Below are 50652 nucleotides of genomic sequence, written 5' to 3'. Positions count from 1 at the left end.
TCTCCCCCTGGGACAGCGGTTTGGGGTGAGGGTCCCGAAAGCCCCTCTCCCTCTGGGAGAGGGGTTTGGGGTGAGGGTTCTTCCGCCGGCCAGCGGTAACCCAGCAGCCGCGCAACGGCGACCTGCAGCACGGTGTCGTCGATGCGCTTCGGCCCGATGGCGGTCCACTTGGCGTCCTCGTCCCAGATCACCGAGGCGCAGGGATGGCCGTGGAAGATCCATTGGGTGGGGTCGTCGGAGTAGGGTTTGGGGAGGCCGTGGGGGTAGCGTTGGGAGGCGAATACTTGCCAATGCTCTATGTCAAAAGGTACTTTGACAAGCGTCCCGTTCGTCACATTGAGCTTCTGGTCGATTATGCGCACGGCCTCATTAAACTGAGCAGAGCTGCAGAAGGCCCACACCGCTGGCAAAAGCGTGTCGTCGTTTGGAATGATCGCAGCAGCGTTTGTATCGAACTTCTCGCCGCTATACAGGGTAGCCGGGAGTTCGCGCATTTGCGCTATAGCAATTCCGCGTGAACCCCATGCCTCTTCACCCCGCCGATCGACGTTATGTAGAGCCGCTACATTTTCGCGGCCAAATCGGTAGAGCTGGCCATTCCCGCCTTCCCACAGCAAGACCCCGGAACGGCCTCCAAAAAGCTCTGTCGATAGCACTGTCGACTGCTCTGGCTCCCATTCTGAACCGAAGCGGGCGACCTCCCAGTGCTCGCGTCGAAAACGAGGGTTGTCACCTGTAGACAGTCCTTGGTGATTGGAACAACGCAACTCTAATAGCGGCCGCGTAAAGTCATGCCGAAAGACGATGCGGCAGTCCGGGGAGTTCAACTGATCCAACTGACGGGCCACCTCGATCGGCTCGTCGCTTAGTGCGGTTGCTTTCTCCTTGGGTGTCAAGAATGCGCTGACGTCGAGCCCGCATGCAGAGTCGTTTTTCTGCGGTGCCGACCCGCTAAGTGTTACTAGGGCAGTAAATGCACCAGCTGCCATAGCACTTTCAAAGCCGCGCTCGCCGATACGGGCCAAGATATGCCATCGCGCGTTGAGTAGCAGCCGCTCCCTTTGTTTTCGGTAGCTTCTAAGAAACAGCCAGTTTTGTGGGGTAACAGCCTGAACCACGCCAATGCTTTGTCGCGCTGGCCCCCTTTCCGCGACGGACTCCCAACAGGGAGAACCAAGTTTGCCTAATTCTAGACAGCGCTCCAGAAAGGCGTTCGCAAGATCGCTCTTGCCGTCAACATAGTGGTTCTCACAGTGAGTTTTGAGGACAGCGGCTTGCTTGCTGCGCGTGAGATAAGGCACATTCGTAATGACCCAGTGATACCGCCCCGCCAGCAACTCCGCCGCATGCGCCAACCCCTGCGCCACCACCCCCAGCTCCCGGCTCTCGTCATTCCCCGACGCCAGCGCCCGAGCCAGCAACGGCGCCACCCGCTCCCACCGCTCGTTCAGCAGGTCCTCCCCCAGCGCCCGCCGCGGATCAATCAGGCTGCCCAGCGTCGGCGCGTCCTTGAACAGCTCGTAGAGCCGCTCCAGCGCGTGCTCCAGGTCCGGGTCGCCCTCGCCGAGGCGCAGCCAGTCGGCCTTGCTCGCGTGGATGCCGAGGCCGGAGCAGGCGAGGTTGAGGGTTGGGAGGGGGCGGTAGCCGAGGGGTTCGCCCTCACCCCCGGCCCCTCTCCCAAAGGGAGAGGGGAGTGAAGAGGCCTCACCCCCGGCCCCTCTCCCAAAGGGAGAGGGGAGTGAAGAGGCCTCACCCCCGGCCCCTCTTCCAAAGGGAGAGGGGAGTGAAGAGGCCTCGCCCCCGGCTCCTCTCCCAAAGGGAGAGGGGAGTGAAGAGGCCTCGCCCCCGGCTCCTCTCCCAAAGGGAGAGGGGAGTGGAGAGCCCTCACCCCTGCCCCTCTCCCCAAGGGAGAGGGGTTCCTTGGGATAGCGCCAGGCGGCGAGAGCCAGCGCGAAGGCGGCGATCTCGACGCAGCGGCGGTCGAGCTCCAGGCCGTGGAGGTTGTCGCGCAGCACGGCGTCGACGGCCTCCTGCGCGCTCAGGCCCTCCAGCGCCATGCGCATGGGCACCAGCATCTGGAGCGCGGCGACCAGGAAGTGACCGGAGCCGCAGCAGGGGTCCATGACCTTGAGCTCGGCCAGGTGCTCGGGCCAGCCGTCGAAGGTGCCGGCGGCGGGGGTCCAGGAATTTGCTCCCTCACCCCCTACCCCTCTCCCAGAGGGAGAGGGGGGTGGAGAAAGCCCCTCTCCCTTTGGGAGAGGGGTTTGGGGTGAGGGTCCGTCCTGTGTGAACGCGAGATAAAGCGCTTCAAGCACCGACTCGGTCGCTGCAAGGACATCGTTGTTCCAGAAGCGGACGACGCGGATGCCCTCCTGTTCCAGGGCCTTCGTGCGTTCCTCGTCGTATTTGGCCACGGGCTGCTCGCCGTGCTGTCCGCCGTCCAGCTCGACGGCCAGGCGGTCTTGATGGCAGTAGAAGTCGAGGATGTAGCGGCCGACGGGGTGCTGGCGGCGGAATTTTTTGCCGAGGAAGCGGCGGTTGCGCAGCAGGCCCCAGAGGAGTTGCTCGGCGTCGGTCTGTTCCTGCCGAAGCTCGCGGGCGTTGGCGAGGATGTCGGGGGGGAGTTTGAGGGGTTTTTTTGGGAGGAGGACCCTCACCCCCGGCCCCTCTCCCAGAGGGAGAGGGGAGCAAAGAGGCCTCAGCGCCGGGCTCGCTACCTCCCTCTCCCCCGGCCCCTCTCCCAGAGGGAGAGGGGAGTGAAGAGGCCTCAGCGCCGGGCTCGCTACGTCCCTCACCCCCAGCCCCTCTCCCAGGGGGAGAGGGGAGTAAAGAGGCCTCAGCGCCGGGCTCGCTACGTCCCTCACCCCCAGCCCCTCTCCCAGAGGGAGAGGGGAGTGAAGAGGCCTCAGCGCCGGGCTCGCTACGTCCCTCACCCCCAGCCCCTCTCCCAGGGGGAGAGGGGGGTGAAGAGCGGACGAAGCGGAGGTACTCCAGCGGCACGCCGGGGATGGCCGCCTTGCGGCGCAGCTCGTCCTCGCTCTCGGCGTCGCGGAGGTCCTGCCCGCTCAGGCGGCGGGCGGCCCACCAGGCGCCCAGGCTGTTGTCGAGCAGGAAGGCGACCATGTAGGGCTCGGTGAAGAGCTGGGTGACGGCGGGCAGCTCGTCGGCGCCGATCTTGACCTCGGAGGCGTTGACCTGGTCCTTCTTCTTGGTCTGCCAGAACTGGTAGACCCAGCCCAGGCTGTCGCCGGCGGCGAAGGTCTCCGGGGGCAGATCGGCCAGCAGGCGCTCCAAGGCGCGCTGGTGCTCGGGGGCCAGGGAGAGGGCCAGCACCGGGCTGTCGGGGCGGAAGATCTGGGGCAGCATGCGCGAGGCGTAACGCCCGGCCAGCTCCCAGCCGTTGGCGGCGCCCTCGTCCGGGGCCAGCTCGTTGCATTCGGCGAGGCTTACGGCCACGCCGTCCGGGTGCATCAGGAGCCCGTTCTCGGCGAGGAAGCGGGCGAAGAGCATGCGGTGCCAGTGCTCGTAGGCGGTCTCGTGGACGAGGCGCTCGACGTCCTGGCGCCCGTCCGGGCGACGCTGGTCGCCGAGCTGGCGGCCGTGGGCGCGCAGGCGCCGGCGCAGCGCGCGCTCGGGCTCCGTGAGGTGCCGCGGCGGGTCCGCCTCGCCGATGCCGAGATGCATCAGGGCCGCGCGGGCGGCGGTCTCCGCGGTGTCGCGGGCGGCGATGACGACGTTCTCGAGCTGGCGGCGCAGGGGTTTTGCCAATGCGTCCACATGCGTTCTCCTTCTCGTGCGGTTGCGGTTCTGATCTCGCTTTCTGTCGGCTGCCCCTGATGGCGATGCGCCTTCAGGCCGTCGGCTGATCGCTCAAAGGTCGTCTCGATCTGGCAGAGCGCGGGGGACGCCGACATCCGTCAGGCTGAAATCATTGCCTTTGAACAGCAGCGGTACTTGCTCGCGCGCCGCCAGGGCGTACGCGAAGCAGTCCCCGAAGTTGAGACCCGCCGGGTGCCGGCCCTTGCCGAAGCGCCGATACGCATCGGCTGCGGCGTCGGCAAGGGCCTCGTCGAGGACGACGGTCTCGATCTGCTGGCGGCGCAGTAGCTCCCGCGCGCGGGCTAGACCTAAGTCCCCGAGACGCGCCTGGATGACCAGCAGCAGCTCGGTGCGATTGGGGGCGCATAGACCGGGACGGGATGCGCCAGTGAGGGCGCGGAGCAAGTCCGGGGCCTCTGGCTCGCCGAGCAGGATCGCGGTCAGCGCGCTGGTGTCGACCGCGAGGTCAATCGAAGCGGCCATCGGCGTTGTAACCCAAGATCTCGTCTTCGTCGCGGTGGTCGAGCACGGGCAGGGACCAGACCTCCCGGCGCAGCCAGTCCAGGGTCTCATCCACGGCGGGCTTGGGCGGACGTGCCGCTGCGCCCTCCAGCGCGGCTTGGAGCGAGACGATGGCCTCCTGCGTCATAGAGCGGCGATGCTGCGCAGCGGTCTCCTTGAGCCGCTGATAGAGGTCTTTCGGCACGTTGCGCAGAACCAGGGTTGGCATAGTGACACTCTGGAGATTGTTGACAGGCCGTTCCAGCCTTACCATGAAAGTCGCGCGCGGCGCGCTCCTTAATCTCCCTCTCCCTTTGGGAGAGGGCCGGGGTAAGGGAAACGGCCATGGCGAGGAGCGCCTTTCATCCTCCGGGGTGGCGCTGGTCGCCATGGCCGTTAGCTGTGCGGCGGAAAATCAGCTAGCGGAATGCTAGCTCCGCGCCGGCCAGCAATGGAACGGGGCTCAGTCCGCGGAACGGCGACGCGGGATCGGCGTCAGCTCGGGCTCGCTCCCGCCGAGGCGGGCGCGGCGGCGGGCGCTCTCGCGCTCGATGAGGGCCTTGAGTCCTGCGCGGACCAGGGCGGTCTTCTCCTGCATGCCGGAGAGCAGCCGGGCCTTCTCCAGCAGCTCGTCGTCGATGTTCAGCGTGGTGCGCACTTGCGGCCTCCGATGCATCGCGCCGATGCGGATGAATATGCCTGATTGTAGTCCACGGAGCCTCAGATCCTAACGCCGCGGGTGCCGGCACGCGGAGTAGCCAGGGCTTCCAGCCCTGGGTTTGCCAGGGCAGGATGCCCTGGCCAACGACCATGGCGACCAGAGCCACCCCGCAGGATGAAAGGCGCTGCTCGCCATGGCCGTTTCCCTCACCCCGGCCCTCTCCCAGAGGGAGAGGGAGATTAAGGAGCGCGCTGCGCGCGACTTTCGGGGTAAGGCGGCGGCGTCATATGCGCACGGGGCCGGCCTTGAGCTTGTCGCGGATGCGCTGCTCGGCCTCGGCGAGCCAGGCGGTGAGGTCTTGCTCCGTGGTGAGGGTGCGCCGGGGCAGGTCGACGTGGGTCACGGTGGGCTGGAGCAGCCGGGCCGCGTCCATGCGCGCGCCCTCGAAACGCCCGCGCAGGGCCTGGGTGCGGTCGGCCCACTGGGAGAGGGCGCAGCGCTCCAGGTCGGCGAGGATGCTGTCGGGGCTTGCGGTGTCGACGGCGACGGCATCGGTGAGGTGGCGCTCGGTGAGGATGCGCCGACGCTGGGCCTCGTCGAGCCGCTGCCAGTCCGCGTCCTGGTCCAGCGCCGTTTGCTCACACGCGAGGGTGTCGCGATGCTCCTGCGCGTGATGGTTGAGGCTGTTGCGGAGCAGGTCCACGGTCTTGTCCAGCAGGGCCTGCACCGGGTCGTGGGCGGCGAGCAGCGCGCGCTGATCGGCGATGGCTTGGGCCTCGTCCGCGAGCTTCTGGTGGGGTCCTAAGCCCTTGGCATGGGCGAGGAGGTCGTTGAGGCGCTGCCAGCCGGGGGTGCGCTGCTTGATGCGCTCGCCGAGGTCCTGCCAGTGCTTGATGTCTTTGATGAGCGCATCCCGGCGGCTGTGCAGCTCCGCCAGCAGGGCGTTGCCGGTGAGGGCCTCCAGCTCTTCGATGGGCTTGCGGTCCGGCCGGGCGGGTCGGGGCGGGTCGCCGCCGGCCTTGTCGGCCAGGTCGCGCAGGCAGCGCAGCAGCTCCGGGGCCTTTTCGATTTCCTGGTCCGGCTGGCAGCCAATGCCTGCCTCCTGGTAAATCTTGCGCAGTTGGATCTTCTGCACCGGGGTGATGGTAACGGTCTCGGGCTTGAAGTGGCATTGACTGATCTGGCGCCGCTCCAGGCCCCTGGCATCCACCGGACGGCTCAGTTTGTCGGTGACGAGCAGGTGGCCGCCGGCGAGCAGGGCATAGATGGCGCCGTCGACGACGTCCCGCGGCCAGCCGAAGGGCGGCGCCTCGAAGTGGTCCTTGACGTCGGCACCGCTGCGGCCGGCGCCGAGCTGCTTCTGGACCAGGGCGCAGACGGGGTGGCGGTCGGTGTCGCCCTCGTAGCCGATGGCCTTGAGCGGCTGGGTCTCGCCCTTGCGGGCGCGCTCCACCACCCGGTCCCAGCCGTCTTGGTCGGCGACGTCGAAGTCGCTGTAGAGCCGCACGACGGAGGCCTTGCCGGCGGTTTGGAGCTTGTCGGTCAGGTCGTTGCCGTCGACGCTCTGCCCGCCGCCTTGGTAGACCTGCACCTGCGCGAAGAGGGTCTTCACCAGGGCCTTGATGCGCCGGTCGGCGTCGTTGCGGCGCGTCTCCATGGCGGCGCGGGCGTCTTGGCCTTCCGGCCCAACCGGCACGCCCCGGCGCTCCAGCGTGAGCTGGGCGGCGCGGTGCTCGATGAGGGCGGCGCGCAGCTCGTTGCGGTTCTGCGCGGGCAGAAACACGAAGATGGCGGGGCTTAAGGGGCCGGCGTTGCGGGCGTCGCCGCGGACCTCGGCCTCGGTGCTGCTCCATTCGTCGCGAAACCAGGCATAGATGCGCCGGCCCGCGTCGGCGGGCAGGGCGTCGTCGAAACAGGGCAGGATGCTGCGCACCTCGTTGATGCGGCCCTGGGTGAGGTGCACGGCCTTCAGTGCGTCCTGATAGGCGGCCTTGAAGAGATCCAGTCGCTCCATCTCCATGCGCTGCACATTGGCGGAGAGCTCCGAGACCTGGCGGCGGTATTCGTCGTTCCAGGCGCTGCTCTCGGCGGTCTGGAGCCGGTACTCGGTGCCGGCCGGCGTGGCCAGCGCCATGACCAGGCCGTCTTTGTTCTGCAGCGCTGCGAGCAGGTCCGGCAGGCGTCGGCGCAGGGCACCGGAGCCGCTGGCGAGGTCGGCCACCAGGAGGTCGGCCAGGCTGTCCTCGGTGGCGCGCACGCCGACGTCGGCGGCGGCCTCGGTGGGCAGCTTGCCGATCAGGTAGATGAGCTTGAGCAGGCTGGCCTTGAGGCGCTCGTCGTCGCTGCCGGCGCCGAGCTTGCCGATGCGCTCGTAGACCTCGCGGGACAGGAGCCCGTGCTGGAGCAGGTCGGTGGCGAGCTGTTCGTAGACGAAGTCGCCGGAGACGACGTGGCCCAGGGGCTGCTCGGCGGTGGCGCAGGCGGCCTCGTGGACGATGCGTAGCTGGTTGCGGAGCTGCGAGATGGTGCCGGACTCGTCGACGCGGTGCAGGACCTTTTCCCAGAAGCGCCGGCGCACCGGTAGCAGCGGGTAGTCATCGACCATCACGTCCTCGTCCTCCACCGTGTGCTCCAGCCGGGTGCCGCGCAGGTGGCGGGAGATCTCCCCCAGGTTGTCGCTCAGGGCCTGCTGCACGGCCGGCACGGCGGCCTGCTGCTTCTGCAGGATGATCTTGCGGATGACCGTCTCCACGTCGGTGTCGGCGAGCTGCACCGGCAGCGTGAAGCGCCCCTTGATCTTGTTCAGCGAATGGGTGCCGGACAGGGCCGTTTGGCCGGTGCCGGCGAACAGCAGCCGGCCACCGAAGTGCTTGCTCAAGGACTCGACGACTTCCTGGATGCTGTAGGCGCGGTCCCCGCTCTGGCCGATGAACTGCTGCACCTCGTCGAGGATGATGAGGGTGAGCGGAAAGCCGGCGTCGGTGGAGAGGGCCTCCTTGATGGCGCGGATCATCTCGTCGTTCGAGACATCCTGCACCTCCGGGTACTGGGCGATGAGCCGGTCCCCTGCCCCGTGGACGTCCGCGGCAAGGCCTGGCCGGGCCTCCAACAGGGCCGCGTGCAGGTCGTCGGAGACGAACAGGTCCGGCAACTCCCGGCCGAGGTCTGTCCCGCGACGGGCCAGGCCGTCGCGAACGCTGTCAAGAATGCCCTCGCGCTGCATCCACATCACGAGACGCGCCTGGTTGTACTTTTCGGGCAGCCCGGCGGACTTGAAGACGATGCCGAGCAAGGCGAGGCGCACATTGTCCCCCGCCCCGGAGCCGAGCTTGCCGGAGGCTGCGTGCAGGCCGCCGTGGCGGCGCCCCTGGACGTCCAGCTCGCGCAGCAGGTCGCGGATGTCCTGCGGCAGGCGGGCGATGCTGCGGGCGGTGGCCCCGTCCGGAAACTTGATGTCTAGCCACAGGGCGCGCGCCATCTTGGCGAGGTGGGACTTGCCGCTGCCGAAGAAGCCGCTAATCCAGACGCCGGGCTGCTCAAGGGCGTTGCCCAGGTTACCGAGGAAGCTCTCCAGGATCTTGCGCAGGCCCTTGGCATATTCGCCCTCGCAGACGAAGGTTTCGAGCTCGTAGCGCAGCACTGTCAGTGCCGCGGCGGAGGGGTCTTCGGAGACCTCGGCCACGCCGTTGTTGACGAGGCGGTTGGCGAGGGGGTCCTTGGCGTAGATCTCGCGGTTTTTCATGTTGATCTCCGTGGGCTCCGATCGTCATCGCAACTGGTTCGAGGCGCATGGACGTGCGTAGGCAGGCCATCCTGGCCTGGTTAGGCAAGGGCTGGAAGCCCCGGCTACGTGCCGTCCGCGTTGATGGCGTGGGCCATGTAGCCCCAGCCGTCGCGGGCATCGAGCAGCCGATAGTTGTGGTTCTCCACCTCGCCCGGGAAGAACACGACCAATCGCCCCGGCACGACAGGGGCGCACCGCTCGACCAGCTCCGAGACACTGGACACGCCGAACAGGGTGCCCATGCCCGACAGGGCCACCACGTCGTTTGGCGTCGCCGCGCTGATCCGGTCGCACGTGGTCTGCACCAAGTCCGTGGTGAATTCGGTGAGCCGTCCCTCCCGATAGCCCGACATCAGCTCGGGCCGGCGGAAGTACTTGTCGCGATAGCGGTGGGCGGCCATCCAGCGCGGGAAGGCGTCGGTGAGATCCAGGTGCAGCCAGCCGTGGCCGGCTTCCCGGGTGCGGCGGCCGAGCTCGTCGATATGGACGCGCAGCCGCAGCTCCTCCGCGGGCGCATAGACGATGAAGATGACGCGCTCGATGCCGGAGCGGCCTTCGGGCCAGGGCGTGCTGATGTGATCCGCGTAGCGGTCGATGAGTCGCTCAAGCCTGCTCACTGCGTGTTTCCTCTTCCGCGGGGGTCAAGTAGCCCGGGAAGCGAACCTCCATGACGTCCCCTGTGCGCCGGAACACGAGGATACCGCGCTCCGCGGCTGACTGGGTCAATTCCACCAGGCGATCCTCCGGCAGACCCAGTATGCGCACCCAATCGCTGCCGTAAAGCCTCCGGCCCGATCGGCCCGTAAGCCAGGCTTGAAATAGGGCGTAAGCGGTATTCGCCGGCGTCACCGTCGGAACCGACCTGACCTTGCGAACGCGGCCCTTGAGGTAGCCGGCCTGGGTCCAGCTTCCGTTGACGCGCTGGGCGATGGCCTTAACGGAGCGCGGGCTGAGGCGACCACCGCTCCAGTCGTTGAGCAGAGACTCCATCCCCTCACGGGTCACCGGATCGCCTGGCTTCGCATCCAACACCGCCGCGGCGCTCGCCCGGAGCAAGGTGTCTCGGGCGAGCGCGAGCTGCAGCGCCAGCACCGGCTGCCCCGCCGGATCGGAATCCCAAAGCCGCCGCAGGGCGCGGAACAGACAGATATCGTCCGCCAACGCATAGAGCTGAGCGAGGTGGGACAAGGTGAGCTTGCGTGCCTTGACCGTGGGCTTGTCGAGGGCGTTCGCCTCGACCACCGCGGCGCGGTAGGCCGTCCGGTCGGTCTCGCCCCGCGTCACTTCCAGCAGCCGACGCAGCTCCGGCAGCATCATTGTCCGGGCCGCGTGCGTGCCGCCTTTGCCGGCCTTGAAGCCGAAGGGGGCAAGGCGTTCGAGGGAAGCGTCTGTGAACACGGGGTATCCTGTGCGCGATGCTTGCCCTCCCGGCAGTCTGGCCGGTGCTCAGAGCCCCAAGGTGTGCGCAAGGAAGGCCGGGCGGTGAGAACCCGTGCGTGAAATAGCTGCACCCCGGCAGCCAACACCGCGCCGCTTCTGGGGACTGCGGTTTTTGGACGTAGGCGGGCGGGTGCAGCGCAAGGGTTAGACTATCGGGCCGCTGGCCGCGCCTGGAGCGGCAACGGGCCTGTGCAGGCTAAGCCCTTGATGTCAAAGGTGGCGGAGAGAGAGGGATTCGAACCCTCGATGGGCTTTTGACCCATACTCCCTTAGCAGGGGAGCGCCTTCAGCCGCTCGGCCATCTCTCCGAAGGGGTGCAATTGTAGCAGCAAGGCCCGGTTTCGGGTCCAGATTGCAGCGCATAGAACAAGAAAAATAGAACGAGCAGATTATGCGCCAGCCCGCGTTGCGGGGGCCTGCGTGCTGATGTCTGCCCGACACGGACCAGGCCATGCCCGTGACGGCGGACTTGTCCTAGTTGCGGGCGGGACCGGCCCGCCCGCGAGGTTGGGATGCTGGCAATGGCCGGTGGATACTGCTGCCGGCCGGGGGCCGGGTCAGCTATTGTGGCTGTGACCCGGGGGCACGCTTACAGGCACGTCGCTCTGCCCTGCGGCCTGTTCCTGCTCGCGCTTGATGCGCTCGTAGATCTCTTCCCGATGCACAGCGACATCACGCGGGGCGTTGACGCCAATGCGCACCTGATTGCCCTTGACGCCGAGGACCGTCACGGTCACTTCGTCGCCAATCATCAAGGTTTCCCCGACTCGACGGGTCAGAATCAGCATAGGTATCTCCCTTAGATCCTTTTGTCGTAAAGCCTCTCAGGGTCCGAATGAGGCCCGTCGTTCTTCGGTGCCCGACGGACGCTCAAGGGACCACACTCAACCAAGGTCAGGGCCGACCCAATTCGACCCTACCTGGATTGTAACAGTAGCGTTTTGGTGCGGATATGCAAACACACACCGGGAAACGCGCAAAAAACAGGTTTTTCCATCGGACCGACCGACGGGCCGGAAGTTCGCGCAACGCCGTCGCAGCGTCTCGCCGGCAAGGTGGCGGCCGGCAGCCCGCTCAACCGGCGTGCGCCAGATCGAAGGCATCGTGGAGTGCGCGCACGCCGAGCTCCAGATACTTCTCGTCGATGACGACGCTGATCTTGATCTCGGAGGTGCTGATCATGCGGATGTTGATGCCCTCGCGCGCCAGCGCCTCGAACATGCGGCTCGCGATGCCGGCATGCGAGCGCATGCCGACCCCGACCAGGCTCACTTTGACGATGCGCTCGTCGCCGTGCACCTCGCGGGCGGACAGCGTTTGGGCGGTTGCTTGCAACAACTCCAGCGCCCGGGCGTAGTCGTTGCGGTGCACGGTGAAGGTGAAGTCCGTGGTCTTGGCATCGGCGGCGATGTTCTGCACGATCATGTCCACCTCGATGTTGGCATCGGAGATGGGTCCCAGGATCTTGTGCGCCACGCCGGGCTGGTCCGGCACGCCCAGGATCGTGAGCTTGGCCTCGTCCTTGGCGAAGGCGATACCGGCGATTTTGGCCTCTTCCACGTCGTCTTCCTCAAAGGTAATCAGCGTGCCCTCCCCCTCCGCGAAACTGGAGAGGACGCGCAGGGGAACCCGATACTTGCCGGCGAACTCGACGGCGCGGATCTGCAGCACCTTGGAGCCCAGGCTCGCCATTTCCAGCATCTCCTCGAAGGTGATGCGCGGCAGCCGGCGCGCCTTGGGCTCGATGCGCGGGTCGGTGGTGTAGACGCCGTCCACGTCGGTGTAGATCTGGCACTCGTCGGCCTTGAGCGCGGCGGCCATCGCCACCGCCGAGGTGTCGGAGCCGCCGCGGCCGAGCGTCGTGATGTTGCCATGCTCGTCGATGCCCTGGAAGCCGGCGACGACGACGACCTGCCCGGCGTCCAGGTCCGCCTGGACGCGACCGCCGTCGATGTTGGTGATGCGCGCCTTGTTGTGCGCGCTGTCGGTGCGCACCCGCACCTGCGCGCCGGTATAGGAGCGCGCCGGGCAGTCGATGGCCTCCAGGGCCATGGCCATGAGCGCGATGGTGACCTGCTCGCCGGTGGCGAGCAGCACGTCGAGCTCGCGCGGCGACGGCCGCGTCTGGATACCGTGGGCGAGACCGAGCAGCCGGTCGGTCTCGCCGGACATCGCCGAGACGACGACCACGACCCGGTGGCCGGCATCGCGGGTCTGCTTGACTTTGGCGGCAACGGCCTGGATGCGCTCGATGCTGCCGACCGAGGTGCCGCCGTACTTCTGAACGATCAGGGACATCTGGATTGTGTGTTCAGGAACAAGAGGTAGCGGAAAGATTCTGAGGCGAAGCGGGGCGGCTGCCAAGGCCCGGGGCCACGCTCACGCCGTGGTCGCCGGCCCCGCGCGCCGCCTCGCCGGCGCTGCGCTCAGGGGGCAAGGCTCGCGACCCTGGACCGGACCCAGTCGTCCACCAGCTCCAGCGCCGCCGGGATGCCGGCCGGGTCGTTGCCGCCGGCCTGGGCCATGTCAGCGCGCCCGCCGCCGCGCCCGCCGACCTTCTCGGCGGCGGCCTTGACCAGGTCGCCGGCCTGGAAGCGGTCGGTGAGGTCCTTGGTGACGCCGGCAATGAGGCTGACCTTGCCATCGCTTTCCGTGGCGAGCAGCACGATGCCGGAGCCGACCTTGTCCTTGAGCTGATCCAAAGTGTCGCGGAGGGACTTCGGGTCGGCGCCGTCGAGCCGCGCGGCGAGCACCCTAACGCCGTCGATCTCGACGGTCTGCTCGGCCAAGTCGCTGCCGGCGGCGCTGGCCAGCTTGGCCTTGAGCTGCTCCAGCTCCTTCTCTAACCGGCGCGAGCGCTCCACGAGCTGCGCGACGCGGTCATCGGCATCGAAGGTGGCGCCCTTCACGAGCTCGGCAATGCGCGCGAGCCGGGCCTCTTCGGCGCCGATCCAGTCCAGCGCCCGCTCGCCGGCGACGGCCTCGATGCGGCGCACGCCGGAGCTGATGCCGCCTTCGGAGGTGATCTTGAGCAAGCCGATGTCGCCAACAGCCCGGACATGGGTGCCACCGCAGAGCTCCGTGGAGAAGTCGCCCATGCGCAGCACCCGCACCTGCTCGCCGTACTTTTCGCCGAACAGGGCCATGGCGCCCGACGCCCTGGCATCTTCCAGATCCATGATGCGGGTCTCGACGGTGTGGTTGGCGCGGATCTCGCGATTGACCAGCCGCTCGATGGCCTTGAGCTGCTCCTGCGTCACAGGCTCGAAGTGCGTGAAGTCGAAGCGCAGCCGATCCGGCCCGACCAGCGAGCCGCGCTGCTGCACGTGATCGCCGAGCACGGAGCGCAGGGCCGCGTGCAGCAGGTGGGTCGCGGAATGGTGCAGCGCGGTGGCCAGGCGCCGCTCACCGTCGACCCGCGCCGTGACCCGGTCGCCGGCCAGCAGATCGCCGTCGGTGACGCGGCCGATGTGGCAGATGATGCCGTCGCCCTGCTTCTGGGTGTCCTCGACATCGAAGCGCGCGGCGTCGCTCAGGAGCTGGCCGCGGTCGCCCACCTGCCCGCCCGACTCGGCATAGAACGGGGTCACGTCGAGCACGACGAGTCCGAGCTCGCCGGCACCGAGGCGGTCGCACTCCTCGCCGTCGCGATAGAGCGCGATGACGGTGCCCTCGTCGACGATGTCGTCGTAGCCGGTGAAGTCCGTGACGCCTTCGAGCGCGATGGCCTGCGTGCTGCCAGCGCCGAACTGGCTGGCGGCGCGCGCACGCTCCTTCTGCGCGGCCATGTGCTGCTCGAAGCCGGTGAGGTCCACGCCGAGCCCGCGCTCGCGGGCGAGATCGGCGGTGAGGTCCGCCGGGAAGCCGTAGGTGTCGTAGAGCCGGAAGACGGCCTCGCCAGGCAGCACGGCATCGCCGAGGCCGGCCACGACGTCCTCAAAAATCTTGAGCCCCTGCTCCAGCGTATCGGCGAAGCGCTCTTCCTCGGCACGCAGCACCTGCTCGACGTGCGCCTGCTTCTTGGCCAGCGCCGGATAGGCCTCGCCCATCTCGGCCACGAGCGGCGCGACGAGCTTGTGAAAGAACGGCTCGGTGCAGCCGAGCTGATAGCCATGCCGGATGGCGCGGCGGATGATGCGCCGCTGCACATAGCCGCGACCCTCGTTGCCGGGCGTCACCCCGTCTACGACGAGAAAGGCCGCGGAGCGGATGTGGTCGGCGATGACCCGCAGCGACTTGGACGTCAGGTCCGCGCAGCCGGTGACCTCCGCGGCCACGCGGATCAGCGCCCGAAACAGGTCGATATCGTAGTTGCTGTGCACGCCCTGCATGACGGCGGCGAGGCGCTCCAGGCCCATGCCGGTATCCACCGACGGCCGCGGCAGCGGCTTGAGGCGGCCCGCGGCGTCGCGGTCGTACTGCATGAACACCAGGTTCCAGATCTCAACATAGCGGTCGCCGTCGGCGTCCGGCGACCCCGGCGGGCCGCCCGGCACCTCCGGCCCGTGGTCGTAGAAGATCTCGGAGCACGGGCCGCAGGGGCCGGTCTCGCCCATGGACCAGAAGTTGTCGTGCTCGCCGCAGCGCGAGAAGCGCGCCGGATCGACCCGGACCTCATCGAGCCAGATGCGCGCGGCCTCATCATCGTCGGTATAAACCGTGACCCAGAGCCGCTCCGCCGGCAGCCCCAGCGCATCCGTCAGAAACTCCCACGCGAAGCGGATGGCCTCGCGCTTGAAGTAGTCGCCGAAGCTGAAGTTGCCGAGCATCTCGAAGAAGGTGTGATGCCGGGCCGTGTAGCCGACGTTTTCGAGGTCGTTGTGCTTGCCGCCGGCGCGCACGCAGCGCTGCGAGCTTGCCGCGCGGGTGTAGGGGCGCTTGTCGCGGCCGAGGAACACATCCTTGAACTGCACCATGCCGGCGTTGGTGAAGAGCAGCGTCGGGTCGTTGCCCGGCACCAGCGGGCTGCTCTCGACGACGGCGTGTCCGCGCTCGGCGAAATAGTCGAGGAAGGCGGATCGGAGCTCGGCACTGCGTTTCATGGGAACGACTCGGGGGATGACTCGAAAGGGGTTGTGCGGGCGGCGGCGAACGTGCGAAGGGGCTGCTGGGGCTTGCGCGGCGGCTCAATCCAACGCCAGCACGCGCGCGATGAGGTGCGCCGGAAAACCGCGATATTCCAGGAAGCGGGCGCGTTTTGCCAGTGTTTGACGGTCATCCGCCGGTGCACGGCCGAACTTTCCCGCGTCCACCGCCGTCATCCGCTCCAAGTACGCGGCGTCGTCCAGGTTGAGATGCGGATCGATGGCGGCGTCGGAAAGCCCCTTCGCCTGCAATTCCGCGCGGATGCGTAGCGGGCCGAAGCCCTTGTCCAATCGCTCCGCGACGTAGGCGGCCAGGAGCCGCTCCTCGCTCAGCAGGCCATCCGCGGCGAGCGCATCCAGCACGGCGTTGACGGCCTCCGCGGGATAGCCGCGCAGGTGCAGCTTCCGCCACAGTTCGTAGCGGGAATGCTCGCGCGTGGTGAGGAGCTTGAGCGCCCGGCTCCTGATCTCCGCGGGGGAGGCGCCGGCCAGGGCCGCCTCGGGGCAGGCCTGGCCGGTGTCGGGCTCGGCGTCGCGGTCCGGCAACGGTGTGGTGACCAGTGGGTAGAAATCGGTACCGACGTGCGCGTCAGACCTCGGAGGCAACATCCACCGCGTCGGGCGCGGCCTCGGGTTTGCCCTTGGCGCCCGGCTTCGGCAGCAGCACGGCGCGGATCTTGGCCTCGATCTCGTCGGCAAGGTCGGGATTCTCCTTCAGGAAGACGCGCACGTTGTCCTTGCCCTGACCGATGCGGTTGCCGTTGTAGCTGTACCAGGCGCCGGACTTGTCGACGACGCCCTGAGCCACGCCCAAGTCGATGATCTCGCCGTGTCGCGAAATGCCCTCGCCGTAGAGGATGTCGAAGTTGGCCTGTCGGAACGGCGGCGCGACCTTGTTCTTCACCACCTTGACCTTGGTCTCGTTGCCGATCACCTCGTCGCCCTTCTTGATGGCGCCGGTGCGGCGGATGTCGAGCCGCACCGAAGCATAGAACTTGAGCGCGTTGCCGCCGGTGGTCGTCTCGGGGGAATTGTGCACGGCGACGTGGTCGACCAGGTAACTGTGGTTGCCCTCGACCTCGATGTCGAAACGCGTACGGTGGCGCGGCTCGGCTTGCCGCAGTTCCTTGCGGGTGATCCGCATCGGCACGGCCCGAAGCTGTGTGCGCATCGCCAGACGATGGCCGTTCAGGTGGGCATCGGAGTGATCGGGCTGCCACTGGAAGCGCCCGCGGAAGTCGGGGTGAAGCTTGTAGTCCAGCGACGGATGCAGGTACGGGGCGATCTGTTCGTGCAGCGCGCGCGTGCGCTCGCCGCTGAACGTCAGCTTGCGCTCGCCCACTGTCGGACGCCCCATGCCCAGCTCGGCCAAACGGTCCGCGAGGCGCTCCTTGTCCGGCATCGGCAGGCTGACACAGCCGATCTCGGCTTTGCCATGCCCCCAACGCTCGAAGCTGCCGGAGAAGGTACCGTCGTCGCCGTACCAAACCGCCACGGCGCGGGCGTCGATGGCTTGCAGCATGCCGTCACTGACCTGCCTGCCCTGCGCCCCGTATGCCGCCCCATGCAGGCCGGCGAGCTGTCCCATCGGGATGGTGTCGAAGCCGATGCCGTTGCCCGTCGGTACGATCGCATGCGCAAAGGGTGCGAGCATGTCCTGCTTCCAAGCACAGTATTCCCGTTGCCGCTCCGCGTGCCCGACGCGGAACGCGACGTTGTGCTCGGAGGCATAGCGCAGCGACCCGTCGCCGAGCACGCCGCCCAAGATCAGCTGATTTTGGTCTTCGGAGAGCAGATAGTGCTTGGTCGCGACCATCACCTCATCCCCGACCGCAAGCTCGCCGGCCGGACGCTCGCCGGCGGGCGTGAAGATGAGATGGTTCTCGGTGCAGGTCAGCTTGCGCCGGCCGCTGCCGCCGCCGGCCTCGACCTCCAGATAGAGCCAGTGGTCCGTCTCGCCGTTGCGAAACCAGTTCACCACCGGGCGCGGCACGATCGCACCGGTCTGCGGATCCATAGACTGAACCTGCACCGGCAGGCGCTGGTTGACGATCTTGCCGATCTTTTCGGTGGAGCCGTCGGCCAGCACGACCCGGGCGTTGTAGTCGAAGCAGCCGAACATCACGCCGATCTTCATGCGGATTTGGTTGATGAAGATGACGATGGCGTTGCTGCGCTTGATGTTGGCCGTGAGCTTGCGCAGCGCCTGGGACATGAGCCGCGCCTGCAGGCCGACGTGGCTGTCGCCCATCTCGCCCTCGATCTCGGCCTTCGGCGTCAGCGCCGCAACCGAGTCCACGACCACCAAGTCCACGGCGCCGGAGCGCACCAGCATGTCGGTGATCTCGAGCGCCTGCTCGCCGGTGTCGGGCTGGGACACTAAGAGCTCGTCCATGTTCACGCCGAGCTTCTCGGCATACGACGGATCGAGCGCGTGCTCGGCGTCCACGAAGGCCGCGGTGCCGCCAGCCTTCTGCACCTCGGCGACGGCGTGCAGCGTCAGCGTCGTCTTGCCCGAGGACTCCGGACCGTAGATCTCGACCACCCGGCCCCGCGGCAGGCCGCCGATGCCGAGCGCCACGTCGAGCCCCAGGGAGCCCGAGGACACGGCCTCGATGTTCTGCATGGCGCCCGCGTCGCCCATGCGCATCACCGAGCCCTTGCCGAACTGCTTCTCGATCTGGGTCAGCGCGGCAGCGAGGGCCTTCTTGCGATTCTCGTCCATCGTCACTCCGGACTGTTCAAGCACCGGCGACGGCCGGTGCGGCGCGCGCCGCTGTCGGCGCGCCGGCGGAAAGCGCGATTATCACACAGCCCCGAGCGCGACATCAGGGGCCGCGTCGGCCGGCATGCGAAGGGAGAAGTTTGAAGTTTGAAGTTCGAAGGGCGAAGGGCGAAGGTCGAAGGGCGTTCGCGCACTACGCACTACGCACGGCGCACTACCAGCCTTCGAGGGGCCAAGTGCGCAGCAACTGGTAGCCGCCGCCGCCCCCGCCGCCGAGCGCGCTGCGCGCAAGCACGAAGCGGCGCACCGACCAATCAAAGGTGAGCGGCTGCTGCGCCGCCCGCGCGGCCCGGCGGGCGAGGGTCACATGCGGTCGGAAGCGGCGCGGCTCGGGCTCGATGCCGCAGGCGAGGAGGTTCTGCTGGAGCTGGCTCACGAGCTCGCAGAGCGGCGGCGGGGCCGCATCCGGCACCGCCACCAGCAGCCGCTGGCGCGGCCAGCTCTCGGCCCGCCGCAAGGCCAGCTCGAAGCAGCCAAGCGCCACGTCGTCGCCGGCACTCTCGATGCACTCCAGCCGCTCCGGCCCAACGTCGCCGACGAACACCAGGGTCAGGTGCAGGTCGTTCGGGTGGATGATGCGCGCGTGCTCGCCGGCCATGCCTGCGCGGGCGCCGAGCAGCGCAGCGCGGAGGTCATCGTCGGGCCAGAGCGCGAAGAAGAGGCGAATGGTCGCGCGGTGGTCGTCCTGCATGGCGCGTCTGCGTGCTGCGTTATCGGTTGAAGGCTGCGGCGGGCTGGACAGCGAGCCGCGCGCTCAGCCGACGAGCGCGATGAGCCGCGTCAGCGCATGCGCCACCGCCTGCCGGCGCACGGACTCGCGGTCGCCGCTGAAGCTGCGCGTCTCCGTCGTGACAGCGCCCGGCAGCGCAAAGCCGAAGCAGACCCTGCCGACCGGCTTGTCGTCGGTGCCGCCGCCGGGTCCGGCGACGCCGCTCACGGCGACGGCCACCTGCGCGGCGCTGCGCGCCAGCGCGCCCGCGGCCATCTCCCGCACCACCGGCTCGCTGACGGCGCCATGCACGGCGAGCGTCTCGGCCGATACGCCGAGCAAATCTTGCTTGGCGGCATTGCTGTAGGTCACGAAGCCGCGGTCTAGCCAGCCGCTGCTGCCGGCGATGTCGGTGACGCACTTGGCGATCCAGCCGCCGGTGCACGACTCGGCGGTGGCCAGCATAAACCCCGCTCCGGCGAGCCTGCGGCCGAGCTCGGCGGCGAGTTGGTCGAGCTGATCGGACATGACATGGTGGCCAATGGCTAAATGGCTAAATTGATGGCAACTATGCACCCGGAGATCCACGGCGGCTATGCGCAATGGGCGGCATGACCCCGCCTCCGCTCGGGTCCACAAGTCGCTTCGCGCGGAAGTCGCACACAGCTATCGCACTACCCCATCCCACACCGGAACCGGTTGGCGGAGCCGCAGTGATTACATCGTCAAGGGCGACCGTCGCTACGCTGTTGGAAGACGATGCCATACTCGTGGCACAGTCAGCTTGAGGTCAATCCCATGCCTAGCCGACGCGCGCTACAATGCCCTCGACCACGCACTACGGGAACTCGGCGAGGCTCCGCAGCGCGCCGGGGCCAGAGCCGTCCCGAGGATCGACCCCAATGCCATTAAGTTAAGCCCTACCGGCAGCGCTTGTAGTTGGGGTGGAATCGTTTCGGCTTCGTGGACTTGATGTCGCGCGGGAACGACCGATCCGGGCGGATCGCCTCCACCTCCAGCGCCATGGCGCAGACGATGCGTTCGAGCAGGCCCGGCGGCGGCTCCAGGCCGAGCAGGCGCACGACGTTGTCCTTCATCTTCGACAGTGCGTTGGCGAAGTTCACCTGATAATCGCGGCGGCGCTCCTGATACAGGCGCTTGGTCATCCACTGCGCCACCCACGCCAGGATCGCCGTGAGGTTGAGCGCGAGCACCTTGGCGAGGACGTCCTGCTTGAGCGCGTGCACCGTGCGCCCGCAGAAATTCTCCACCTCGGCCCAGCATTTTTCCTTTTTGTAGCCTTCCTCTATGCCCCAGCGTAGATGGTACAAGTGCTTGAAAAGACTGCTCGGGAAGGCTTCTTCGTCGAGCAGCGAGGTGATGAGGATCTCCTCCTCCGCGCCCGTGAGGCGCACGCGGATCAGTCGCAGGCGCACAACGCCGCGGTCGGCAAGCCGAAGGCGCGGCATTGGCGGCGCGCCTCATCGCCGGGCGCGAGCGAAATGACGCTGCTGCGTGCCGTGCCAGCGGCGAACGCCTGCACTTCGGCGCAGAAGGCGCGCGGCACGCGGGCACAGAAGTGGCGCTGCTCCGCCGCGTGGGCGGCAAACAGCCAGAACGCCGGGTAGCCGCGATCATAGAGCAGCAGATCATCGGCCCGCGTGCTCGGCAGATACTCCCCCGCCAGCACCCGCTCGCCGACGCTCTGCGGCTCGATATCCGCCGCCACCACCAAGCGATTGAGCACATCGTACAGACGCGAGAAACGCGCCTGCGGCGTCACCTCCCCGGTCTGGCCGAACGCCGCCGCAATCGCCGGCACCTTGGGCAGCAGAAAGCTCGATCCGTCCACCGCCAGCAGTCGAAAGCCATGCCAGCGGCGCATGGGCAGCCCGCGCATGGCCGCCTCCACCAGCACGCGGCTGAGCTCCGCGAAGGCCTCGGCGCGCAGCTTGGCGCGGGCTTGCGTCAGCGCCGACTTGGAGACGCTGTCGGCCAGTGGCTGCTCGCAGACCACCTCGAAGAAGCGATCCAATTCGTCTTGGTTGGCGCCTTTGCGCAGGTTCAGCAGGAACTTCACCAACTGCGGCAACGGCAGCTTGCGCTCGCGGGTGAACGCCCGCGCGCCGATGCGGTGGCGCGTCGCGAAGGCCGGCGATGACAAAGTATCGCTTATGGCCTTATAAACAGAAGAAAATCGCCGCCATGTGCTCGACTTCGGTGGCGGTGAATGCGGTGGTCTTGGGTTTCACGACCATTGGGCTGCTCCGGCTGCGTTGAAAATGGAAAGGCAGTTTATCATATGATTCAGAGGGTTAGAGATTGCAAAACGCTAACTTAATGACATTGGGACTGGCGGGGCGCCGGTCGCACGCCCCAGATCAGATTGAGCGAATAGCGCAGTTGACCAAATACCGTCGTCGCACCGACCAGCAACGCGCCGACACCGACGAGAGTCGGCATCAGCCCTGCCTCATCGATGCGCGCCGCGAGGATGGCCTGCTCGATGAAGACGGCGGCGTCCACGCCCATCGCGTCTTCGAGCTGCGCGACGACCTGGCCCTGCGCCGCGCCCTCGCCCAGCACCACGCCGATGACCGTGACGGCGATGATCAAGGTCGGCGCGAGCGAAAACAGAGTGAAGAACGCGAGCGCCCCCGCATGCAGAAACGCGTTGTGGTCGAGCCACAAGGCGACGCCGCCGCGGACGACCCGAACAGCGGGTTGAAGGAACTCGTACACCGCGACCTCCGGACACCGGTCGCAGCGATCTTCACCGCTGCGGTGCCCTCGAAATGCGCTCGGATGAAGGAAATCTGTGCCTGAACCGCGCACGGTAGGGCGGGTTTGGCCGGCGCGCCCTCCGACATGGCAGTATGCGCGCGGCGGGAACGGCCGGGCGAGCGGCTCCAATGCCCGCGGCCCACATGGGCCGGCGCGAGGTTGTTGCGGGCGCGGCAGCTCACGTCGCGGTCCGAATCCTGGGGATTCAGTGGACATCGCGCTGCAGGGCGGCGGCGCCCACGGCACCTTCGCCCGGGACGCGCTGGACCGGCTGCTGGAGGAGTCGCGCAGCCGAGATGCGCATGCACCGCATCGCCTCCGCGCGCATGGTGGCGCTCGGCTACTCGTCCAAGCTCAATGCGGAATGGGCCTTTCTGACCATGCTGCGGGATGAAGGCCGCCGCGCCGCGAGTGAGTTTCTGGCGCAGCACGGCGACGACCTCGGCCGGCGTGCGTCGCTCGATCTGGATTAATCTGCTGGAGGGCGTGTGATGGATGCGGTGATGGGTCTCCTGGGCATTCTGGCGGGCCTCGGGCTCCTGATCTGGCTCGCCTATCGCGGGTGGAGCGTGCTGCTGTTGACGCCCATCGCGGCGATGCTGGCGGCGGCCTTTGCGTTCGAGCCGCTGTTGGCCAATTGGACACAGACCTACATGGCCGGCGCCGCCGGCTTCATTGCGCAGTTCTTCCCGATCTTTCTGCTCGGTGCCCTGTTCGGCAAGCTGATGGAGGACTCGGGCTCGGTGCAGACCGTCGCCGGCTTCATCGGCGACAAGCTCGGGCCGCGGCGCGGCATCCTGGCGGTGGTCATCGCCGGGGCGGTGGTCACCTACGGCGGCGTCAGCCTGTTCGTATCGTTCTTCGTGCTCGTGCCCATGGCCACGGCGCTGTTCCGCGACGCGGGCATCCCGCGCCGGCTGATGCCGGCGGCCATCGCGCTCGGCACGTCCACCTTCACCATGTCCATGCTGCCGGGGTCGCCTGCGGTGCAGAACGCCATCCCGATGCCCTTCTTCGGCACGACGCACTTCGCCGCCCCCGGCTCGGCCTGATCGCCGCGGTGATCACGCTGCTGTTCGGGCTCTGGTGGCTGGGCCGCGTGGAGGCCGCGGCGCGTCGGCGCGGCGAGGGCTTCGAGGCGGTGGCGGCCGGTGCCGCCCCGGCGGAGCAGGCACCGGCGCAGGCCGCCGAGGATCTCATCGTGCGCGAGCGCGCGACGGTGACCCGCGAGTTCGACCCGGCGGAGGTTAAGCGCGGCGCCTGCTGCACCGCGCCGCCCGGCATCCTCGTGGCCGTGCTGCCGCTGGTGGTGGTGCTCGCCGTGAACCTGACCATGACGGCGCTGGTGCTGCCGAATCTGGACCTGGGTTTTCTTGCCGAGGAGCGCTTTGGGCCGACGACACCGGCGGCGGTGAGCGGCATCTGGTCGGTCAGCGTCGCGCTGGCCGCGGCGATTCTGGTGCTGGTTGCGCTCAACTATCGCAGGCTCGCGGATATCCGCGCGAGCGTCGATGCCGGCGTCAACGCCTCGGTGCTGCCCATCGTTAGCGTCGCGAGCCTGGTGGGCTTCGGCACTGTCATCGCGGCGCTGCCGGCGTTTCAACTGGTGAGCGACTGGGTGCTCGGCATCCAGGGCGGGCCCTTGGTGTCGCTGGCCGTGTCCACCAACGTGCTGGCGGCGCTGACGGGCTCGGCGTCCGGCGGGCTCACCATCGCGCTGGAGGCGCTCGGCGCGACCTACATGGCGCTGGCCGCGGAGCTTGGCATCGACCCGGCGCTGATGCATCGGGTGTCGGTCATCGGCGCCGGCACGCTCGACATGCTGCCGCACAACGGCGCCGTGGTGACGCTGCTCGCCGTCTGCGGCACCACGCACCGCGAGAGCTATCGCGACATCGTCATGACCTCCATCGTCGGCGCGCTGCTGGCGCTCGCGGCGGTCATCGTGCTCGGGACGCTGTTCGGGTCGTTTTGACCACCCGTGGCGAGTCGAGAGATCGCGGCAGACCGGTCGCCGGCCCTCAACCACGGTCCTGACAGGCTCGGCGCGCCCCGGCCCCCAATGTGGGACGGCGGCGGGCTGGTTGTGGCCGGACTCCGGCGTGGCTCGCCTCCGACTGGGCGTCCGGAGCACGTTGCTCCGCGGACGCCGGATGGCGCGGATCTTGGTCGACCCGCAGCGACCCAGAGCACAGATCGGGGCTTCAGCCGGGGCTGCCCGATGCGTCCCAGTTTCCGCCTGTGTTGGCCGGCAGCCCAGCGCCGAGTCATTGCCGATTGCGCGTCTAGGCTGCAAAGGGCTTAACCTCGGCCGCGATGGTTTGACCCACTGTTCGCGACGCGACTTCCAACTCGTAGTTCTTCTGCAGGTTCAACCAGGACTGTGGCGTGGTGTTGAAATACCGCGCGAGCCGAAGGGCGGTGTCGGCGGTGATCGAACGGGTGCCGTTGAGGATGGCAGTGATCCGGTTTGGTGGGACATGCAGTGCCTTGGCGAGCGCGTTCGCCGACAGGCCAAGCGGCTCCATGAAGTCCTCGCGCAAGATCTCACCCGGCGTGACCGCCGGCATCAGCTCGGCGCCGTCGGCGACGTCGGAGAAGTCGATCTGGGTTAGGTGCTTTCTCTGGATAGTCATAGCTTGTTCGATGCCGTAGACATTTGGGGAGACGCCGGCCTCAGTGGTAGTCCGTCACCTCGACCTCATGGGCATCGGGCGCTTCCCAACGAAAGCAGATGCGCCATTGATCATTGATGCGAATGCTCCACTGGCCCTGACGGTCTCCGCGTAGATGCTCCAGCCGATTCGAAGGTGGCACGCGCAGGAAGTCGAGTGTGTCCGCCGCATCCAGCGCTTGGAGCTTGGCGTAGGCGCGGCGATGGATCTCCGGCGGAACGCGGCGCACCCGACGACCCAAGAACAGGGCAGCGGTTGTCTTGTCAGCGAAGCTCTTGATCACTTCCCGAGGATAGTACGTGTGACGTCTTGCGTACAGCTATTCGTAACGCCCATCAGCGTCGGCAGACAGTTGCAGGACGCTCGCTGTGGTGTGCGGTTGCCATCGGAGCGCACGGCGAGTCGCTGCCGTAGCCCCGAGCGCGTGAATGCCTCCGGAAACGGAGGTGTCCCTGAGGGCGCGAAGCCGTCCCTCCCTCGCCAAACCCGCCGAAGCCCGCAGCGGACCGTCCGCTTATGGCCGGACTGCGGCGCGGCCGACGGCCGGCGTTGCGTCTGAAGTGCCCTCCTCTGCGGACACTGCCCGGCTTAGTCCCCGTCGCCCCTCACCGACCCGCAGCAGCTCGCCACAGCAACCACGAACGCGCGCGCTTGCACCCCTCGCAAGCTCCGCGAGCCGGCGGTCAGCCCCGCCGCTGCGCGTTGACGGCCTATGCTGCCCTCGCTAACCTCCCCTCTGGGGCCAACTACGCCTTGCCCAACCTTGACTGACCGGAGCCGCAATGAATCAGACCGTCGCGATCGATTGTCCCGCCGAGATCCTGCTCAGTCTGCATATGAATGCCGAGGGACTCGGTGACCTTATGAAGGAGGAAACGGCCATTGCGCTGTTTCGACAGGGTCGGCTGTCATCGGGCACGGCCGCGACCTGGCTCGGAATTTCCCGCGTCACATTCCTGCTGCGGGCGATGGAGGCCGGAGCTGTGCTGTTGGAAGACAGCGCCGATGACTTGGCGCGGGAAACATCGCTGTTGGATGATTCGTCGTGATCTTCTGCAATACCACCCCGCTGATCGCACTCTCGGGGATCGGACGACTCGATCTGCTCGCGCGCCTGTTCAGCGTCGTGCATGTCGTGGAGGCGGTGGTCGGCGAATGTGCTGCTGGCGGCCCGGTCGCGGTACCTGATCTGCCGTCGTTGCCCTGGGTCAGGGTCGTTGTCGCCAGCGAGGCTGCACTTCCGGGACTGCTGCTGAGCCTGGACCGGGGCGAGCGAGATACGCTGACCATGGCCAAGCAGCTCGGTGCAGACCGAGTGATAATCGACGAGCGTATCGGTCGCAACATGGCGGAATTGCTTGGGCTGAAGGTGGTTGGGACGCTCGGCGTATTGCTGATGGCGAAGGAACGTGGATTGATCCCTTCGTTTCACGCCGCGGTCACGCAGATGCAGGCGAACGGAATTTTCTATCACCCGACGCTGGTGGAGAAACTACGCCGCCTGGCAGCCGAGTAATCATCCGGGACCATAGGTGCGAGTACGATCGCGCCATGCTCGCCACAATGCGCAGTGCGCCGTCCACGATCGGCCCTTATTTCGTACGGGACTGGATGTGCCGGAACTTGGGCTTGCGGCTTCTAGGCGCAGGCGACGCTTACGTCGGCTTTGGGACGGACTGCGGCGCTGCCTACGGCTCCCGGATGCTGCACCGCTGTCCTCTGCGGACGCCGGGGCTTGAGCACTGCGGCCCATCGCCGTCCCGGAGCAGACTTTGGGCGCTCGGCCATGTCCGTCCGCTCCGTCCGAGCTCTCGTTCAGCGGCGGGCCAGCAGTGCGTGCACGTCAATCCCGCGTCTAGCCCGCGTAGGGCTCAACCTCGGTCTCGATGACCGGACCCACCGTTCGCTTCGCGACCTTAGGGCGCAGCTGACCGCCCGCGCAGCATCTCAAGCACCCTCGCCTCCGGACTTGGCCCTCACCGACCCGGAGCAGGCTTCCGCGGCGTCCGAAGCATGCAACCGCAGCCAAGGCCGCGAACTGCGATCGGGCAGGCGGCCATGTGACGCCGAGCCGGAACAGGTCCGCAGGCGCGAGCGCCCGTCCACTCTGCCGCTCGATGACCAGCGGCAGATCCGGCTCGGTGCCGTGCGCACGCCCGCAGCGACTCCGCCGCTTCGACCCGGCCCCGCAGGCCGTCCTCGTCACCGACACGGGCTGAATGCCGGCCGGCGCGGAACCCGACCATGTGTTCGCGGCGCAGAACCTGAGCCCCGGCGATGGCACCGGGCTCGCCGCGCTCGCGCTCGATTGACCGGACCACTGTCGGCGAAAGCCGTCGAAAGTCAGGACATTCGTCATGGACAATTAGGGAAATGACTATTAGCATTTACTTAAATGCTCACGCACGAGGAGACGACGATGTTCAACTGTCAAACGATGCGCGCCGCGGTTCTGGTCTCGGCCCTGCTGCTCGCAAGCGGCCTTCTGATGGGGCTCTTCGCGGTGGCGGCCCCGCTCACGATGGCCTTCACGCAGCTCGCGCTGCTCTTGGTGCTGGCCGGCGCAGCCGTGCTGACCGCGGCCTTCATCGACGCGCTGTTGCCGGGCGCCGAACAGCGTTTGGATGGCTGCCGGCACTGAGGGCAGGCCTTGGGCAAGGGCCGAGGGCCGAGGGAGCCCTCCTCCGCCCTTGGCCCTCGGCCCTCGGCGTAGGTCTGAGTCGACGCTTCGCTAAGATCGCTCGTTCCGCACGCTGCCGGTGGTGCCCTGGACGCCGTCCACGTACGCGTCCCGCGCGGCCTTGGCTCGGGTGAAGATCTCCAGCAGGTGCGCGTCATCGCCGCGGCGGATGGTATCGGCGAGGTCCGTCATTTCCTCACCGAAACGCGCGAGCATCGCGCTCAAAGCCTCCGCGTTCGCAATGCAGATGTCCCGCCACATGACCGGGCTGCTGGAGGCGATGCGGGTGAAATCGCGAAAGCCGCCGGCGGCGTAGCGGAAGATCTCGGCATTGTCCTGCTGCCGCGCGAGCAGGTCCACAAGCCCAAAGGCGAGCATGTGTGGCAGGTGGCTAGTCGCCGCGAGCACCGCGTCGTGATGCGCGACGTCCATCTCCGTCACCTCGGCACCCGCGGCTTGCCACATGGCGCGGACCTTGTCCACGGCATCGCTGTCGGTCTGCGGCAGCGGCGTCAGGATGACGCGGCGGTTGTGATACAGCTCCGGGAAGGACGCGGCGACACCGCTGTGCTCGGTGCCGGCGATGGGATGCCCGGGCACGAGCCGCGCCGGCACCCGGCCGAAGGCCGCCGCCGCGTCGGCGACCACGCTGCCTTTGACGCTGCCGCCGTCGGTGATGACGGCGTCCTCGCGCAGGCTGCCGTGGATGCGCTCGAAGACGCCGCGCATGGCCCCGAGCGGCACGGCGATGAACACCATGTCCGCGCCCTCCACGGCGACGGCAGGGTCCCGCGTGCAGCCGTCGATGACGCCGAGATCGAACGCCAGCTCCAAGTTCTCTGCCGAGCGCCCGCAGCCGATGATCTCGCCGACGCAGCCGGCGCCGCGCAGCGCCCGGGCCAGCGAGCCGCCGATGAGCCCGACGCCGATGATGGCGAGCCGCTCGATCATGCGGCCGGCTCCGCGAGCACCGCGGCCAGCGCGGCCAGCAGGCGATCGTTCTCGTGCGCCAAGCCGACACTGATGCGCAGGTGATTCGGCAATCCGTAGTTCGCGACGGGCCGGCAGATGACGCCCCGGCGCAGCAGCGCCTGATCCACGAACCCCACCGGCCGGCCTAGGTCCACGGTGACGAAGTTGCAGACGGACGGAATCACGTCGAGCCCTAGCTCGGCGAGCCCCGCCGCCAGCCGCGCCCGCTCGGTGCGGTTGTGTGCGACGGAGCGCGCCACGTGCTCCGCATCGCCTAGCGCCGCAACCGCCGCGGCCTGCGCCGGTGCGTTGACGTTGAAAGGCGCGCGGACGCGGTTCAGCAGCTCGGCGACGGCCGGATGGCTCAGCCCGTAGCCGACCCGCAACGCCGCGAGCCCGTGCACCTTCGCGAAGGTGCGGGTGACGATGAGGTTCGGGCAGTCCGCGAGCCAGGCGCCAGCGTCGGGGTAGTCCGGCGCCTCGACATACTCAAAGTAGGCCTCATCGACGACGGCGATCACGTGCGCCGGCAGCGCGGCGATGAAGGCACGTAGCGGCTCCGCGGCGACCCAGGTGCCGGTGGGGTTGTTCGGGTTCGCGATCCAGACCACCCGCGTGCGCGCGCTGACCAGCGCGGCCATGGCGTCCAGGTCGTGGCCGTAGTCCCGCGCCGGGGCGACCCGCGCGGTGGCCCCGACGGCCTGTGTCGCAATGGGATAGACAGCGAAGGCGTGCTCGGAAAACACCGAATCCAGGCCCGGCCCGAGAAAGGTCCGCGCCACCAGATCCAACACGTCGTTGGAACCGTTGCCGACGGTGACCTGCGCGGCATCAACGCCATGGTGCTCGGCGATGGCGCCGCGCAGCGCAAAGGCGCCGCCGTCCGGATAGCGCGCCAACTCGGCCGCGGCGGCCAGATAGGCCGCCCGCGCCGCCTCCCCGCAGCCGAGCGGGTTCTCGTTCGACGCGAGCTTCACCGCATCGCGGATGCCGAGCTCCCGCTCCAGCTCCGACACAGGCTTGCCCGGGATATACGGCGTCAGCCCGGCGATCTGCGGGGCGGCGAGGTGGAGAAACGGGTGATCGGCGTTGGCCATGGTTATGGGCGAGTACGAAGTACGGAGTCAAGTACGAAGTACGAAGTACGAAGTACGGAGTACGGAGTACGGGGGTGCCGAACGCGAAGCACGGCGCTCACCCCGGAGTACGACTGTGTGGGACGCGAACAGCCAAGCGCGCGCCGACCGCCCCCGTACTTCGTACTCCGTACCCCGTACTCTCGGTACGACTGTGTGGGGCGTGAACAGCCAAGCGCGCGCCGACCGCCCCCGTACTCCGTACTCCGTACTCCGTACTCTCCTTCACAACACCGCCTCCGGATAAGACCCCAGCACCTTGCACAGATTCGCGGCGGACTTGATCTCGACCAGCGCATTGGCGACCTCCGGGTCGCTGCGGTGGCCGCAGACGTCGACGAAGAAGACATAGTCCCACACGCCCTGGCGCGAGGGGCGCGACTCGATGCGGGTCATGCTGATGCCCTTGTCCGCGAACGGCGTCAACAGCCGGTGCAGCCCGCCGGCCTCGTTGCGGCAGGAGAGCAGCAGGCTGGTCTTGTCGCGGCCACTCGGCGGGGCGTCCTCGCGGCCGATGATCAGAAAGCGCGTGGTATTGCCCGGCTCGTCCTCGATGCGCTGCGCGAGGCTCCGCAGCTCATAGAGCTCGGCGGCGGCCTCGCCGGCCACCGCGGCGCAGTCGCCGGCGCGGGAGGCGAGCTTAGCCGCCTCGGCATTGCTACCGACGGCGACGCGCTCCGCGGCCGGCAGGTGCCGATCCAGCCAGCCGCGGCACTGGGCGAGCGACTGCTGATGCGAATAGACCTTGCGGATGGCGCCGATCTCCGTCGCTCGGCTCAAGAGATGATGATGGATGCGCAGCATCACCTCGCCGGCGATCAAGAGCGGCGAGCGCGCGAACATGTCCAGCGTGTGGTTGACGACGCCCTCGGTGCTGTTCTCCACCGGCACGACGCCGAAATCGCAGGAGCCGGCCTCCACCTCGCGGAAAATATCGCCGATGGTCGCGAAGGGCTGCGTACGCACCGAATGACCGAAGTGCTTCAGCGCCGCCGCCTGGGTGAAGGTGCCCTCGGGGCCGAGATACCCCACGAAGAGCGGGCGCTCCAGCGCGAGACAGGCGGACATGATCTCGCGGAACAGCCGCGCGATCTCCTCGTCATCCAGCGGCCCCGGGTTCTGCGCCTTGATGCGGCGCAGGATCTCCGCCTCCCGCTCCGGGCGGTAGTAGTGGGTCGTTTGGCCCGCGGCCTGCTTGATCTTGGCCACCTCGCGGGCGCACTCGGCGCGCTCGGAGATGAGCCGCAGCAGCTCCGCATCGACGGCGTCGATGCGCTCGCGCATGGGGCGGAGCCGGTCGTCGGCGCTCATGGCTGCGCTTCTCGTCCGCCCCTCAGCCCGCCTGAGTGCCTGCCGCGCTGCCGAGGCAGCGCACGGACAGGACACCGTCGATGCCCGCGATGCGCCGGGCCGTCTCTTCCGGGCATGGGTGCTCGACGTCGATCAGCGTGACCGCCAGCTCGCCGCGGGAACGGTTCAGCATGTCCAGAATATTGAGGCCTGCGGCGGCGAGGTCGGTGGAGATCTGGCCCACCATGTTCGGCACGTTGCGGTTCACAACCGCCATGCGGAAACCGCCGTTGCGCGGCAGCACGATCTCCGGAAAATTCACGGAGTTGGTGACGTTGCCGTCTTCAAGGTAGGCGCGCAGTTGGTCCGCCACCATGACGGCGCAGTTGTCCTCCGCCTCGCGCGTGGAGGCGCCGAGATGGGGCAACGTCACTACCCGCGGATGGTCCTTCAGCAGCCGGGACGGGAAGTCGCAGACGTACGCGTAGAGCTTGCCGGCATCGAGCGCCGTCACGGCGGCGTCGTCGTCGATGATGCCGCTGCGCGAGAAGTTCAGCAGCACCGCGCCGTCGCGCATGGTCGCGATGCGCTCGGCGTTGATCATGTGCCGGGTCTGTTCGGTCAGCGGCACGTGAAAGGTGATGAAGTCCGAGCGCGCGACCAGATCATCCACCGACAGCGCGGCCTCCACATCGGCCTGGAGCTTCCAGGCCGCGCGCACCGTGATGCTCGGGTCAAAGCCGATCACCTTCATGCCGAGCGCCCGGGCGGCGTTCGCGACCAGCACACCGATGGCGCCCAGGCCGACGACACCGAGCGTGCGCCCCGGCAGCTCGAAGCCGACGAACTGCTTCTTGCCCGCCTCCACCGCCTGGTTGATGGCGGCGTCGTCGCCCTCCAGGCCGCGCGCGAACTTGGCCGCCTGCGCGATGTTGCGCGCGGCGATCAGCATGCCCGCGAGCACCAGCTCCTTCACCGCGTTGGCGTTGGCGCCGGGGGCGTTGAACACGGCGATGCCGCGCTCGCTCATCTGCGCCACCGGGATGTTGTTGACGCCGGCTCCGGCGCGGCCGATGGCCTTGACCGTATCCGGCAGGGCCATGTCGTGCATCTTTGCCGAGCGCACCAGGATCGCATCCGGGTGCCCCAGCTCCGAGGCGACCTCGTAGCGGTCCCGCGGCAGCCGGTTCAGGCCGGCGACGGAGATGTTGTTGAGGGTTTGGATCTTGAACATTTCAGTGAGTAGCTGGTTGCTGGGGCTAGGGGCTAGGGAGGCAGAGCCTCAGACCGACCAGGGCACGGCGCCTCGTCTTGCGCAGCCCGCTCGTCGGCGCATTGGGCCAAGGGCCAAGGGCCGAGGGCCGAGGCGGGCTCCCTTGGCCCTCGGCCCTCGGCCCTTTTGCCTGCAAGCGCCTTGTCGTCGTGAAACTTGACTCATCTGCAAGCATTCGGCGCCGTCAAGCAATCTAGGGGCTAGGGCCGCGCGCTGGTGCCGAGGCTCTGCCTCGGCACCCGGTCTTGGCGGCGCTGCCGCACTGCCGTTCCAGCCGCGGCCGCGGTTGCGCCGTCAGCCCCGGGTCCGCTCGAACTCGGCCATGTAGGCGATCAGCGCGTCGACGCCCGCCTCCGGCATCGCATTGTAGATGCTCGCGCGCATGCCGCCGACCGATCGATGGCCCTTCAGCGTCAACAGGCCCGCCTGCTTGGCGCCGGCGAGGAAGGCGTCGTCCAGACTCGCATCGGCGAGCGTGAAGGGCACGTTCATCCAGGAGCGGCAGTCCGGCTGCACCGGGTTGGCGTAGAAATCGGAGCCGTCGATGGCCGCGTAGAGCTTGGCGGCCTTGCGCTGGTTGATCTCGGCCATGCCCGCGAGTCCGCCCAGGTCCTTGAGCCATTGGAACACGAGCCCCGCCAGATACCAGGCATAGGTGGGCGGCGTGTTGTACATGGACGCGTTGTCCGCGTGGGTCTTGTAGTCCAGCAGCACCGGCGTGCCGTCGATGGTCTGACCCATGAGGTCGTCACGGATGATGACCAGCGCGAGCCCGGCCGGGCCGATGTTCTTCTGCGCGCCGGCGTAAATGACCCCGAACCGGGACACATCGATGGGGCGTGACAGGATGGTGGAGGACATGTCCGCCACCAGCGGCACGGCGGCCTCCGGCACGTACGGAAACTCGACGCCTTCGATGGTCTCGTTCGGCGTGTAGTGCAGGTAGGCGGCATCGGCGGAGAGGTCAAGCTCCTGCTGCGTCGGTGCGCGCGTGAAGGTGCCGTCCTGCTCGGTGCTCGCGGCGATGTGCACGCTGCCGAAGCGCTTGGCCTCGGATATGGCCTTCTTGGACCAACTGCCGGTCTTGAGATAGTCCGCCTTGCGCTCCGCGGGGCTTGCGCCGCGCAGCAGGTTCATCGGCGCCATCGCGAACTGGAGCGACGCGCCGCCCTGAAGAAACAGCACCTTGTAGCCGTCCGGCACCGCGAGTAGCTCGCGCAGGTCCGCCTCCGCCTGCTGCGCAATGGACATGAACTCCTTGCCGCGATGGCTCATCTCCGCCACGCACATGCCGCTGCCATGCCAGTCGAGCATCTCCTCGCGGGCACGCTCGAGGACGGCCTCCGGCAGCATGGCCGGACCGGCGCTGAAGTTGTAGGGTCTTGGCATCAGGTTCGCTCCGTTCAAGAATTGCGCTCAACAAGGGCCGAGGGAAAAGGCTACCGCATCGGCGTCGGGACCCGCCTTGGCCCTCGGCCCTCGGCCCTCGGCCCTGCAATCAATCGGCGTCGGGTGAGTCGGGCGCACCGTCGGTGTCCGCACCGGCGTCGCCGCCGCCGCCGTCGCCGCTGTCAGCGCCATCATCGTTCTCGTCGTTGTCGCCGTTCTCGGTCTCGTCGCCGTTCAGCGCGACGATCCGCTCGATGCCGGCGAGCTTCTGGCCTTCGCCCAAGTTGATCAGCTTCACGCCCCAGGTGTTGCGGCCGAGGGTGTTGATGCCGTCCACGGACGTGCGCACGAGCGTGCCGGCCTCGGTGATGAGCATGATCTCATCCCCCGGGCGCACAAGCACGGCGCCGACCTGCTCCGCGCTGCGCTCGCCGATGCGCATGGAGATGACACCCTTGGTGCCGCGGCCCTTGGTCGGGAACTCCTCCACCGGCGTGCGCTTGCCGTAGCCGTTGGCGCCCACCGTGAGCACCGCGCCGGGCTCGGCGACGAGCAGCGAGATGACCCGCTGGCCTTCCTCCAGCCAGATGCCGCGCACGCCGTGCGCCGTGCGGCCCATGGAGCGAACCTCGGACTCGTTGAAGCGCACGGCCTTGCCGGCGCTCGAAAACAGCATCATGTCCTGGCGCCCGTCGGTGATGGCCACGCCGATCAGGTGCTCGTCCTCGTGCAAGTCGATGGCGATGATGCCGCGGGTGAGCGGGCGCGAGAATTCCTGGATGGGCGTCTTCTTGACCGTGCCCTTGCTGGTGGCCATGAAGACGAAGCTGCCCTCCGCGTACTCCGGCACCGGCAGCGTCGCGTTGATGCGCTCGCCGTCTTCGAGCGGCAGCAGGTTGACGATGGGCCGCCCGCGGGCGCCGTAGCTGGACTGCGGCAGCTCGTAGACCTTGAGCCAGTAGACCTTGCCCTGGCTCGAGAAGCACAGCACCGTGTCGTGGCTGTTGGCGACGAAAATGCGGTCGATGAAGTCCTGATCCTTGGTGCTGACGGCGCTGCGGCCCTTGCCGCCGCGGCGCTGCGCCTGGTACTCCGAGAGCGGCTGCGCCTTCACGTAGCCGGCGTGGGACATGGTCACCACCACGTCCTCCGGCGCGATCAGATCCAATAGGGTCAGATCGTTTTGATCTTCGACGATCTCGGTGCGGCGCGCATCGCCGTACTGCTCGCGGATGGCCGTCAGCTCGTCGCGGATCACCTGCATGAGCCGGTCGGGGTTGCGCAGGATGCCGAGCAGCTCCGCGATCTTGCCGAGGATCTCCTCGTATTCCTTGACGATCTTGTCCTGCTCCAGGCCGGTCAGGCGCTGCAACTGCAGGTCGAGGATGGCGCGCGCCTGGCGCTCGCTCAGCCGGTAGCGGCCGGCGTCGTCGCCCTCGCCGATGAGGCCGAAGCTCGCGGTCAGATCATCGGGGCGGGTGTCTTCGGCCCCGGCGCGCGCCAGCATGCCGGCAACGGCACCGGGCGGCCAGGTGCGCCCCATCAGCCCCTCGCGCGCCGCCGCAGGGCTCTCCGAGGCCTTGATCAGCGCAATGACCTCGTCGATGTTGGCCAGCGCGACCGTGTAACCCTCCAGCAGGTGGGCACGATCGCGCGCCTTGCGCAGCTCGTAGATGGTGCGCCGCGTGACGACGTCGCGCCGATGCCGCAGGAAGTACTCCAGCATCAGCTTTAGCGTCAGCGTGCGCGGCTGGCCGTCCACCAGCGCCACCATGTTGATGCCGAACACTGTCTGCATGTTCGTGTGCTGATACAGGTTGTTCAGCACCACATCGGGGTAGTGGTCGCGCTTGATCTCGATGACCATGCGCATGCCGTCCTTGTCGGACTCATCGCGCAGCTCCGCGATGCCCTCGAGCTTCTTCTCCTTGACCAGCTCGGCGATCTTCTCCAGCAGCCGCGCCTTGTTCACCTGGTAGGGCAGCTCGGTGACGATGATCGCCTCGCGGTTGCTGCGCTTGTCCGTCTCGGTGTGGCTGCGGGCACGCAGTTGCACGCGACCGCGGCCGGTGCGGTAGCCCTCGCGGATGCCGCGGATGCCGTTGATGATGGCCGCCGTCGGGAAGTCCGGCCCCGGCACCAGCTCCATCAGCCGCTCGATCGTGACCAGCGGGTCGTCGATGACGGCCAGGCAGGCGTCGATGATCTCGCGCAGGTTGTGCGGCGGGATGTTGGTCGCCATGCCGACCGCGATGCCGGAGGAGCCGTTGACCAGCAGGTTCGGGTAGCGCGCCGGCAGGACCAGCGGCTCCTGCTCGGACTCGTCGTAGTTCGGCGCGAAGTCGACGGTTTCCTTGTCGAGGTCATCGAGGAGCGTGTGTGCGATGCGCGCCATGCGCACTTCCGTGTAGCGCATCGCCGCCGGCGAATCGCCATCGACGGAGCCGAAGTTGCCCTGCCCGTCCACGAGCATGTAACGCATCGAGAACGGCTGCGCCATCCGAACGATGGTGTCGTACACCGCCGTGTCGCCATGCGGGTGATACTTGCCGATGACGTCGCCGACAACGCGGGCGGACTTCTTGTAGGGCTTGTTCCAGTCGTTGCCGAGCTCGTGCATCGCGAACAGCACGCGGCGATGCACGGGCTTGAGGCCATCGCGCACGTCCGGCAGTGCACGACCCACGATGACGCTCATCGCGTAGTCGAGATACGACTGGCGCATCTCGTCTTCGAGCCGGACAGGCAGGACTTCTCGGGCGAAATCTGGCATAGGCGGGTATCGTCAGCAGGTCCGTTGCCGGACGCGGGAAAGCAGCCACGCGGCGGCGCCGCGGGACACCCGGCGCACCGATCTCAAGAGCCCGCGCCGGGCCTTAAAAAAGTCCGTAAGAATAGCACGGTCAGTGGGCCGGCAGGCGGCCCGCACGCCTTTGCACGACCTTTGTACGCCCAGCGAGTCGGCGACTTCCGTCAGCAGCAGGTCATCCACATCCGGGCAGGGGTGCGCGGGTTGGCGCCGCGGCTTCTATGCGGCGAATGCGTCGGCGTGATGGGCCAGGTGCTCGCCGATGAAGCTGGCGATGAAGTGGTAGCTGTGGTCGTAGCCGGGCTGCATGCGGAGCTGGAGCGGCTGACCGTGCTCGCGGCAGGCGGCTTCAAGCGCGTCGGGATGGAGCTGGTCGGCGAGGAATTCGTCGTCGGTGCCCTGATCGATGAGCGGGGTGCCGGGGAAGCGCTTGCCGGCGCGCACCAGCAGCGTGGCGTCGTAGTCGGCCCAGGCGGCGCAGTCCTGGCCCAGATAGGCGCCGAAGCAGCCCTCGCCCCAGCCGACGGCGGACGGGTTGCAGATGGGCGCGAAGGCGGATACCGCTCGGTACAGCTCGGGCCGTCGCAGCGCGGCCACCAGCGCGCCGTGGCCGCCCATGGAGTGCCCGGTGATGGACCGGAGCCCCGGCAGCAGCGGCAGCTCGTGCTCCAGGAGCGCCGGCAGCTCGTCGGTAACGTAGTCGAACATGCGGTAGTGCGCGGCCCAAGGCGGCTCGGTGGCGTTCACGTAGAAGCCGGCGCCTTGGCCCAAGTCGTAGCGCTCCGGCGCGTCGGGCACGCCGTCGCCGCGGGGGCTGGTGTCCGGCATGACCAGCGCAAGCCCGAGCTCGGCGGCATAGCGCTGTGCGCCGGCCTTGATCCGCACGTTGTCGTCGGTGCAGGTGAGTCCGGACAGGTAGTACACCGCCGGCACCGGCCCCAGTGACGCCGCCGGCGGCAGGTACACCGACAGCGTCATCAGGCAGTTGCAGGCCTCGGAGGCGTGGCGGTAGCGATTGAGCCAGCCGCCGAATTCCTTGATGTGCTCGATCTGCTGCATGTGTCTTCTCGCTGGATGTCCGAGCGAAGGACCGAGGACCGAGCGAGCGCTCCTCGGCGCTCGGCGCTCGGCCCTCAGTTCATGAGGCTGTGTCTCGCCAGGCGTCAAAACAGAATCACCGACCGAATGCTCTCCCCCGCATGCATCAGGTCGAATGCCCGGTTGATGTCCGCAAGCGGCATGGTATGCGTGACCATGCGATCCACCTCGATCTCCCCGGCGAGGTACTGCTCGACATAGCCCGGCAGTTGGCTGCGGCCCTTGACGCCGCCGAAGGCCGTGCCCTTCCAGGTGCGGCCGGTGACGAGCTGAAACGGCCGGGTGCTGATCTCCTGCCCGGCGCCGGCGACGCCGATGATGGTCGCCACGCCCCAGCCCATGTGGCAGCACTCCAGCGCCTCGCGCATGACATCGACGTTGCCGATGCACTCGAAGCTGTAGTCGACACCGCCTCGGGTCATCTCGACAATGGCCTCCTTGAGGCCGGTGCCGAGCGTCAGCGGGTTGACGGTGTCGGTGGCACCGAGCGCCCGGGCCATCTCGAACTTATCCGGGTTGACGTCGATGGCGATGATCCGCGCGGCCTTGGCCATCACCGCGCCCTGGATCACCGACAGCCCGATGCCGCCGAGCCCGAACACAGCCACCGTCGAGCCCGGCTCCACCTTCGCGGTGTTCAGCACGGCGCCGATGCCGGTGGTGATGCCGCAGCCGAGCAGGCAGACCTTGTCCAGCGGTGCCGCCTTGTTGATCTTCGCGAGCGCGATCTCGGGCACGACGGTGTACTCGCTGAAGGTCGAGCAGCCCATGTAGTGGAAGATCGGCTTGCCGTTGTGCGAGAAGCGCCGCGTGCCGTCCGGCATGTAGCCGGTCCAGACCGTGCTCGCGATGGACTGGCAGAGGTTGGTCTTGGGGGAGTGGCAGTACTCGCACTCGCCGCACTCCGGGATGTACAGCGGGATCACGTGGTCGCCGGGCGCGAGGCCCTGCACGCCCGGCCCGCACTCCACCACCTCGCAGCCGCCCTCGTGCCCGAGCACGCACGGAAAGGCGCCCTCGGGGTCATCGCCGGACAGCGTGAAGGCGTCCGTGTGGCAGACGCCGGAGGCGACGGTGCGCAGCAGCACCTCGCCCGCCTGCGGGCCTTCGACGTCGATCTCCTCGATGGCCAGCGGCTGACCGGGCTCCCAGGCGACGGCGGCACGGGCTTTCATGGGCGGGCTCCTGCTGATGGTGTGCGGCGGCGCAGGTGTTGCGCGGCGCTATCTGATCGTTGTCGTTGAACCGAGGGCCGAGGGCCGAGGCCCGAGGAGGGCTCCCTTGGCCCTCGGCCCTCGGCCCTCGGCCCTTCCGTCAGGGCTTTGCCGGCTGCGGCGCTCCGCCTACCCCCGGATCATAAGGGATCACATGCTCCTGCTCGTTCGGATCATTGCGCGCGACGATGGCCCGGGCCGGCTCGGTCTGGCTCAGGTTCACGGGCTGGTGCGGCACGTCCGGCGGGATGAACAGAAAGTCGCCCGCCTCGTTGATGACGGACTTCGACAAGCCCGGCCCGTAGCGGGTCTCGACCCGGCCCTCCAGCAGGTAGATGGCGCTCTCGTAGCCGGCGTGGGTGTGCGGCTCCGCGGCGCCGCCGGGCGGGATGACCACGATGTTCATGGACAAGCCCGTCGCGCCCGCCGTCTCGCCAGAGATGCCGACGAACTGCGTGAGCCGCTGCTTGGACAGGATCTCCTCCGGGGAGGAGACGACGACGATGTCCTGCGCGGCGGCGCCGGCCTGCGGCGCGGCTGCCGGTGAGGCGGCGGCCTCGTCGTGATCGTGCGCCCGCAGCGGGCCTGCCGCGAGCATGAGCGCGATCGACAAGCCGATGCCGACCGGCCCCAACCCATCCGCGAGACGATGTGTTCGATGACCCATTGTCGCTGCCCTCTGTTGCGGTTGGGGGGCTACTTCGCCTTGCCGGCCGCCGCACGGCGGGCCGCGGCGAGCGCCCCATCCACCCAAGGTTGGAGCGCCGCGGCGTCCTCCAAGGCATCGGCGGGCGGCGGATAGTAGGCCATGCTCGCGCTGCGGCCGTCTTTGCGGGCGTAGCTGAAGGGCGCGAGGCCCGCGGCCTCGAAGTCCGGCCGGTTGTGTGCGTCCGCTTTCAGGTACAACGCATCGTCGGCCACCAGCGCGAAGAACAGCTCACCGGCGTAGAGGCCGACGCCGCCGAACATGCGCTTGGCGGCGAGCGGCGCGTCCGCCGGCAGCCGTTCCGCGAGCAGCTCGCGGACGAAGTCGAGATAGGCATCGCTGGTGGTCATGCTGGAGGCTCCGTTGGGCCTGTCGCCGAGGGCCGGGCCTCAGGCCGGGCCCATCAGCGCCCGCATCTTCTCGGCATCCGGCTGCTGCACGACGCCGCGCTCGGTGACGATGCAGTCCACCAGCGCCGCCGGGGTCACGTCGAACACCGGGTTGTGGGCGCCGACGCCCGCCGGGCCGATGCGCTTGCCGCCGCAGGCCAGCACCTCGTCCGGGCTGCGCTCCTCGATGGGGATCTCCGCCCCGCTGGCGATGCTCATGTCGATGGTGGAGGTCGGCGCGGCGACCATGAAGCCGACGCCGTGATGGCGCGCCAGCACGGCAAGCCCGTAGGTGCCGATCTTGTTGCAGACATCGCCGTTGGCGGCGATGCGATCCGAGCCGACGACGACCCAGCCGACCCGGCCGCGGGCCATCAGGCTGGCGGCGACGTTGTCCGACTGCACGGTGACGGGGATGCCGGACTGCGCGAGCTCCCAGGCCGTAAGCCGGCTGCCCTGCAGCCAGGGCCGCGTCTCGTCCGCATAGACCATGCGCACCTTGCCGGCGGCGAAGGCGCTGCGCACGACGCCGAGCGCCGTGCCGTAGCCGCCGGTGGCGAGCGCGCCGGCGTTGCAGTGGGTGATGATGTCGGTCGGTCCCTGGATCAGCGCAGCACCGAAGTCGCCCATTGCGCGGTTCGCGGCCACGTCTTCCAGATGAATGGTCTTGGCCTCGGCGAGCAGCGCCGGCACCGGATCGGCGGCGTCGAGTACCGCCATGACGCGGCGCATGCGCTCCAGCGCCCAGAACAGGTTCACCGCCGTCGGCCGGCTCGCGGCCAGCAGCTCGATGTCCGCACCGACGCCGTCGCGCCAGCTCGCGGGCTCGGCCCGGACCCTGTCGCGGGCCGCGAGCACGACGCCATAGGCCGCCGTGATGCCGATGGCGGGCGCCCCGCGCACCACCATGTCGGTGATGGCCCGGGCCGTCTCCGCGGCGCTGTTCAGCGCGACAAAGACGGTCTCGGCCGGCAGGATGCGCTGATCGAGCAGATAAAGCCGGTCGTCGTGCCAGACGACGGCGTTGTCGGGGTGGATGGCGAGGGGGTTCGGCGTGTTCATTGGCTGTGGCGGCAAGGGCAAAGTGGAGCGTGGGCGGCATTCTTGACCGCCGGCGGCCCCGGCTCAAGCGCTGGATGCCGGCGCCCCGGGTGCGCCGACTTCAGTCGGCCCCGGGGGCGGGCGACTTCAGTCGCCCGTGCCGCACGCCGCAGCGGACTGAAGTCCGCCGGACCCGGAGCCGGATATATCCGGCGTACCCGGGGCCGGATGAATCCGGCGTACCCGGGGGCCGGATGAATCCGGCGTACCCGAGGGGCCGGATGAATCCGGCGTACCCAGACGACCCCGGGCGCATCCGCCTTTGCGTGCTCGGCGCCGTTGCGCTAGAACGGCCACCTCCCCGCGCGGCCATCAGGCCGCACCCCCAGCCTCCCACCAACGCGGACGCATCAAAGCCCATGCAGACAGAGCTCCTGATCCACGCCGACTGGGTGCTGCCCGTGGACGCCGACGACAGCACCCTCGCACAGCACAGCCTCGCCGTCGCCGACGGCCGCATCGCCGCCCTGCTGCCGCGGGCAGAGGCCGAGGCGCAGATCTCGGCCGCGAAGGTGCTGGACCTGCCCGGCCACGTGCTGATTCCGGGGCTCGTCAACGCCCACACCCACTCGCCGATGACGCTCTTGCGCGGGCTCGCGGACGACCTGCCGCTGATGACCTGGCTGCACGAGCACATCTGGCCCGCCGAGGGGCGCTGGGTGGATCAGGAATTCGTCGCCGACGGCACGCGGCTCGCGGCGCTGGAGATGCTGCGCGGCGGCATCACCTGCTTCAACGACATGTACTTCCATGCCGAGGTCACGGCGCGCGTCTGTGCCGAGGCTGGTATGCGCCTGCTGGCCGGCATGATCGTCGTGGACTTTCCGACCCGCTACGCCGCCGACGCCGATGAGTACCTGCGTCGCGGCCTGGAGCTCTTCGAGCACTACCGCGACCACTCGCTGGTGCGCCCGGCCTTCGCGCCGCACAGCACCTACGCCGTCTCGGAGGCGGCGCTGGCGCGGGTGCGCACGCTCGCCGACGAGCTGGATGTGCAGGTGCACATCCACCTGCACGAGACCCGCGACGAGGTGCTGCAGGTGCTGCGCGAGCACGGCGAGCGCCCCATCGCGCGGCTCGACCGGCTCGGGCTGCTCGGCCCGCAGCTCATCGCCGTGCACATGACCCAGCTCGAGGACGAGGAGATCCGGCGCTTTGCCGAGACCGGCGCCCACGTCGTGCACTGCCCGGAGTCGAACCTCAAGCTCGCGAGCGGCTTCTGCCCCGTCTACGACCTCCTCGCCGCGGGCGTCAACGTCGCGCTCGGCACCGACGGCGCCGCCAGCAACAACGATCTCAACCTGTTCGGCGAGATGCGCACCGCGGCGCTGCTGGCCAAGGGCGTCGCCGGCCGCGCCGGCGCCGTGCCGGCGGAGCAAGCGCTGCGCATGGCGACGCTGAGCGGCGCCCGGGCGCTCGGGCTCGATGCCGAGATCGGCTCGCTTGAGATTGGCAAGGCCGCAGACATCGTCGCCGTGGACCTCGCCGACCCGCACACGCAGCCGCTGTATCACCCCTGCTCGCAGCTCGTCTACGCCGCCAGCAGCCATCAGGTGCGGCATGTGTGGATTCGTGGACGCCAAGTGCTGCGCGACGGCGCGCCACTGACGCTCGACCCGGAGGCGATCATCAGCGCGGCGCGGGGTTGGCGGGAGCGGATTGCGCAGGGGTAGGCGAATCGAAACCAGCTATGAAATCAAGCGCGTGGACAGCGATTTCTTCGCCGAAGAGTGACTACACCGATCCGCGGGAGCCGGCTCATTCTCCGCCCTGCCCCAATTGCGCCCGCAGTCGCGCCAGCTCCGCTTCGGCGGCCTCGGCGCGGCGGGTTTCCTCGGCGAGCCGCTGCCGTGCGGCTTGCGCCTCGGCCTTGGCGGCTTCGGCTTCGGCCTGCACGGCTTGGGCGTGGGCCTCCGCGGCGTCGGCCTTCGACTGCGCCGCGTCGGCATTAGCCTGCGCGATTTCGTCGTGGGTCAGCAGCAGGTTGCCGTCGGCGTCCCACCAGCGCAGCCAGCGGGTCTCGACCCAGCGGAAGTTGCCGTCCCACCAGCCCAGGGTGAGGTTCAGCCGCGGGCTCGGGATGCGGCCCGGTCCGGTGGGGCTGATGGGCTGGTAGCGGCCATCGACGAGGCTGAATCCGGCGAAGTCCTCCGGCGCCCAGGGGTCGAACCAGAAGTACTCGGCGACACGCAGGCGGTCTTGGTAGATCTGCTTCTTCTCGACCTTGTCCACGTGGTGGCTGGTTTTCGAGACCAGCTCGATGATCACGTCCGGCGCCTTGCCCTCCTGCCAGATCACCCAGCTCTTGCGCTCGCGGGGCGAGACACCCAAGGCGACGAAGACGTCGGGGCCGCGGAAGTCCTTGCCGCGCAGTTGCTCCTCGCTGAAGTACAGGAACATGTTGCCGCCGACGAAGCAGTCGCCGCGCGCGTGCGCCCAGGGCAGCAGGGCGTTGATCAGGAGATCCATCTGCAGGCGGTGGCGCCAGGTCTCCATCGGCTCTCCGTCGTCGCTCGGCAGGTCGTCCTCGGTGGGAAGCTGCGGCACGTCGCCGAGGACGGCCCCATCCGGGCCGAACGCCAAGCGTTCAAGGTCGTCCTCGGTGGGCAAGCGCGGCGGGGCAACATCGTGCGCAACATCGTGCATGGCTTCGGTCCCGGTCGGAGCGGGTTGCCGCATTGCAGCAGCGGGTTGCGCGGGGGTCAAGCCGGCGCTGCGCGGTCAACTGATGGACGGCGCCTGGCGGACGCAGCCGTCGTCGGCGAGCTGCCTCAGCACGTATTCGGCCACGTCGGCACGCGCAACGCGCCCCGCCTTGATGGACTTGTCGGTGCCGGCTCGGTAGTTGCCGGTGCGCGGGCCATCGGTGAGGCCGCCGGGGCGGACGATGGTCCAGTCCGTGTCGCTCGCCATGATGAGGCGTTCCTGTGCTTCTTTGGCCTGCATAATGCGCTTGAGCGTCAGGTTCATGATGACGCGGAAGGCGAGGTTGATCTGCTCGATGCTGTCGCCGACGCCCATGGAGCTGACGGCGATGAGACGCTTGACGCCGTGCTTGGCCATCGCGGCTAGGATGCGCTCGGTGCCGGGGGCCTCGACGGGCTCGTTGCCGGGCCTGGTGCCGAGCACGCAGATCACGGCGTCGGTGCCCTCGACGCAGGCATCGGCGGCGGCCTGATCGAGCACATCGCCGGGGATGACGGTGAGGCCGTCGCGGGGCACGAGCTTGGACGGGTCGCGCGCCAGGGCCTTGACTTCGTGACCCGCCGCGAGTGCCTGCTCCAGCACCTCGCGGCCCGTGCCGCCGGTCGCACCGAATAACGCGATATGCATGGCTCAGGCCCCTCCCGGGGCGGCGCGCTGGAACACCATCATGTAGTTGACGCCCTTGTAGTTGCTGAAGGAGAAGGCGCGGTTGAACGGGTTCACGCGCACGCCGGTCTGGTGGATGACGCGAAAGTCCTTGCCGAGCCCGTCGATGAGCTGCCGCGGCTGCACCAGCTTGCGGTAGTGATGGGTGCCCTTCGGCAGCCAGCGCAGCACGTACTCGGCACCGATGATGGCCGTGAGCCAAGCGGCGACGGTGCGGTTGATGGTCGCGACCACCATGACGCCGCCCGGGCGCACGAGCCGTGCGCAGCTCGCGAGAAAGTCCGGCAGGTGCTCGACGTGCTCGACGACCTCCATGTTCAGCACCGCGTCGAAGCTCGCACCGGTGGCCGCTAGGTCGTCGGCGGTGATGAGCCGGTAGTCGATGTCGGCTCCGCTCCAGCCGGCGTGGATCTCGGCGACGCGGACGTTCTTCTCGGTGATCTCGGTGCCGGTGACCCGGGCGCCGAGCGCGTGCACGGACTCGCTCAGGATGCCGCCGCCGCAGCCGATGTCCAGCACACTGAGACCCTCCAGCGGACGCTCGGCCGCCGGGTCGCGGCCGAAGGCGGCGCAGAGCCGGTCGCGGACGTAATCGAGCCGGAAGGCGTTCAGCTTATGCAGCGGCCAGAAGGGACCCTGCTCGTCCCACCAACGGTGGGCCAACTTCTCGAAGTATTCGACCTCGCGCGGGTCGATGTCCGGCGCGGTGAGGTGGACGGCGGTCATGGGGGCCTCAGGGCAGCGGAAACGTTGCGATGGACGGGGATATCTGGACCGGCCGCGGGCATTGCAACCGGCCGGCGCGGCGGGCGCGGCGCTTCGCTACAATCGACCGAACCCAATCGGTCGGAGCATCACTGCCATGTCGAAGCCCGCTTCCTTGCGCGCCGTACCCGTCTCGGCGCCCGTCGTGGCGCTCGTCGCGCTGCTCGGCATCGCCGCGCTGCCCGTCTCGGCGTCGGCGGAAGACCCGGGCGAGGCGGCAGAGATCGAGGAAGCAGAGATCAAGGAAGCAGAGATCAAGGTCTTCAAGCCCACCGGCAGTATTCAGTGCGAGCCGGACAGCGGCACGCCGCTCGCCGACATGCAGCAGGCGCTGACCGCCGCCGGCATCGACGTGCACGCGGCCGAGACGACGAGTGACGGCAGGATGTACGCCCAAGTCTGCGGCGCACCCAGCGGCGAGATCCACGTCTTCAGCATCGACGCGGCGGACGCCGCGGCGGCGGCCAACCTAGGCTACCTGCCCTTCGAGGTCTTGACGCCGTATGATCCGAGCGCACCACCCAGCCACCGGAGGCCCACCCCATGACCCACCGCATCTTGATCGGCAACCTGCCGCCGGACATCAGCGCCGAAGAGATCGAGCAGCTCGCGCGCGACGGCGGCGCCGAGGCACCCAAGGTGACGCTGAACCGCGAGGGCGACCCGGACAAGGTCGCGGCGGTGCTGGAGCTGCCGCAGCTCGATCGCGCCGGCACGGATCGGATCGCGGCCGGCATCAACGGCAAGCGGTTCCGGGAGCGGACGCTGACGGCTTACGTGCCGCTCTTCACGTAGCGAGCCAGGGCTTCGCCGAGGAGGGTTCCTCGGCGCGCAGCCCCCTCAGAGCCCTTCAAGCGAGTCAGTCTCGACCGGCGATGCACCCGCGCCCTTCCATCGGCACCCGAGCGATGCAGATGCTCGATCGGCTGCAAGGCGTTGCCCGGCGGCTCGGCGGGCTCAAGCCGGCACTGGCCGCGGCGGGGCTCGTGCTCTTTGCGCTGGCCACGGCACTCGTGGTCTTCGGCGACCCGCAGAGTGGCGACGGCGTGCTAATGCCGGCGATTGCCGGCGGACTCTGGTGCCTCTGCGCGTGGCTGTTCATCGATACCTTCGCGGCCGTGCCGCCGGCGCCGACGGCGGAGCTGCACGGCTGGGGCCGGCTCCGGCGGCAGCTTGCGCGGCTGTGGTATCTGTTGCTTGCCCTCGCGCTGCTGGGCCTCACCCTGGCCGTGCTTTCGCTGAGCGAGCGCCTCATCGGCGAGGCGCTGGACTGACAAGACCCGCGCGGACAACCGCAGCGCGCGCTGTCGCCCCACTCAATCGAAGAATCGGAGCCCGCGCTTTGAACGCAGACGCCCTCGCATCCGCCTACGAGCTGTTACACAGCTCCGTCATGACCTGCGGCGGCGAGCCGGTGGGCACCGTCGCCGCCGTCGCCACCTATGGTGCCGAGGCGGAGAACTATCACGACTGCTTCGTGCGCGACTTCGTGCCCTCCGCGCTGGTGTTCCTCGCCGACGGCCAGCCCGCCATCGTGCGGAACTTCCTGCGCACGGTGCTGAAGCTCCGCAGCCAGCACCAGCGCATCCACGGCCATCAGATCGAGCCCGCCGTGCTGCCGGCGAGCTTCCGCGTCACCACCGACGAGACGGGCCGGGAGCGCATCCGCGCGGACTTCGGCGACCACGCCATCGGCCGCGTCGCGCCGGTGGACGCGATGATGTGGTGGGTGATTTTGCTCAACATCTACTGTCGCGCCACCGGCGACAAGGCACTCGCCGCGGAGCCGGAGGTGCAGCGGGCGCTGCGCGGCGTGCTGGAGCTGACGCTGCGGGAGGGATTCGAGGTCTTTCCGACGCTGCTGGTGCCGGACGGGTCGTTCATGATCGACCGGCGCATGGGCGTCTATGGCCACCCGCTGGAGATCCAATCGCTGTTCTACGGCATGCTGGTCAGCGCCATCGAGCTGCTGCGCGATACGCCCGAGTCCCATACCCTGCTGGCGTTGGCCGAAAAGCGCACGAACATGCTGCGCAACTATGTCCAGCTCTTCTATTGGCTGGATATGGAGCGCCTGAACGAGATCCACCGCTACCGCACCGAGGAGTTCGGCTCCGGCAGCATCAACATGCTGAACATCTACCCGGAGTCCATCCCGGACTGGGTCGTGGACTGGCTGCCGCCGCGCTCGGGCTATCTGGTCGGCAATCTGGGCCCCGGGCGCATGGACTTTCGTTTCTTCGCACTCGGCAACCTGCTCGCCATCATCTTCGGCATCACCAGCCCGCGCGAGGGCCAAGGCATCATGCGGCTCTACCAAGACCGCTGGGACGACCTCATCGGCAACATGCCGGCGAAGCTCGTGTATCCCGCCGTGGCGGGCAAGGAATGGGTCTTCATGACCGGCAGCGATCCGAAGAACGTGCCCTGGTCCTATCACAACGGCGGCAACTGGCCGGTGCTGATCTGGGCCTTCGTCGCCGCGGCAATGAAAACGGGCCGCGGCGACCTCGCGCAGCTCGCCCTCGACGGCGCCGACCGCGCCCTGCCGCAGGCGAAATGGCCGGAATACTACGACGGGCGCGCCGGCAACCTCATCGGCCGGCGCGCGCACCTGAACCAGGTCTGGTCCGCGGCGGGCTATATCCTGGGGCACAAGCTCGCGGAGGACGAGACGCTGCTCGATCTGTTCTGCGCCGTGGACCAGCGCGAGGCGGCCGGCTGACGGTGATTGCCGGGAAAACCGTTGCCACTACTGAGCCAACGGCCGAGGCGAGCGCCCTTGGCCCTCGGCCCTCGGCCCTTTTGCAGCCCAATGTCGGATTCCGCCGCGCTCACCGAGTTGACGACAGTACCGGTCATTCTTGCATCGTCACTTACTGCCGCAACGCCCGCACGAGGTCCAAGAGCTTCGGGTCGTCCCATTCCCGCTCGCCTTGGGCGCGGTAGACGAGCCGGCCCTCGGGGTCGACGACAAAGGTCGTCGGCAGCCCCTTCATCGGCCAAGCCTGCGACACGCCCATGGTCTCGTCCATCGGCAGCGGGAAGCTCACCGGCACATCGGCGAGAAAGGCGTCGATGTCGGCCTTGCTCTCGCCGACGTTGATGGCGATGAGCAGCACGCCATCGTCCTTGAGCTGCTCCCAGGCGCGCTGCATGGACGGCATCTCGGCCCGGCACGGCGGGCACCAGGTGGCCCAGAAGTTGACAATGACGGGCTTGCCCTGCAAGGCCGCCAGGCTGTGGGTGGTGCCGTCGGGACCCAGCAGCTCGAAGGCCGGCGCGGGCGGGCGCTCCGGGATCGAATCCAGCAACGGCTCCGCCGCCTGCGCGGCGACGTTGAAACGGATCGCAACCAGCAGGAGAAGCAGGGTGGCAATGGTAGAGTGCTTCACGCGAGAGCTTCCTCAAGGCGATACAGACGCGGGTAGAACACGCCCGCGAGGTTGACATGGCGACCCTTCGACCCCCGTCCGTGCCCGACGTTGCGGGCCTCTGGGAGCAACTGCTCTGGGCTGATCCGGCGTCCCTGCCCCATTGGCAGCAGCAGGTGCGGCCAGCGCTGCGGTTGTTCCATGCGCTCGGACGCGACCTGATCTCCGGGCGGCTGTCGCTGGAGGCCATGAGCCTCGTCTACACGACGCTGCTGAGCCTGGTGCCGCTGTTGGCGGTGAGCTTTTCGGTGCTGAAGGGCTTCGGCGTGCACAACCAGCTCGAGCCGCTGCTGCTGCAGACGCTGCACCCGTTGGGCGCCGGCGCGCAGGAGATCGCCGAGCGGCTCATCGGCTATGTGGACAACACCAACGTGCGCGTGCTCGGTGCCGTCGGGCTCGCGGTGCTGCTTTACTCGGTGATCGCGCTGATCTCGAAAATCGAGCAGGTCTTCAACATGACCTGGCGCATCGACAAGCCGCGCCCGCTGGCCGAGCGCTTCAGCCGCTATCTGAGCGTGCTGCTCGTCGGTCCGGTACTGCTCTTCTCCGCCATCGCGACCTCGGCCTCGCTGCGCAGCGCTGCCCTGGTCGAGCGGCTCGCCAGCATTGAGCCGCTCGGCTTCCTGCTGCAAAGCGCGGAGCGGCTGGTGCCCTACGCGCTCATCACCATGGCCTTCACCTTCGTCTACAGCTTCGTGCCGAACACGCGCGTACGGCTGGTGCCGGCACTGGTGGGTGCTTCGGTCGGTGGCCTCTTGTGGCTCGCCGCGGGCAACCTGTTTGCGCAGTTCATGGCCGGGTCTACGCGCTATGCGGCCATCTATTCGGGTCTGGCGATCCTCATTCTGTTCATGATCTGGGTCTACATCGCGTGGCTCATCGTGCTCATCGGCGCCAACATCGCGTTCTACGTCCAGTACCCCGAATACCTGGCGAGCCCCGAGCGCGATGTTCGGCTCAGCAACCGGCTGCGCGAGCGCGTCGCGCTGCAGCTCATGCAGCGTATCGTCCAGCGCCACTTCGCCGGCATCGAGGGCGCTACCGAAGACGACCTCGCCCATGCCGTGGGCATGCCGCTCGCAAACGTGCGCAGGCTGGTCGGCATGCTCCTCGACGGCGGCTTCGTCGTACCCACCGCCACGGACCCGCCTCGGCTGGTGCCGGCGCGGGCGCCGGAACAGGTGCGCGTGCACGATCTCATGCGCCACGTGCGCTGCTTCGGTGAGGACGCGGTGGCGGCAGCGGCGCTGCCCGTGGCCGCGAGCATTGCCAGGATCGAGCAACACATGCAGCAGTCCCTCGATGCCGCGTTCGGCGAGATGACGCTGAAGGATCTCGCCGTCGAGGCCGCGCTGGAGGATCAAGCCCCAGGCGATACGGCCTGAGCGCGTCGGGGCCGCTGCTGGGTAAGGGCCGAGGGCCAAGGGATGCCGCCTCGGCCCTCGGCCCTTTTGCCTGCAAGCGCCTTGTTGAAGTGAAACTTGACTCATCTGCAAGCATTCGGCGCCGTCAAGCAATCTAGGTTGGTCGCCATGGCCGTTAGCGCAGCAGGCCGGCGTGCGGCGATGGCGCGCCATCCGCCGCCGGCCCCAGCAATGCACGCACCGGCGCGAAGGACCGCCGGTGGATGGCGCAGGGACCGTGGGCGCGCAGCGCAGCCAGGTGCTCGGCCGTGCCGTAGCCCTTGTGCTGCGCAAAGCCGTACTGCGGATGCGCCTGATCCAGCCGGCACATCTCCCGATCCCGCGCGACCTTGGCCAGCACCGAGGCGGCGCAGATGGCGGGCTCCGTGCCATCGCCGCCGACGATGGCGCGGGCCGCGCAGGGCAGCCCTGGCGGGCAGCGGTTGCCGTCCACGATCGCCAGGGTGGGCGTGAGCTTAAGGGCCAGCACGGCGCGGCGCATGGCGAGCAGCGTGGCCTGCAGGATGTTCAGCGCGTCGATCTCAGCCGGGCTCGCCCAGGCGACGGCATGGGCCTGTGCCGCCGCTTCGATCTCGGGCACGAGTGCCTCGCGGGCGGCCGGGGTCAGGCGCTTGGAGTCATCGAGCCCGAACGGCATGCGGCGGGGATGCAGGATCACCGCCGCGGCATACACCGGCCCGGCGAGGGGGCCGCGGCCGGCCTCGTCGATGCCAGCGACCAGCGCGGTGGCCGCGATTAAACGCCCGCCGCCCATCACCGCGCCGCCTGCCGAGCCGCGATCAGCTCCGCGATCCGCTGTGCGCCGGTGCGCGCCGCATCCCGCCGCAGGCTCGCATGGATGCTCGCGTAGCGCGCACGGATCTCGGCGCGGCGCGGTGCGTCGTCGAGCATGGCCAACAGCGCCGGCCCCATCAGTGCGGCCTCGCAGCGGTGCTGCAAGAACTCCGGCGCCAGCTCCTCGCCCGCCAGCAGGTTCGCCATCGCCGCGTAGGGCACCTGGATGAGCCTGAGCGCGGTGACGAGCCGGTAGGTCAGCTCGTGCAGCTTGTAGGCCACGAGCATCGGCCGTCCCAACAGCAAGGTCTCGAGCGTTGCGGTGCCGGAGGCGGTGACGACGACGTCCGCGGCGGCGATGGCGCTGCGGCTGCACCCGGTGCAAAGCTTGAGCGCCAGATCCGGGGCGGAGCGCGCCTGCTCGGCGGCGAACAGCTCGCGCAGCCCATCGCTCACCATCGGCGCGACGAAGCACAGCCCCGGCCGCCGCTCGGCGGCCCAGCGCGCGGTCGCAAGCAAAGGCGCCGCGAGCCGCGTCACCTCGCTGCGCCGGCTGCCGGGCAGCAGGGCAACGACGGTGTCCG

Annotated in this window: 48 protein-coding genes, 1 tRNA gene and 3 pseudogenes (1 of these 52 running past the window's edge); 13 read left to right on the top strand and 39 right to left on the bottom strand. The window is 68.3% G+C overall.

Features of this window, described 5'->3' with window-relative positions:
- On the bottom strand, positions 1-2657 hold a 2657-nt coding region (locus ML01_RS30490; protein WP_254045173.1), incomplete at its 3' end, for a DUF559 domain-containing protein.
- Between the two features lie 808 nt (positions 2658-3465).
- Between ML01_RS30490 and ML01_RS08045 the strand changes: the two genes are divergently transcribed.
- Positions 3466-3837 carry a hypothetical protein gene (locus ML01_RS08045; RefSeq protein ID WP_156427605.1) on the top strand — a complete coding sequence of 124 codons (372 nt, stop codon included), beginning with the start codon at positions 3466-3468 and terminating at the stop codon, positions 3835-3837.
- Positions 3838-3870: 33 nt separating this feature from the next.
- On the opposite strand, the gene ML01_RS08040 is transcribed toward ML01_RS08045, so the two are convergent.
- The 19 genes and pseudogenes from ML01_RS08040 to ML01_RS30470 form a co-directional block, all read right to left on the bottom strand.
- Positions 3871-4302: a type II toxin-antitoxin system VapC family toxin gene (locus tag ML01_RS08040; protein WP_058554880.1), complete on the bottom strand. Its 432-nt coding sequence runs from the start codon at positions 4300-4302 to the stop codon at positions 3871-3873.
- Positions 4286-4549: a hypothetical protein gene (locus ML01_RS08035; protein ID WP_058554879.1), complete on the bottom strand. Its 264-nt coding sequence runs from the start codon at positions 4547-4549 to the stop codon at positions 4286-4288. The genes ML01_RS08040 and ML01_RS08035 overlap by 17 nt, the downstream gene beginning before the upstream one ends.
- Positions 4550-4783: 234 nt before the next feature.
- The gene (locus ML01_RS08030) at positions 4784-4978 is read right to left on the bottom strand and encodes a type II toxin-antitoxin system VapB family antitoxin (RefSeq protein ID WP_058554878.1); all 195 of its coding nucleotides are present in this window, start codon (positions 4976-4978) and stop codon (positions 4784-4786) included.
- 286 nt (positions 4979-5264) lie between these two features.
- Positions 5265-8723 (bottom strand): BREX system P-loop protein BrxC, encoded by a 3459-nt coding sequence (brxC, locus tag ML01_RS08025; RefSeq protein ID WP_058554877.1) that lies wholly within the window; start codon positions 8721-8723, stop codon positions 5265-5267.
- Positions 8724-8827: 104 nt separating this feature from the next.
- Positions 8828-9382, bottom strand: coding sequence for a DUF1788 domain-containing protein (locus ML01_RS08020; RefSeq protein ID WP_058554876.1), 555 nt, complete (start codon positions 9380-9382; stop codon positions 8828-8830).
- On the bottom strand, positions 9369-10163 hold the full coding sequence (locus ML01_RS08015; protein WP_058554875.1) for a hypothetical protein: 795 nt from the start codon (positions 10161-10163) through the stop codon (positions 9369-9371). The genes ML01_RS08020 and ML01_RS08015 overlap by 14 nt, the downstream gene beginning before the upstream one ends.
- A 259-nt stretch (positions 10164-10422) precedes the next feature.
- A tRNA-Ser gene (locus tag ML01_RS08010) sits at positions 10423-10513 on the bottom strand.
- A gap of 249 nt (positions 10514-10762) precedes the next feature.
- Entirely contained in the window at positions 10763-10993 is a 231-nt protein-coding gene (csrA, locus tag ML01_RS08005) for a carbon storage regulator CsrA (RefSeq protein WP_058554874.1), read from the bottom strand.
- Between the two features lie 286 nt (positions 10994-11279).
- Entirely contained in the window at positions 11280-12503 is a 1224-nt protein-coding gene (locus tag ML01_RS08000) for an aspartate kinase (protein ID WP_058554873.1), read from the bottom strand.
- A 128-nt stretch (positions 12504-12631) separates the two neighbouring features.
- The gene (gene alaS / locus ML01_RS07995) at positions 12632-15247 is read right to left on the bottom strand and encodes an alanine--tRNA ligase (protein WP_058554872.1); all 2616 of its coding nucleotides are present in this window, start codon (positions 15245-15247) and stop codon (positions 12632-12634) included.
- A gap of 84 nt (positions 15248-15331) precedes the next feature.
- Positions 15332-15835 (bottom strand): regulatory protein RecX, encoded by a 504-nt coding sequence (locus ML01_RS07990; RefSeq protein WP_254045172.1) that lies wholly within the window; start codon positions 15833-15835, stop codon positions 15332-15334.
- A 43-nt stretch (positions 15836-15878) separates the two neighbouring features.
- Positions 15879-16319, bottom strand: a pseudogene (locus ML01_RS29910) (DNA recombination/repair protein RecA); the annotation flags it as partial.
- A 435-nt stretch (positions 16320-16754) separates the two neighbouring features.
- A pseudogene (locus ML01_RS31295) lies at positions 16755-17411 on the bottom strand (recombinase RecA); the annotation flags it as partial.
- Positions 17403-18014, bottom strand: a pseudogene (gene recA, locus ML01_RS29900) (recombinase RecA); the annotation flags it as partial. The pseudogenes recA and ML01_RS31295, both read right to left, overlap by 9 nt.
- A 214-nt stretch (positions 18015-18228) precedes the next feature.
- Positions 18229-18765 carry an RNA 2',3'-cyclic phosphodiesterase gene (gene thpR, locus ML01_RS07980; RefSeq protein WP_058554870.1) on the bottom strand — a complete coding sequence of 179 codons (537 nt, stop codon included), beginning with the start codon at positions 18763-18765 and terminating at the stop codon, positions 18229-18231.
- 63 nt (positions 18766-18828) lie between these two features.
- Positions 18829-19311: a nicotinamide-nucleotide amidase gene (pncC, locus tag ML01_RS07975; RefSeq protein ID WP_058554869.1), complete on the bottom strand. Its 483-nt coding sequence runs from the start codon at positions 19309-19311 to the stop codon at positions 18829-18831.
- Positions 19312-19703: 392 nt separating this feature from the next.
- Positions 19704-20252 (bottom strand): transposase, encoded by a 549-nt coding sequence (locus ML01_RS30480; RefSeq protein WP_058554868.1) that lies wholly within the window; start codon positions 20250-20252, stop codon positions 19704-19706.
- Positions 20204-20947: an IS4 family transposase gene (locus ML01_RS30475; RefSeq protein ID WP_058554867.1), complete on the bottom strand. Its 744-nt coding sequence runs from the start codon at positions 20945-20947 to the stop codon at positions 20204-20206. Before ML01_RS30475 ends, ML01_RS30480 begins: the two co-directional genes overlap by 49 nt.
- 173 nt (positions 20948-21120) lie before the next feature.
- Entirely contained in the window at positions 21121-21474 is a 354-nt protein-coding gene (locus tag ML01_RS30470) for a YihY/virulence factor BrkB family protein (protein WP_254045171.1), read from the bottom strand.
- A gap of 395 nt (positions 21475-21869) precedes the next feature.
- Here ML01_RS30470 and ML01_RS27000 point away from each other — a divergent pair, with 395 nt between their 5' ends.
- Genes ML01_RS27000 through ML01_RS31285 form a run of 3 tightly spaced genes read left to right on the top strand, consistent with a single transcriptional unit; the run spans position 21870 to position 23542 of the window.
- Complete coding sequence (locus ML01_RS27000; RefSeq protein WP_216819135.1) at positions 21870-22040, top strand: hypothetical protein; 171 nt, start codon at positions 21870-21872, stop codon at positions 22038-22040.
- Between the two features lie 18 nt (positions 22041-22058).
- A complete protein-coding gene (locus ML01_RS31290; RefSeq protein ID WP_371258195.1) occupies positions 22059-22619 on the top strand; it encodes a hypothetical protein in 561 nt (186 codons plus the stop codon).
- 8 nt (positions 22620-22627) lie between these two features.
- Positions 22628-23542: a GntP family permease gene (locus tag ML01_RS31285; RefSeq protein WP_371258194.1), complete on the top strand. Its 915-nt coding sequence runs from the start codon at positions 22628-22630 to the stop codon at positions 23540-23542.
- Positions 23543-23852: 310 nt separating this feature from the next.
- On the opposite strand, the gene ML01_RS07950 is transcribed toward ML01_RS31285, so the two are convergent.
- Both ML01_RS07950 and ML01_RS07945 read right to left on the bottom strand, forming a co-directional pair.
- The gene (locus ML01_RS07950; RefSeq protein ID WP_216819137.1) at positions 23853-24137 is read right to left on the bottom strand and encodes a HigA family addiction module antitoxin; all 285 of its coding nucleotides are present in this window, start codon (positions 24135-24137) and stop codon (positions 23853-23855) included.
- 106 nt (positions 24138-24243) lie between these two features.
- Positions 24244-24525, bottom strand: a complete 282-nt coding sequence (locus tag ML01_RS07945; RefSeq protein WP_058554864.1) for a type II toxin-antitoxin system RelE/ParE family toxin — start codon at positions 24523-24525, stop codon at positions 24244-24246.
- A gap of 499 nt (positions 24526-25024) precedes the next feature.
- Between ML01_RS07945 and ML01_RS07940 the strand changes: the two genes are divergently transcribed.
- From ML01_RS07940 to ML01_RS07930, 3 genes are all read left to right on the top strand, one after another.
- Positions 25025-25291: a UPF0175 family protein gene (locus tag ML01_RS07940; RefSeq protein ID WP_058554863.1), complete on the top strand. Its 267-nt coding sequence runs from the start codon at positions 25025-25027 to the stop codon at positions 25289-25291.
- Complete coding sequence (locus ML01_RS07935; protein ID WP_058554862.1) at positions 25288-25758, top strand: DUF3368 domain-containing protein; 471 nt, start codon at positions 25288-25290, stop codon at positions 25756-25758. Before ML01_RS07940 ends, ML01_RS07935 begins: the two co-directional genes overlap by 4 nt.
- Before the next feature lie 903 nt (positions 25759-26661).
- Positions 26662-26883, top strand: a complete 222-nt coding sequence (locus tag ML01_RS07930; RefSeq protein ID WP_156427604.1) for a hypothetical protein — start codon at positions 26662-26664, stop codon at positions 26881-26883.
- 90 nt (positions 26884-26973) lie between these two features.
- Here ML01_RS07930 and ML01_RS07925 read toward each other — a convergent pair whose 3' ends face one another.
- The 11 genes from ML01_RS07925 to mtnA all read right to left on the bottom strand — a co-directional run bounded on the left by ML01_RS07925 (position 26974) and on the right by mtnA (position 40260).
- A complete protein-coding gene (locus ML01_RS07925; protein WP_058554860.1) occupies positions 26974-27873 on the bottom strand; it encodes a prephenate dehydrogenase/arogenate dehydrogenase family protein in 900 nt (299 codons plus the stop codon).
- Positions 27870-28991: a histidinol-phosphate transaminase gene (gene hisC / locus ML01_RS07920; RefSeq protein ID WP_058554859.1), complete on the bottom strand. Its 1122-nt coding sequence runs from the start codon at positions 28989-28991 to the stop codon at positions 27870-27872. Before hisC ends, ML01_RS07925 begins: the two co-directional genes overlap by 4 nt.
- A 264-nt stretch (positions 28992-29255) precedes the next feature.
- Positions 29256-30341, bottom strand: a complete 1086-nt coding sequence (gene pheA / locus ML01_RS07915; RefSeq protein WP_058554858.1) for a prephenate dehydratase — start codon at positions 30339-30341, stop codon at positions 29256-29258.
- 22 nt (positions 30342-30363) lie between these two features.
- Complete coding sequence (locus tag ML01_RS07910) at positions 30364-31554, bottom strand: phosphoglycerate dehydrogenase (protein WP_058554857.1); 1191 nt, start codon at positions 31552-31554, stop codon at positions 30364-30366.
- Positions 31555-31887: 333 nt separating this feature from the next.
- Positions 31888-32982: a 3-phosphoserine/phosphohydroxythreonine transaminase gene (serC, locus tag ML01_RS07905; RefSeq protein WP_058554856.1), complete on the bottom strand. Its 1095-nt coding sequence runs from the start codon at positions 32980-32982 to the stop codon at positions 31888-31890.
- A gap of 109 nt (positions 32983-33091) precedes the next feature.
- On the bottom strand, positions 33092-35755 hold the full coding sequence (gene gyrA / locus ML01_RS07900; protein WP_058554855.1) for a DNA gyrase subunit A: 2664 nt from the start codon (positions 35753-35755) through the stop codon (positions 33092-33094).
- 255 nt (positions 35756-36010) lie between these two features.
- Positions 36011-36850 carry an S-formylglutathione hydrolase gene (gene fghA / locus ML01_RS07895; RefSeq protein ID WP_058554854.1) on the bottom strand — a complete coding sequence of 280 codons (840 nt, stop codon included), beginning with the start codon at positions 36848-36850 and terminating at the stop codon, positions 36011-36013.
- Positions 36851-36954: 104 nt separating this feature from the next.
- A complete protein-coding gene (locus ML01_RS07890; RefSeq protein ID WP_058554853.1) occupies positions 36955-38064 on the bottom strand; it encodes an S-(hydroxymethyl)glutathione dehydrogenase/class III alcohol dehydrogenase in 1110 nt (369 codons plus the stop codon).
- 139 nt (positions 38065-38203) lie between these two features.
- A complete protein-coding gene (locus ML01_RS07885; RefSeq protein ID WP_254045170.1) occupies positions 38204-38770 on the bottom strand; it encodes a cupin domain-containing protein in 567 nt (188 codons plus the stop codon).
- Positions 38771-38799: 29 nt separating this feature from the next.
- Entirely contained in the window at positions 38800-39159 is a 360-nt protein-coding gene (locus tag ML01_RS07880; protein WP_082674058.1) for a TfoX/Sxy family protein, read from the bottom strand.
- Between the two features lie 39 nt (positions 39160-39198).
- The gene (mtnA, locus tag ML01_RS07875) at positions 39199-40260 is read right to left on the bottom strand and encodes an S-methyl-5-thioribose-1-phosphate isomerase (protein ID WP_058554852.1); all 1062 of its coding nucleotides are present in this window, start codon (positions 40258-40260) and stop codon (positions 39199-39201) included.
- Positions 40261-40658: 398 nt separating this feature from the next.
- Between mtnA and ML01_RS07870 the strand changes: the two genes are divergently transcribed.
- The gene (locus tag ML01_RS07870; protein WP_058554851.1) at positions 40659-41972 is read left to right on the top strand and encodes a TRZ/ATZ family hydrolase; all 1314 of its coding nucleotides are present in this window, start codon (positions 40659-40661) and stop codon (positions 41970-41972) included.
- 85 nt (positions 41973-42057) lie between these two features.
- Here ML01_RS07870 and ML01_RS07865 read toward each other — a convergent pair whose 3' ends face one another.
- From ML01_RS07865 to ubiG, 3 genes are all read right to left on the bottom strand, one after another.
- On the bottom strand, positions 42058-42945 hold the full coding sequence (locus tag ML01_RS07865) for a Uma2 family endonuclease (RefSeq protein ID WP_082674057.1): 888 nt from the start codon (positions 42943-42945) through the stop codon (positions 42058-42060).
- A 75-nt stretch (positions 42946-43020) separates the two neighbouring features.
- The gene (locus ML01_RS07860; protein WP_058554850.1) at positions 43021-43632 is read right to left on the bottom strand and encodes an NAD(P)-dependent oxidoreductase; all 612 of its coding nucleotides are present in this window, start codon (positions 43630-43632) and stop codon (positions 43021-43023) included.
- A 3-nt stretch (positions 43633-43635) separates the two neighbouring features.
- Complete coding sequence (gene ubiG, locus ML01_RS07855; protein ID WP_058554849.1) at positions 43636-44397, bottom strand: bifunctional 2-polyprenyl-6-hydroxyphenol methylase/3-demethylubiquinol 3-O-methyltransferase UbiG; 762 nt, start codon at positions 44395-44397, stop codon at positions 43636-43638.
- Between the two features lie 136 nt (positions 44398-44533).
- On the opposite strand from ubiG, the gene ML01_RS07850 reads away from it, so the two are divergent.
- From ML01_RS07850 to ML01_RS07835, 4 genes are all read left to right on the top strand, one after another.
- The gene (locus ML01_RS07850; protein WP_058554848.1) at positions 44534-44983 is read left to right on the top strand and encodes a hypothetical protein; all 450 of its coding nucleotides are present in this window, start codon (positions 44534-44536) and stop codon (positions 44981-44983) included.
- Positions 44980-45231 (top strand): hypothetical protein, encoded by a 252-nt coding sequence (locus ML01_RS07845; RefSeq protein WP_058554847.1) that lies wholly within the window; start codon positions 44980-44982, stop codon positions 45229-45231. Before ML01_RS07850 ends, ML01_RS07845 begins: the two co-directional genes overlap by 4 nt.
- Positions 45232-45344: 113 nt before the next feature.
- The gene (locus ML01_RS07840; RefSeq protein ID WP_082674056.1) at positions 45345-45710 is read left to right on the top strand and encodes a hypothetical protein; all 366 of its coding nucleotides are present in this window, start codon (positions 45345-45347) and stop codon (positions 45708-45710) included.
- Positions 45711-45778: 68 nt separating this feature from the next.
- Positions 45779-47161: a glycoside hydrolase 100 family protein gene (locus ML01_RS07835; protein ID WP_371258193.1), complete on the top strand. Its 1383-nt coding sequence runs from the start codon at positions 45779-45781 to the stop codon at positions 47159-47161.
- 151 nt (positions 47162-47312) lie between these two features.
- On the opposite strand, the gene ML01_RS07830 is transcribed toward ML01_RS07835, so the two are convergent.
- Entirely contained in the window at positions 47313-47831 is a 519-nt protein-coding gene (locus ML01_RS07830; protein WP_058554845.1) for a TlpA disulfide reductase family protein, read from the bottom strand.
- 56 nt (positions 47832-47887) lie between these two features.
- Here ML01_RS07830 and ML01_RS07825 point away from each other — a divergent pair, with 56 nt between their 5' ends.
- The gene (locus ML01_RS07825) at positions 47888-49255 is read left to right on the top strand and encodes a YihY/virulence factor BrkB family protein (protein WP_058554844.1); all 1368 of its coding nucleotides are present in this window, start codon (positions 47888-47890) and stop codon (positions 49253-49255) included.
- Positions 49256-49409: 154 nt separating this feature from the next.
- Here ML01_RS07825 and rnhB read toward each other — a convergent pair whose 3' ends face one another.
- Together rnhB and lpxB are read right to left on the bottom strand one after the other, a co-directional pair.
- The gene (rnhB, locus tag ML01_RS07820; RefSeq protein ID WP_058554843.1) at positions 49410-50048 is read right to left on the bottom strand and encodes a ribonuclease HII; all 639 of its coding nucleotides are present in this window, start codon (positions 50046-50048) and stop codon (positions 49410-49412) included.
- Positions 50048-50652: the 3' portion of a lipid-A-disaccharide synthase gene (lpxB, locus tag ML01_RS07815; protein ID WP_058554842.1), read on the bottom strand. 556 nt of this gene lie beyond the right edge of the window; 605 of the gene's 1161 nt are visible here — the last part of the coding sequence; its start codon lies beyond the right edge, outside the window — the gene reads right to left on this strand; the stop codon is at positions 50048-50050. The genes rnhB and lpxB overlap by 1 nt, the downstream gene beginning before the upstream one ends.

Origin of the sequence: Thiohalocapsa sp. ML1, from assembly GCF_001469165.1 — a bacterium.
Classification (GTDB): domain Bacteria; phylum Pseudomonadota; class Gammaproteobacteria; order Chromatiales; family Chromatiaceae; genus Thiohalocapsa.
Note: the sequence above shows the minus strand (reverse complement) of the source record. Positions and strands in the feature narration are given on the sequence as shown.

Bases quoted from the DNA above. Each gene is read 5' to 3' on its own strand.
- ML01_RS08040 (WP_058554880.1), bottom strand. From the start codon at position 4,302: ATGGCCGCTTCGATTGACCTCGCGGTCGACACCAGCGCGCTGACCGCG.
- ML01_RS08035 (WP_058554879.1), bottom strand. From the start codon at position 4,549: ATGCCAACCCTGGTTCTGCGCAACGTGCCGAAAGACCTCTATCAGCGG.
- brxC (WP_058554877.1), bottom strand. From the start codon at position 8,723: ATGAAAAACCGCGAGATCTACGCCAAGGACCCCCTCGCCAACCGCCTC.
- csrA (WP_058554874.1), bottom strand. From the start codon at position 10,993: ATGCTGATTCTGACCCGTCGAGTCGGGGAAACCTTGATGATTGGCGAC.
- ML01_RS08000 (WP_058554873.1), bottom strand. From the start codon at position 12,503: ATGTCCCTGATCGTTCAGAAGTACGGCGGCACCTCGGTCGGCAGCATC.
- alaS (WP_058554872.1), bottom strand. From the start codon at position 15,247: ATGAAACGCAGTGCCGAGCTCCGATCCGCCTTCCTCGACTATTTCGCC.
- thpR (WP_058554870.1), bottom strand. From the start codon at position 18,765: ATGCAGGACGACCACCGCGCGACCATTCGCCTCTTCTTCGCGCTCTGG.
- pncC (WP_058554869.1), bottom strand. From the start codon at position 19,311: ATGTCCGATCAGCTCGACCAACTCGCCGCCGAGCTCGGCCGCAGGCTC.
- ML01_RS30480 (WP_058554868.1), bottom strand. From the start codon at position 20,252: ATGCCGCGCCTTCGGCTTGCCGACCGCGGCGTTGTGCGCCTGCGACTG.
- ML01_RS27000 (WP_216819135.1), top strand. From the start codon at position 21,870: ATGCACCGCATCGCCTCCGCGCGCATGGTGGCGCTCGGCTACTCGTCC.
- ML01_RS31290 (WP_371258195.1), top strand. From the start codon at position 22,059: ATGGATGCGGTGATGGGTCTCCTGGGCATTCTGGCGGGCCTCGGGCTC.
- ML01_RS07950 (WP_216819137.1), bottom strand. From the start codon at position 24,137: ATGCCGGCGGTCACGCCGGGTGAGATCTTGCGCGAGGACTTCATGGAG.
- ML01_RS07940 (WP_058554863.1), top strand. From the start codon at position 25,025: ATGAATCAGACCGTCGCGATCGATTGTCCCGCCGAGATCCTGCTCAGT.
- ML01_RS07930 (WP_156427604.1), top strand. From the start codon at position 26,662: ATGTTCAACTGTCAAACGATGCGCGCCGCGGTTCTGGTCTCGGCCCTG.
- ML01_RS07925 (WP_058554860.1), bottom strand. From the start codon at position 27,873: ATGATCGAGCGGCTCGCCATCATCGGCGTCGGGCTCATCGGCGGCTCG.
- hisC (WP_058554859.1), bottom strand. From the start codon at position 28,991: ATGGCCAACGCCGATCACCCGTTTCTCCACCTCGCCGCCCCGCAGATC.
- pheA (WP_058554858.1), bottom strand. From the start codon at position 30,341: ATGAGCGCCGACGACCGGCTCCGCCCCATGCGCGAGCGCATCGACGCC.
- ML01_RS07910 (WP_058554857.1), bottom strand. From the start codon at position 31,554: ATGTTCAAGATCCAAACCCTCAACAACATCTCCGTCGCCGGCCTGAAC.
- serC (WP_058554856.1), bottom strand. From the start codon at position 32,982: ATGCCAAGACCCTACAACTTCAGCGCCGGTCCGGCCATGCTGCCGGAG.
- gyrA (WP_058554855.1), bottom strand. From the start codon at position 35,755: ATGCCAGATTTCGCCCGAGAAGTCCTGCCTGTCCGGCTCGAAGACGAG.
- fghA (WP_058554854.1), bottom strand. From the start codon at position 36,850: ATGCAGCAGATCGAGCACATCAAGGAATTCGGCGGCTGGCTCAATCGC.
- ML01_RS07890 (WP_058554853.1), bottom strand. From the start codon at position 38,064: ATGAAAGCCCGTGCCGCCGTCGCCTGGGAGCCCGGTCAGCCGCTGGCC.
- ML01_RS07885 (WP_254045170.1), bottom strand. From the start codon at position 38,770: ATGGGTCATCGAACACATCGTCTCGCGGATGGGTTGGGGCCGGTCGGC.
- ML01_RS07880 (WP_082674058.1), bottom strand. From the start codon at position 39,159: ATGACCACCAGCGATGCCTATCTCGACTTCGTCCGCGAGCTGCTCGCG.
- mtnA (WP_058554852.1), bottom strand. From the start codon at position 40,260: ATGAACACGCCGAACCCCCTCGCCATCCACCCCGACAACGCCGTCGTC.
- ML01_RS07870 (WP_058554851.1), top strand. From the start codon at position 40,659: ATGCAGACAGAGCTCCTGATCCACGCCGACTGGGTGCTGCCCGTGGAC.
- ML01_RS07865 (WP_082674057.1), bottom strand. From the start codon at position 42,945: ATGCACGATGTTGCGCACGATGTTGCCCCGCCGCGCTTGCCCACCGAG.
- ML01_RS07860 (WP_058554850.1), bottom strand. From the start codon at position 43,632: ATGCATATCGCGTTATTCGGTGCGACCGGCGGCACGGGCCGCGAGGTG.
- ubiG (WP_058554849.1), bottom strand. From the start codon at position 44,397: ATGACCGCCGTCCACCTCACCGCGCCGGACATCGACCCGCGCGAGGTC.
- ML01_RS07850 (WP_058554848.1), top strand. From the start codon at position 44,534: ATGTCGAAGCCCGCTTCCTTGCGCGCCGTACCCGTCTCGGCGCCCGTC.
- ML01_RS07845 (WP_058554847.1), top strand. From the start codon at position 44,980: ATGACCCACCGCATCTTGATCGGCAACCTGCCGCCGGACATCAGCGCC.
- ML01_RS07840 (WP_082674056.1), top strand. From the start codon at position 45,345: ATGCAGATGCTCGATCGGCTGCAAGGCGTTGCCCGGCGGCTCGGCGGG.
- ML01_RS07825 (WP_058554844.1), top strand. From the start codon at position 47,888: ATGGCGACCCTTCGACCCCCGTCCGTGCCCGACGTTGCGGGCCTCTGG.
- rnhB (WP_058554843.1), bottom strand. From the start codon at position 50,048: ATGGGCGGCGGGCGTTTAATCGCGGCCACCGCGCTGGTCGCTGGCATC.